The sequence below is a fragment of the Actinosynnema sp. NPDC050801 genome (genome assembly GCF_040673975.1).
GTDB lineage: Bacteria > Actinomycetota > Actinomycetes > Mycobacteriales > Pseudonocardiaceae > Actinosynnema.
Map to the genome: position 1 here is coordinate 1 of NZ_JBFAQZ010000020.1, position 55,598 is coordinate 55,598.

The 55,598-nt window shown below is 71.6% G+C and carries 58 protein-coding genes (1 of these 58 running past the window's edge); 23 read left to right on the forward strand and 35 right to left on the reverse strand.

Translation table 11 applies throughout. The features are described from left to right. Positions 1–202: 202 nt before the first annotated feature. Together AB0K14_RS32195 and AB0K14_RS32200 are read right to left on the reverse strand one after the other, a co-directional pair. Entirely contained in the window at positions 203–688 is a 486-nt protein-coding gene (locus AB0K14_RS32195) for an SRPBCC family protein (RefSeq protein ID WP_360452425.1), read from the reverse strand. Further along, entirely contained in the window at positions 685–1,080 is a 396-nt protein-coding gene (locus tag AB0K14_RS32200; RefSeq protein WP_360452423.1) for a metalloregulator ArsR/SmtB family transcription factor, read from the reverse strand. Before AB0K14_RS32200 ends, AB0K14_RS32195 begins: the two co-directional genes overlap by 4 nt. Before the next feature lie 375 nt (positions 1,081–1,455). Between AB0K14_RS32200 and AB0K14_RS32205 the strand changes: the two genes are divergently transcribed. Together AB0K14_RS32205 and AB0K14_RS32210 are read left to right on the forward strand one after the other, a co-directional pair. After that, positions 1,456–5,151 carry a multifunctional oxoglutarate decarboxylase/oxoglutarate dehydrogenase thiamine pyrophosphate-binding subunit/dihydrolipoyllysine-residue succinyltransferase subunit gene (locus AB0K14_RS32205; RefSeq protein ID WP_360452421.1) on the forward strand — a complete coding sequence of 1,232 codons (3,696 nt, stop codon included), beginning with the start codon at positions 1,456–1,458 and terminating at the stop codon, positions 5,149–5,151. A 73-nt stretch (positions 5,152–5,224) separates the two neighbouring features. Then, positions 5,225–5,404, forward strand: coding sequence for a DUF6104 family protein (locus tag AB0K14_RS32210; protein ID WP_360452419.1), 180 nt, complete (start codon positions 5,225–5,227; stop codon positions 5,402–5,404). A gap of 4 nt (positions 5,405–5,408) precedes the next feature. Here the strand turns inward: AB0K14_RS32210 and fxsT (AB0K14_RS32215) are convergent, their stop codons facing one another. The 3 genes from fxsT (AB0K14_RS32215) to AB0K14_RS32225 form a co-directional block, all read right to left on the reverse strand. Next, positions 5,409–6,971: an FxSxx-COOH system tetratricopeptide repeat protein gene (gene fxsT, locus AB0K14_RS32215; protein WP_360452417.1), complete on the reverse strand. Its 1,563-nt coding sequence runs from the start codon at positions 6,969–6,971 to the stop codon at positions 5,409–5,411. Continuing rightward, positions 6,944–7,351: a hypothetical protein gene (locus AB0K14_RS32220; RefSeq protein ID WP_360452414.1), complete on the reverse strand. Its 408-nt coding sequence runs from the start codon at positions 7,349–7,351 to the stop codon at positions 6,944–6,946. The genes fxsT (AB0K14_RS32215) and AB0K14_RS32220 overlap by 28 nt, the downstream gene beginning before the upstream one ends. A gap of 119 nt (positions 7,352–7,470) precedes the next feature. After that, positions 7,471–8,463 (reverse strand): aldo/keto reductase, encoded by a 993-nt coding sequence (locus tag AB0K14_RS32225; RefSeq protein ID WP_360452412.1) that lies wholly within the window; start codon positions 8,461–8,463, stop codon positions 7,471–7,473. Positions 8,464–8,624: 161 nt separating this feature from the next. Here AB0K14_RS32225 and AB0K14_RS32230 point away from each other — a divergent pair, with 161 nt between their 5' ends. Together AB0K14_RS32230 and AB0K14_RS32235 are read left to right on the forward strand one after the other, a co-directional pair. Next, entirely contained in the window at positions 8,625–10,091 is a 1,467-nt protein-coding gene (locus tag AB0K14_RS32230) for an O-antigen ligase family protein (RefSeq protein ID WP_360452410.1), read from the forward strand. After that, a complete protein-coding gene (locus AB0K14_RS32235) occupies positions 10,088–10,534 on the forward strand; it encodes a hypothetical protein (protein WP_360452408.1) in 447 nt (148 codons plus the stop codon). Before AB0K14_RS32230 ends, AB0K14_RS32235 begins: the two co-directional genes overlap by 4 nt. A 12-nt stretch (positions 10,535–10,546) precedes the next feature. On the opposite strand, the gene AB0K14_RS32240 is transcribed toward AB0K14_RS32235, so the two are convergent. After that, positions 10,547–11,467, reverse strand: coding sequence for a LysR family transcriptional regulator (locus AB0K14_RS32240; RefSeq protein WP_360452406.1), 921 nt, complete (start codon positions 11,465–11,467; stop codon positions 10,547–10,549). Between the two features lie 20 nt (positions 11,468–11,487). Here AB0K14_RS32240 and AB0K14_RS32245 point away from each other — a divergent pair, with 20 nt between their 5' ends. Genes AB0K14_RS32245 through AB0K14_RS32255 form a run of 3 tightly spaced genes read left to right on the forward strand, consistent with a single transcriptional unit; the run spans position 11,488 to position 13,849 of the window. Further along, the gene (locus tag AB0K14_RS32245; RefSeq protein ID WP_360452404.1) at positions 11,488–12,447 is read left to right on the forward strand and encodes a dihydrodipicolinate synthase family protein; all 960 of its coding nucleotides are present in this window, start codon (positions 11,488–11,490) and stop codon (positions 12,445–12,447) included. A 32-nt stretch (positions 12,448–12,479) separates the two neighbouring features. Further along, positions 12,480–13,529 (forward strand): hypothetical protein, encoded by a 1,050-nt coding sequence (locus tag AB0K14_RS32250; RefSeq protein ID WP_360452402.1) that lies wholly within the window; start codon positions 12,480–12,482, stop codon positions 13,527–13,529. A 20-nt stretch (positions 13,530–13,549) separates the two neighbouring features. Continuing rightward, the gene (locus tag AB0K14_RS32255; RefSeq protein WP_360452400.1) at positions 13,550–13,849 is read left to right on the forward strand and encodes a hypothetical protein; all 300 of its coding nucleotides are present in this window, start codon (positions 13,550–13,552) and stop codon (positions 13,847–13,849) included. 158 nt (positions 13,850–14,007) lie between these two features. Here the strand turns inward: AB0K14_RS32255 and hutI are convergent, their stop codons facing one another. Genes hutI through hutH form a run of 8 tightly spaced genes read right to left on the reverse strand, consistent with a single transcriptional unit; the run spans position 14,008 to position 21,999 of the window. Next, positions 14,008–15,156 carry an imidazolonepropionase gene (gene hutI, locus AB0K14_RS32260; protein ID WP_360452398.1) on the reverse strand — a complete coding sequence of 383 codons (1,149 nt, stop codon included), beginning with the start codon at positions 15,154–15,156 and terminating at the stop codon, positions 14,008–14,010. Beyond that, complete coding sequence (locus AB0K14_RS32265) at positions 15,153–15,320, reverse strand: DUF397 domain-containing protein (protein WP_360452396.1); 168 nt, start codon at positions 15,318–15,320, stop codon at positions 15,153–15,155. The genes hutI and AB0K14_RS32265 overlap by 4 nt, the downstream gene beginning before the upstream one ends. A gap of 8 nt (positions 15,321–15,328) precedes the next feature. Further along, complete coding sequence (locus AB0K14_RS32270; RefSeq protein WP_360452394.1) at positions 15,329–15,529, reverse strand: DUF397 domain-containing protein; 201 nt, start codon at positions 15,527–15,529, stop codon at positions 15,329–15,331. Next, positions 15,526–16,410: a helix-turn-helix transcriptional regulator gene (locus AB0K14_RS32275; protein ID WP_360452392.1), complete on the reverse strand. Its 885-nt coding sequence runs from the start codon at positions 16,408–16,410 to the stop codon at positions 15,526–15,528. Before AB0K14_RS32275 ends, AB0K14_RS32270 begins: the two co-directional genes overlap by 4 nt. Positions 16,411–16,414: 4 nt before the next feature. Beyond that, on the reverse strand, positions 16,415–17,683 hold the full coding sequence (locus AB0K14_RS32280) for a formimidoylglutamate deiminase (RefSeq protein ID WP_360452390.1): 1,269 nt from the start codon (positions 17,681–17,683) through the stop codon (positions 16,415–16,417). Continuing rightward, positions 17,680–18,858 (reverse strand): allantoate amidohydrolase, encoded by a 1,179-nt coding sequence (locus AB0K14_RS32285; RefSeq protein ID WP_360452388.1) that lies wholly within the window; start codon positions 18,856–18,858, stop codon positions 17,680–17,682. The genes AB0K14_RS32280 and AB0K14_RS32285 overlap by 4 nt, the downstream gene beginning before the upstream one ends. After that, positions 18,851–20,494, reverse strand: a complete 1,644-nt coding sequence (gene hutU / locus AB0K14_RS32290) for a urocanate hydratase (protein WP_360452386.1) — start codon at positions 20,492–20,494, stop codon at positions 18,851–18,853. Before hutU ends, AB0K14_RS32285 begins: the two co-directional genes overlap by 8 nt. Further along, complete coding sequence (hutH, locus tag AB0K14_RS32295; RefSeq protein WP_360452384.1) at positions 20,494–21,999, reverse strand: histidine ammonia-lyase; 1,506 nt, start codon at positions 21,997–21,999, stop codon at positions 20,494–20,496. Before hutH ends, hutU begins: the two co-directional genes overlap by 1 nt. 147 nt (positions 22,000–22,146) lie before the next feature. On the opposite strand from hutH, the gene AB0K14_RS32300 reads away from it, so the two are divergent. Genes AB0K14_RS32300 through AB0K14_RS32310 form a run of 3 tightly spaced genes read left to right on the forward strand, consistent with a single transcriptional unit; the run spans position 22,147 to position 24,642 of the window. After that, entirely contained in the window at positions 22,147–23,085 is a 939-nt protein-coding gene (locus tag AB0K14_RS32300) for an ABC transporter ATP-binding protein (RefSeq protein ID WP_360452382.1), read from the forward strand. Next, positions 23,082–23,855, forward strand: coding sequence for an ABC transporter permease (locus tag AB0K14_RS32305; RefSeq protein WP_364339664.1), 774 nt, complete (start codon positions 23,082–23,084; stop codon positions 23,853–23,855). Before AB0K14_RS32300 ends, AB0K14_RS32305 begins: the two co-directional genes overlap by 4 nt. Continuing rightward, positions 23,848–24,642 (forward strand): ABC transporter permease, encoded by a 795-nt coding sequence (locus AB0K14_RS32310; RefSeq protein ID WP_360452378.1) that lies wholly within the window; start codon positions 23,848–23,850, stop codon positions 24,640–24,642. The genes AB0K14_RS32305 and AB0K14_RS32310 overlap by 8 nt, the downstream gene beginning before the upstream one ends. A 48-nt stretch (positions 24,643–24,690) precedes the next feature. Here AB0K14_RS32310 and AB0K14_RS32315 read toward each other — a convergent pair whose 3' ends face one another. Together AB0K14_RS32315 and AB0K14_RS32320 are read right to left on the reverse strand one after the other, a co-directional pair. Further along, a complete protein-coding gene (locus tag AB0K14_RS32315; RefSeq protein WP_360452376.1) occupies positions 24,691–25,716 on the reverse strand; it encodes a hypothetical protein in 1,026 nt (341 codons plus the stop codon). Further along, positions 25,713–26,192: a SigE family RNA polymerase sigma factor gene (locus tag AB0K14_RS32320; RefSeq protein ID WP_360452374.1), complete on the reverse strand. Its 480-nt coding sequence runs from the start codon at positions 26,190–26,192 to the stop codon at positions 25,713–25,715. The genes AB0K14_RS32315 and AB0K14_RS32320 overlap by 4 nt, the downstream gene beginning before the upstream one ends. Before the next feature lie 45 nt (positions 26,193–26,237). On the opposite strand from AB0K14_RS32320, the gene AB0K14_RS32325 reads away from it, so the two are divergent. After that, complete coding sequence (locus AB0K14_RS32325) at positions 26,238–27,008, forward strand: IclR family transcriptional regulator (protein ID WP_360452372.1); 771 nt, start codon at positions 26,238–26,240, stop codon at positions 27,006–27,008. A 285-nt stretch (positions 27,009–27,293) separates the two neighbouring features. After that, a complete protein-coding gene (locus AB0K14_RS32330) occupies positions 27,294–28,370 on the forward strand; it encodes a SagB/ThcOx family dehydrogenase (protein ID WP_360452370.1) in 1,077 nt (358 codons plus the stop codon). Positions 28,371–28,501: 131 nt separating this feature from the next. Here AB0K14_RS32330 and AB0K14_RS32335 read toward each other — a convergent pair whose 3' ends face one another. The 4 genes from AB0K14_RS32335 to AB0K14_RS32350 are packed head-to-tail and all read right to left on the reverse strand — an operon-like array spanning position 28,502 to position 31,848. Next, positions 28,502–29,386: an ABC transporter substrate-binding protein gene (locus AB0K14_RS32335; protein ID WP_360452368.1), complete on the reverse strand. Its 885-nt coding sequence runs from the start codon at positions 29,384–29,386 to the stop codon at positions 28,502–28,504. Continuing rightward, entirely contained in the window at positions 29,383–30,147 is a 765-nt protein-coding gene (locus AB0K14_RS32340) for an ABC transporter permease (RefSeq protein ID WP_360452366.1), read from the reverse strand. Before AB0K14_RS32340 ends, AB0K14_RS32335 begins: the two co-directional genes overlap by 4 nt. Next, positions 30,144–30,806 (reverse strand): ABC transporter permease, encoded by a 663-nt coding sequence (locus tag AB0K14_RS32345; protein WP_360452364.1) that lies wholly within the window; start codon positions 30,804–30,806, stop codon positions 30,144–30,146. The genes AB0K14_RS32340 and AB0K14_RS32345 overlap by 4 nt, the downstream gene beginning before the upstream one ends. Beyond that, entirely contained in the window at positions 30,799–31,848 is a 1,050-nt protein-coding gene (locus tag AB0K14_RS32350) for an ATP-binding cassette domain-containing protein (RefSeq protein ID WP_360452362.1), read from the reverse strand. The genes AB0K14_RS32345 and AB0K14_RS32350 overlap by 8 nt, the downstream gene beginning before the upstream one ends. A 103-nt stretch (positions 31,849–31,951) precedes the next feature. On the opposite strand from AB0K14_RS32350, the gene AB0K14_RS32355 reads away from it, so the two are divergent. Both AB0K14_RS32355 and AB0K14_RS32360 read left to right on the forward strand, forming a co-directional pair. Next, positions 31,952–33,508, forward strand: a complete 1,557-nt coding sequence (locus AB0K14_RS32355; RefSeq protein WP_360452360.1) for a bis-aminopropyl spermidine synthase family protein — start codon at positions 31,952–31,954, stop codon at positions 33,506–33,508. Between the two features lie 84 nt (positions 33,509–33,592). After that, positions 33,593–34,447 (forward strand): hypothetical protein, encoded by an 855-nt coding sequence (locus AB0K14_RS32360; RefSeq protein WP_360452358.1) that lies wholly within the window; start codon positions 33,593–33,595, stop codon positions 34,445–34,447. A 9-nt stretch (positions 34,448–34,456) separates the two neighbouring features. Here the strand turns inward: AB0K14_RS32360 and AB0K14_RS32365 are convergent, their stop codons facing one another. From AB0K14_RS32365 to AB0K14_RS32380, 4 genes are all read right to left on the reverse strand, one after another. Further along, entirely contained in the window at positions 34,457–35,080 is a 624-nt protein-coding gene (locus AB0K14_RS32365; RefSeq protein ID WP_360452356.1) for a hypothetical protein, read from the reverse strand. Next, a complete protein-coding gene (locus tag AB0K14_RS32370; protein WP_360452354.1) occupies positions 35,077–35,490 on the reverse strand; it encodes a YbaB/EbfC family nucleoid-associated protein in 414 nt (137 codons plus the stop codon). The genes AB0K14_RS32365 and AB0K14_RS32370 overlap by 4 nt, the downstream gene beginning before the upstream one ends. Before the next feature lie 49 nt (positions 35,491–35,539). Then, positions 35,540–38,707, reverse strand: a complete 3,168-nt coding sequence (locus AB0K14_RS32375; protein ID WP_360452352.1) for an EAL domain-containing protein — start codon at positions 38,705–38,707, stop codon at positions 35,540–35,542. A 223-nt stretch (positions 38,708–38,930) separates the two neighbouring features. Then, positions 38,931–40,091, reverse strand: coding sequence for an NADP-dependent malic enzyme (locus tag AB0K14_RS32380; protein WP_360452510.1), 1,161 nt, complete (start codon positions 40,089–40,091; stop codon positions 38,931–38,933). 313 nt (positions 40,092–40,404) lie between these two features. Between AB0K14_RS32380 and AB0K14_RS32385 the strand changes: the two genes are divergently transcribed. Continuing rightward, positions 40,405–40,998, forward strand: coding sequence for a dTDP-4-dehydrorhamnose 3,5-epimerase family protein (locus AB0K14_RS32385; protein ID WP_360452350.1), 594 nt, complete (start codon positions 40,405–40,407; stop codon positions 40,996–40,998). Between the two features lie 19 nt (positions 40,999–41,017). Here AB0K14_RS32385 and AB0K14_RS32390 read toward each other — a convergent pair whose 3' ends face one another. Continuing rightward, positions 41,018–41,350 (reverse strand): S26 family signal peptidase, encoded by a 333-nt coding sequence (locus AB0K14_RS32390; RefSeq protein WP_360452348.1) that lies wholly within the window; start codon positions 41,348–41,350, stop codon positions 41,018–41,020. A gap of 78 nt (positions 41,351–41,428) precedes the next feature. Between AB0K14_RS32390 and sodN the strand changes: the two genes are divergently transcribed. From sodN to AB0K14_RS32410, 4 genes are all read left to right on the forward strand, one after another. Continuing rightward, a complete protein-coding gene (sodN, locus tag AB0K14_RS32395; protein WP_360452346.1) occupies positions 41,429–41,848 on the forward strand; it encodes a superoxide dismutase, Ni in 420 nt (139 codons plus the stop codon). 460 nt (positions 41,849–42,308) lie between these two features. Next, positions 42,309–44,789, forward strand: coding sequence for an FxSxx-COOH system tetratricopeptide repeat protein (gene fxsT, locus AB0K14_RS32400; RefSeq protein WP_360452344.1), 2,481 nt, complete (start codon positions 42,309–42,311; stop codon positions 44,787–44,789). 82 nt (positions 44,790–44,871) lie between these two features. Next, positions 44,872–45,477, forward strand: a complete 606-nt coding sequence (locus AB0K14_RS32405; RefSeq protein WP_360452342.1) for a histidine phosphatase family protein — start codon at positions 44,872–44,874, stop codon at positions 45,475–45,477. After that, positions 45,470–45,955, forward strand: a complete 486-nt coding sequence (locus tag AB0K14_RS32410; protein WP_360452340.1) for a GNAT family N-acetyltransferase — start codon at positions 45,470–45,472, stop codon at positions 45,953–45,955. The genes AB0K14_RS32405 and AB0K14_RS32410 overlap by 8 nt, the downstream gene beginning before the upstream one ends. Here the strand turns inward: AB0K14_RS32410 and AB0K14_RS32415 are convergent. Then, a complete protein-coding gene (locus AB0K14_RS32415; RefSeq protein ID WP_360452338.1) occupies positions 45,930–46,445 on the reverse strand; it encodes a hypothetical protein in 516 nt (171 codons plus the stop codon). The genes AB0K14_RS32410 and AB0K14_RS32415 overlap by 26 nt on opposite strands. Positions 46,446–46,500: 55 nt before the next feature. Here AB0K14_RS32415 and AB0K14_RS32420 point away from each other — a divergent pair, with 55 nt between their 5' ends. After that, a complete protein-coding gene (locus tag AB0K14_RS32420) occupies positions 46,501–46,953 on the forward strand; it encodes a MarR family transcriptional regulator (protein ID WP_360452336.1) in 453 nt (150 codons plus the stop codon). Here the strand turns inward: AB0K14_RS32420 and AB0K14_RS32425 are convergent. The 3 genes from AB0K14_RS32425 to AB0K14_RS32435 form a co-directional block, all read right to left on the reverse strand. Then, positions 46,913–47,758, reverse strand: coding sequence for an SAM-dependent methyltransferase (locus AB0K14_RS32425; RefSeq protein ID WP_360452334.1), 846 nt, complete (start codon positions 47,756–47,758; stop codon positions 46,913–46,915). The two genes, AB0K14_RS32420 and AB0K14_RS32425, sit on opposite strands and share 41 nt — an antisense overlap. 192 nt (positions 47,759–47,950) lie before the next feature. After that, entirely contained in the window at positions 47,951–48,700 is a 750-nt protein-coding gene (locus AB0K14_RS32430) for a trypsin-like serine protease (RefSeq protein WP_360452332.1), read from the reverse strand. A 194-nt stretch (positions 48,701–48,894) separates the two neighbouring features. Next, positions 48,895–49,299, reverse strand: a complete 405-nt coding sequence (locus AB0K14_RS32435; RefSeq protein ID WP_360452330.1) for a hypothetical protein — start codon at positions 49,297–49,299, stop codon at positions 48,895–48,897. 266 nt (positions 49,300–49,565) lie between these two features. Here AB0K14_RS32435 and AB0K14_RS32440 point away from each other — a divergent pair, with 266 nt between their 5' ends. Together AB0K14_RS32440 and AB0K14_RS32445 are read left to right on the forward strand one after the other, a co-directional pair. Beyond that, entirely contained in the window at positions 49,566–50,510 is a 945-nt protein-coding gene (locus AB0K14_RS32440; RefSeq protein ID WP_360452328.1) for a diacylglycerol kinase family protein, read from the forward strand. Positions 50,511–50,736: 226 nt separating this feature from the next. Next, positions 50,737–50,991, forward strand: coding sequence for a WhiB family transcriptional regulator (locus AB0K14_RS32445; RefSeq protein WP_015104912.1), 255 nt, complete (start codon positions 50,737–50,739; stop codon positions 50,989–50,991). 155 nt (positions 50,992–51,146) lie between these two features. On the opposite strand, the gene AB0K14_RS32450 is transcribed toward AB0K14_RS32445, so the two are convergent. From AB0K14_RS32450 to AB0K14_RS32465, 4 genes are all read right to left on the reverse strand, one after another. Next, complete coding sequence (locus tag AB0K14_RS32450) at positions 51,147–52,625, reverse strand: histidine kinase N-terminal domain-containing protein (protein ID WP_360452508.1); 1,479 nt, start codon at positions 52,623–52,625, stop codon at positions 51,147–51,149. Continuing rightward, positions 52,626–52,841, reverse strand: a complete 216-nt coding sequence (locus AB0K14_RS32455; protein WP_360452326.1) for a biotin/lipoyl-binding carrier protein — start codon at positions 52,839–52,841, stop codon at positions 52,626–52,628. It lies immediately after the preceding gene. Between the two features lie 293 nt (positions 52,842–53,134). Continuing rightward, positions 53,135–53,449: a mycothiol system anti-sigma-R factor gene (rsrA, locus tag AB0K14_RS32460; RefSeq protein ID WP_360452324.1), complete on the reverse strand. Its 315-nt coding sequence runs from the start codon at positions 53,447–53,449 to the stop codon at positions 53,135–53,137. Next, entirely contained in the window at positions 53,446–54,072 is a 627-nt protein-coding gene (locus AB0K14_RS32465) for a sigma-70 family RNA polymerase sigma factor (protein WP_360452322.1), read from the reverse strand. Before AB0K14_RS32465 ends, rsrA begins: the two co-directional genes overlap by 4 nt. A 215-nt stretch (positions 54,073–54,287) precedes the next feature. On the opposite strand from AB0K14_RS32465, the gene ybaK reads away from it, so the two are divergent. Next, positions 54,288–54,764: a Cys-tRNA(Pro) deacylase gene (ybaK, locus tag AB0K14_RS32470; RefSeq protein WP_360452320.1), complete on the forward strand. Its 477-nt coding sequence runs from the start codon at positions 54,288–54,290 to the stop codon at positions 54,762–54,764. Between the two features lie 60 nt (positions 54,765–54,824). On the opposite strand, the gene AB0K14_RS32475 is transcribed toward ybaK, so the two are convergent. Both AB0K14_RS32475 and AB0K14_RS32480 read right to left on the reverse strand, forming a co-directional pair. Further along, positions 54,825–55,439: an alpha/beta family hydrolase gene (locus AB0K14_RS32475; protein ID WP_360452318.1), complete on the reverse strand. Its 615-nt coding sequence runs from the start codon at positions 55,437–55,439 to the stop codon at positions 54,825–54,827. Next, positions 55,436–55,598 carry the final stretch of an SOS response-associated peptidase gene (locus tag AB0K14_RS32480; protein ID WP_360452506.1) on the reverse strand. The gene runs 599 nt beyond the window's last position, so only the last 163 of its 762 coding nucleotides appear in the window; its start codon lies beyond the right edge, outside the window; it ends in the stop codon at positions 55,436–55,438. The genes AB0K14_RS32475 and AB0K14_RS32480 overlap by 4 nt, the downstream gene beginning before the upstream one ends.

Genomic DNA, 55,598 nt, shown 5'->3' on the forward strand with positions numbered 1-55,598 from the left:
GCAGGCAGGGCGGGACGCTTTTCCCCGCCGTGCCTGCCCGGCTTTGGCCTGCCTGGGGTGCCCGTAAGGGCCCCATGTCAAATCGAGCCGGACCCGAGCGCTCCCATCGAGCCGAACCCAAGTCCTCAAATCGAGCCGGATCCGCGCGCTCCCATCGAGCCGGACTTCAGCGCCCGCATCGAGCCGAACCCGAGACCACGACTCACTCGTTCGACAGCAGCTCGTCCAGCTGCTCGTACCCCTCCACCACCCCGGTCTCCATGCCGCTGGCCATCGCCGCGTCCCGCCCCTCGGTCGTCTCGAACACGCTGATCCCGTGCAGCCGCGTCCGCCCGCCCCCGAGGTCCTCGAACGTCAACGTCTCCAGGCACACACCGTCCGGGAAGCCCTCGAACGTGAACGTCTGCACGATCCGCTCACCGTCGCGCACCTCGTGGAACGAACCGTAGAACCGGTACTCCTCGTCACCGCGGCTGTGCACGTACCGGTACGCCCCACCGGTCGACGCGTCCCACCGGTCCACCTTCATGGTCACCGAACGCGGCCCCAGCCACTTCACCACCAGCTCGGGGTCGACGTGCGCCCGGAACACCGCGGCGACCGGCGCGTCGAACTCCCGGATGATGTGGATGGTCGGCAGGGCCGGGTCGGCGCTGATCGTGGTCTCGGGGTGCGTGGTCGTGGTCATGATGCTTCTCCTTCGACTCTGGCTCTGATCTCTGCGGTGCCTGCTGCGGTGCCGTCCGCGGCGCCTCCGGCCGCCATGTCGGCGAGCACGGCGTCCAGCCGCTGGTAGCGCTGCTCCGCCTCGCGCCGGTAGCGCTCGATCCACTTCGTCATCAGGTCGAACACCTCCGCCTCAAGGTGGACGGGCCGCCGCTGCGCCTGCTTGCTGCGGCTGACGAGCCCGGCGTCCTCAAGCACCTTGAGGTGCTTCGACACGGCCTGCACGGTCACGGAGTACGGCCCGGCCAGCTCGTTCACGGTCGCGTCGCCCACCGCCAGCCGCGCCACCATGTCCCGCCGGATCGGGTCGGCCAGGGCCGAGAAGACCCGCGACAACTGGTCGTCCACCGCCATCTCCTTACTCAACCGCTTGGTTGAACACAACCGTAGAACCCACACCCCACCATGTCAACCAGAGAGTTGAACACGCAGCTCAGCAGCCCGGCTTCAGCCTGCTGACCACCTCGTTTCAGCCTGCTGAACTCCTCACAACCCCGCCCCGCACGCGGTGCGCACAACTACTCCGAGTTGCAGCACCACGGCGCACGTGACGGGCCTAACCTCAAGTGATGCCCAAGCACCCCTAACACGACCGGACCCCTGAACGATTCTGTGAGGGAACACTCCCGGCCCTGCCCCTCCTGTGTGTGAACTGCACCAGACGGGGGACTAGCCTGACCATGAGTGAGTCATTACCAAGAGCGAGATGGATAGAGGCGAGCGCCAGCCGTGTCCAGCAGCACTCCTGCTTCTCAGTTCGGCCCCAATGAGTGGCTGGTCGAGGAGATGTACGAGCAGTTCCTCGCCGACCCGTCGTCGGTAGACCCTGCCTGGCACGACTTCTTCGCCGACTACAAGTCGACGCAGCGGTCGGGCAACGGGGCCGCGACGGCCGCGGAGAACGGCACCACGACCGCCACCAAGCCCGCTCCGGCCCAGACCGCGCCCGCGGCGGAGCCCGCGAAAGCGCAGGCAGCCACCGCGGCGCCCACGCAGCAGCCGAAGAGCGCGGCACCGGCCCAGAAGCCGACCACCAAGCCCGCACCCGCCCAGGCCGCCAAGGCCGCGCCGGTGCAGCCGACCCGGGGCGAAGAGCAGAAGCAGCTGCGCGGCGCCGCCGCCGCCATCGCGAAGAACATGGAGCTCTCGCTCACCGTTCCGACCGCGACGAGCGTGCGCGCCGTGCCCGCCAAGCTGCTGGCCGACAACCGCATCGTGATCAACAACCACCTCAAGCGCACCCGCGGTGGGAAGGTCTCCTTCACCCACCTGATCGGCTACGCGGTGGTGCGGGCGCTCAAGGCGTACCCGAACATGAACCGGCACTTCGCCGAGGTCGACGGCAAGCCGTTCGTGGTCACGCCCGAGCACGTGAACTTCGGCCTGGCGATCGACCTGCCCGGCAAGGACGGCTCCCGCACGCTGGTCGTGGCCTCGATCAAGGGCTGCGAGAACATGACGTTCACGCAGTTCTGGCAGGCGTACGAGGACCTGATCCGCAAGGCGCGGACGGGCTCGCTCACCGCTGAGGACTTCTCCGGCACCACCCTCTCGCTGACCAACCCGGGCACCATCGGCACCAACCACTCGGTGCCGCGCCTGCAGGCGGGCCAGGGCACGATCATCGGCGTCGGCGCGATGGAGTACCCGGCGCACTTCCAGGGCACCAGCGAGCAGGCCCTGACCGACATGGGCGTCAGCAAGGTCATCACGCTGACCTCCACCTACGACCACCGCGTGATCCAGGGTGCGGAGTCGGGCGAGTTCCTGCGCCGCATCCACCAGCTGCTGCTGGGCGAGGACGGCTTCTACGACGACGTGTTCACGTCGCTGCGGCTGCCGTACGAGCCGATCCGCTGGGTCGCCGACATCCCCGAGGGCGCGGTCGACAAGACCGCCCGCGTCATCGAGCTGATCGACGCGTTCCGCACCCGCGGCCACCTGATGGCCGACACGGACCCGCTGAACTACCGCCAGCGCAGCCACCGCGACCTCGACGTGCTGTCGCACGGCCTGACCCTGTGGGACCTGGACCGGGAGTTCCCGGTCGGCGGGTTCGCGGGCCAGGAGCGGATGAGGCTGCGCGACATCCTGGGCGTGCTGCGCAACTCGTACTGCCGCACCGTCGGCGTCGAGTACATGCACATCCTCGACCCGGAGGAGCGCCTCTGGATCCAGGAGCGCGTCGAGGTGCCGCACGAGAAGCCGCCGGCCACCGTGCAGAAGTACATCCTGTCGAAGCTCAACGCCGCCGAGGCGTTCGAGACCTTCCTGCAGACCAAGTACGTCGGCCAGAAGCGGTTCTCGCTCGAAGGCGGCGAGACGGTCATCCCGCTGCTCGACGCCGTGCTGGACAAGGCCGCCGAGCACGAGATCGACGAGGTCGTCATCGGCATGCCGCACCGCGGCCGGCTGAACGTGCTGGCCAACATCGTCGGCAAGCCGATCTCGCAGATCTTCCGCGAGTTCGAGGGCAACCTCGACCCGGGCCAGGCGCACGGCTCCGGTGACGTCAAGTACCACCTGGGCGCCGAGGGCAAGTACTTCCGGATGTTCGGCGACGGCGAGACGAAGGTGTCGCTGACCGCGAACCCGTCGCACCTGGAGGCCGTGGACCCGGTGCTGGAGGGCATCGTCCGGGCCAAGCAGGACATGCTCGACAAGGGCGGCGAGGGCTTCACCGTGCTGCCGGTCGCGCTGCACGGCGACGCCGCGTTCGCGGGCCAGGGCGTGGTCGCCGAGACGCTGAACCTGGCGCTGGTCCGCGGCTACCGCACCGGCGGCACGGTGCACGTCGTGGTCAACAACCAGGTCGGCTTCACCACCGCGCCCGAGCACTCGCGCTCGTCGAAGTACTCGACCGACGTGGCGAAGATGATCGGCGCGCCGGTGTTCCACGTCAACGGCGACGACCCGGAGGCGTGCTACTGGGTCGCCAAGCTGGCGGTGGAGTACCGGCAGGCGTTCAACAAGGACGTCGTGATCGACATGGTCTGCTACCGCCGCCGCGGCCACAACGAGGGCGACGACCCCTCGATGACGCAGCCGGCGATGTACGACGTGATCGACACCAAGCGCTCGGTACGCAAGACCTACACCGAGTCCCTGATCGGCCGCGGCGACATCTCCGTCGAAGAGGCCGAGAAGGCGCTGCAGGACTTCTCCTCGCAGCTGGAGCACGTGTTCAACGAGGTCAGGGAGCTGGAGAAGCACCCGATCAAGACCTCGCCGTCGATCGAGGAGGAGCAGCAGGTCCCGACCAAGCTGCCCACCGGGGTCGACCGGTCGATCATCGAGAAGATCGCCGACGCGCACGTGGACCTGCCCGAGGGCTTCACCCCGCACCCGCGGGTCAAGCCGGTGCTGGAGCGGCGCGCCAAGATGGCCCGCGAGGGCGGCATCGACTGGGCGTTCGCCGAGCTGCTGGCGTTCGGGTCGCTGGTGATGGAGGGCCGCACGGTCCGCCTGGCCGGCCAGGACTCGCGGCGCGGCACGTTCGTGCAGCGGCACGCCACGCTGGTGGACCGCAAGAAGTCCGAGGAGTACACCCCGCTGCAGAACCTGGCCGAGAACCAGGGCAAGTTCATGGTGTACGACTCGGTGCTGTCGGAGTTCGCGGCGCTGGGCTTCGAGTACGGCTACTCGGTGGCCAACCCGGACGCGCTGGTGCTGTGGGAGGCGCAGTTCGGCGACTTCGTCAACGGCGCGCAGCCGATCATCGACGAGTTCATCTCGTCCGGTGAGGCGAAGTGGGGCCAGGTCTCCGACGTCGTGCTGCTGCTGCCGCACGGCCACGAGGGCCAGGGCCCGGACCACACGTCCGGCCGGATCGAGCGGTTCCTCCAGCTGTGCGCGGAGGGCTCGATGACGATCGCGGTGCCGTCGACGCCGGCGAACTACTTCCACCTGCTGCGGCGGCACGCGCTGGACGGCGTGAACCGCCCGCTGGTGGTGTTCACGCCGAAGTCGATGCTGCGCCTGAAGACCGCGGTCAGCCCGGTCGAGGCGTTCGTGGAGGACCGCTTCCAGTCGGTGATCGACGACCCGACCGGTCTCGACACGAGTGCGGTGCGCAAGGTCCTGCTGTGCAGCGGCAAGATCTACTACGAGCTGCTGGCCGAGCAGGAGAAGCGGGGTGTCAAGGACACCGCCGTGGTGCGCGTCGAGCAGCTGTACCCGGTGCCCGCGCGCAAGCTGACCGAGGCGCTGGACCGGTACCCGAACGCCACCGAGGTCCGCTGGGTCCAGGAGGAGCCGGCGAACCAGGGCGCGTGGCCGTTCTTCGGTCTGGCGCTGCCCGAGCTGCTGCCGGCGAGGTTCGCCGTGAAGCGCGTCTCGCGCCGCCCGATGGCCGCGCCGTCGGCGGGTTCGTCCAAGGTGCACGAGGTCGAGCAGCGCGAGTTGATCGCGAAGGCGTTCGAGTAACACCCGTTGGTTCGCGCCGAGCCGTCGAGACCTCCGGGTTTCGGCGGCTCGGCCGTTTCGTGGAGGAACGACCGTGTACTTCACCGATCGTGGCATCGAGGAACTGGAGACCCGCCGGGGTGAGGAGGAGGTGACGTTCGCCTGGCTGGCCGACAAGCTGCGGGCGTTCGTCGACGCCAACCCCGACTTCGAGACCGCCGTCGAGCGTCTGGCCACCTACCTGGCACGCGACGACGAGGACCTGGAGGACTGAGCCGTCACGTCGGCGGCGGCTCCACCTCGCACGCCAACCGCCTGCCCGCCGCCGCCAGCACCACCTCGGGGTGCCGTGCGCCCAGGCGCCGTCCCAACGCGGCGACGGCGTCCTCGGCGCTGTCCTGTCGACCGGTGGCGACCCGGTCCAGCGCCAGGTTGAACGCGCAGACCAGAGTCTGCGGGTGCTGCTCGCCGAGCACGCGCTCCATGCGCGGCAACGTCGTGGCGGACAACGCGCTCGCCCGCTCGTGATCGCCCATCGCGGCCAGGTCGCCGGCGACGTTCACCGCGCACGCCAGCGTGTGCGGGTACTCGTCGCCCCGCCGATCCCGTGACGCCCGCAACGTGGTGCGGTTGAGCTCGTACGCCAGCTCGACCTTGCCGATGTCCCGCCACACCAGCGCGAGGTTCGTGGCGGACGCCAGCGTGAACGGGTGCCAGGGGTCGGCGTGGCGCTCCATGTGCGCCGAGTACGCCCGCTGGCCCAGGCTCTGCGCGGCTTCGAGCTCACCGCACCGCCGCAGCACGTTGCACAGGGTCATCATCGCGGCCAGCGTGTACTCGTGGTGCGGGCCGAGTCGCCGTTCGCACGCCGCCAGGTTCTCCTCACCCAACGCCCTCGCCTGCGCGTAGCGGCCCGTGCCGCGCAGCGCGACCACGACGTTCCGGGTGGCGAGCAACACGTGGTTGTGGTTCCGGCCCAACGCCGACCGCAGTGGCGGCAGGGCGTCCTCCTGGATCCGCAGCGCTTCGTCGTACTCGCCGAGCCCGATCAGGTCCCGGACCAGGTTCGCGGTGGCGAAGAGGGTGCGCGGGTCGTGCGACCCGTACATCTCCCGCCGGCGGCGCACCACGTCGAGGTCGATCTCCCGGGCGCCGGTGAAGTCGCCGAGCAGCCGCAGGTCCACGGCGAGGTTGACGGCCGCGCGCAGCGTCCTGCCGTGGTTGTCGCCCCACCTGCGCCGGTGCCGGTCGAGGTTGTCCCGGTCGAGCCGGACCGCGCTGTCGAAGCGCCCCAGCGCCCGCAGGTCCGCGCCCAGGCCGTGCGCCGCCATCAAGGTGTGCTCGTGGTCCGGGCCGAACACCTCGGTCAGCCGCCGGACCGTGTCCTCGTCCAGCTCCGTGGCCTCGGCGATCCGCCCCAACTCGCGCACGGCGTTCGCGACCAGTCGCCGCGCCAGCAGGGTCAGTTCGTCGTCCGGCCCCCACCTGGTCCGCCAGTGGTCCGAGACGGACGCGCCGAGGGTTCGGCTGCCCTCGTAGTCGCCGACCGCGAACAGGTGGCGGACGTGGTCGAGCAGGAGCAGCCTCGCCGGTCGTTCCTCCGCGTCGGGCAGGGCCGCAGCGACGTGCGGCGCGAGTTCGCGGAAGCGGGGCCAGTTGTGCGACTCGTCGGGCTCGCCGGGGTTGGCCGCGCCGAGGACCGCGCGAGCGTGCGCCGCCGTGGCCTCCTGCTCGTCGGGTGTCAGCAGCGACCGCGCGCCCTCCTGGACCAGGCCGTGCACCTGGATGCGGCCGACGGTGGAGTGAGCCCGGATCAGCGCCACCCGTTCCAGCACCTCCACCGCGGCACGCGTTCCGGGTCACCGAGCACGTCACCGAACGGCGCGGGCAGGTCGCCGCCGGCGGCGAGCACGTCCACCGGGATCGGCGCGTCGGCCAGGAAGGCGCACAGGTCGAGCACCACCGCGGCGTCGGGCGCGTGCGAGCGCAGCGCCCCGATGGTCACCGACCACGGCGCGCGTGGCGCCGACGACCGGAGGGTGTGCGCCTTCAGCAACCGCACGTAGTCCAAGACCGCGATGTCGGTCTCGGCGAGCCAGGCGGACGCGTGCCGCACCGCGAGCGGGTGGTCTTCGAGCACGGCCGCCACCCGGTCGGCGTCCACCGGGCTCAGTCGGGGTGCCTTGCCGCGCAGCAGGGCGACGCTCTCCCTCCTGGTCAACCCGCCGACCCGGAGCACCCGAATCCGAGCAATTCTCGACTGGTGCCGGGGTCGGCCGGCGGACCTGCGCGAGGCGGCGGTCCCGGTCCGCCGGCCACCCCGGGCCGTGACCCCGGCTCCTACCAGGCGTACGCCTCCGGCGCGGGCTTGCTGCCGTTCGGGCCCGGGGCGGGGAAGAGGTCGTCCAGCTTGGCCAGGACGTCCGCGTCCAGCTCGATCTCGGTCGACCGGAGCGAGCCGTCCAGTTGGGACTGGGTGCGGGGGCCGATGATCGGTGCCGTCACGCCTTCCTGGTGCAGCAGCCAGGCCACGCCGACGTGCGCCGGGTCCTCGCCCAGGTCGGCGGCCAGCTTCTCGTAGGCCTCGATGGCGTCACGGTGCTTCTCCAGGGCCTCCAGGCCGCGCCCCGCGGTGCCGCGCGACCCGCCGCCCTCGCGTTGCTTGCGCAGCACACCGCCCAGCACCCCGCCACCCAGCGGCGACCACGGGATCACGCCGACGCCGTAGTGCCGCGCGGCGGGCAGGACTTCCAGCTCCGCGAAGCGGTTCACCAGGTTGTAGATCGACTGCTCGCTGACCAACCCCAGGAAGTGCCGGCTGCGCGCCGCCTCCTGGGCCTGCGCGATGTGCCAGCCGGCGAAGTTGGACGACCCGAAGTAGAGCACCTTCCCCTGCTGCCGCAGCACGGAGAAGGCCTCCCAGATCTCGTCCCACGGCGTGTTCCGGTCCACGTGGTGCATCTGGAACAGGTCGATGTAGTCGGTCTGCAACCGCTGCAACGACGCGTCCGCCGCCCGCCGGATGTGCAGCGCGGACAGCCGTCCCTCGTTCGGCCAGTCCCCCATGTCCCCGTACAGCTTCGTGGCGAGCACGGTCTTCTCCCGCCGCCCGCCGCCCTGGGCGAACCAGCGGCCGATGATCTTCTCGGTGATGCCCTCGCCCCGCTGCCACCCGTAGACGTCGGCGGTGTCGAAGAAGTTGATGCCGTGCTCGTGCGCCCGGTCCATGATCGAGTGGCTGTCGGCCTCCGACGTCTCCGGGCCGAAGTTCATCGTGCCGAGGCACAGGCGGGACACGGACAGGCCGGAACGGCCGAGCTGGGTGTACTCCATGCCGCCAGCCTGCCGGATGCCGATCGCCTGGACCACCCGGTGGCCGGCGCGTGGGCCGGCAAAAGGCGCATTCGCGCGAAAACCCCCTCCACCAGGGGCATTGCCGTGGTTAAGATCCGCGCGAACCCGCTCCGGCGGGTGTGAAGGGCTGGGGGGCCTGCATGGGGGGAATCGCGCCTGACCGCGTCGTGCCACGGGACGGGGTCGCGCTGCCGCACGCCGTGCTGCTGCTGCTCGCCGCGATCGCCGCCGCGGTCGTCGCCCAGGGCGGCTACTACCTGCACGGACGCCTCTTCACCGGCGCGCTCGTCGCGTTCGCCCTGGTCCTGGCGCTGCGCAACCGCCCGGACGCGGGTCTGCTGCCGGTGGCGTGCGCCGCGCTGGCCGCGTGGACGGTGCTGCGCGCAGTCCTGAACGGCACGGTCACCGACGCGCTGCCCACGGTCGCGGCCCTCGGCTGCCTGGTCGCGGCGGCGTTCGTGGGCCGACGCACCGACGTCGCGCAACGGGAGCTGTGCGCCTCGCTCCTCGTCGGCGTGGGCGTGCTGGTCGCGTTGACCGGCTGGGTGGCCGTGGTGTGGCGGATCCCGTCCTGGTCGGTGGTCGCAGACGGCCTGGCCCGCGCCGCGTCGACCCTCACCTACCCCAACGCCGCCGCCGCCCTGCTCGCCGCTCTCGCCGTGCTGGCACTGGCCCTGCACACCGGCCGCCCGCGCTCGTTGCCGCTGGCCGGCGCGGTGTACGCGCTGGTGGTCGGCGTGGGCGCGACGCTGAGCCGTGCCGGGTTGCTCGCGCTGCTGGTGGGTTTCACCGCACTGGTGATCTTCAACGGCGTCCGCGCCACCCTGCGGCACGCCGGTCCGGCCGGGCTCGGCGCGCTGGTCGCCCTCGGCGCGCTCGCGCCGTCGTTCCCCGTCGCCGAACCGGCCCGACCCGGCCTCGCGCTGGTCGGCCTCGTGGCCGGCCTGGTGATCACCCTCGGCCTGAGCCGGTTGACGGCGGTGCTCCGGCTGATCGCCGTGGTGGCCGGGTTCGCCGTCGCCGTGGTCGCCGGGCTGCTGGTGCACGACCTGGGCCGGCTGCTCAAGGGCCGGGTCTCGACGAGTTCACCGGACCGCACCGGCGCGACGGGCGCGGCGCTGGACCACGTCGCCGCGCGGCCGTTGGCCGGGACGGGGCCGGGCCGGGGTTGGTTCGTGTTCACCACGCCCTCCGGCGACGCCCGCGTGATGCGGTACGTGCACAACGAATACCTCCAGGTGCTGGTCGAACTCGGGGCGGTCGGCCTCGGCCTCGTGCTGCTGGTCCTGGCGGCCCTGGCGGCGACGGTCTGGCGGGGTCGGGTCGGCGCGGGTGGCGCCGGAGGCACGGAAGGCGCGGGTGGTGTGGAAGGCGCGGGTGGCCTGGGCGAAGGCCGGGCGCTGTGGGCCGGAGCCGCCGCCGCGCTGGTCGTGCTGCTGGTGCACAGCGGGTTCGACTTCCTGTGGCACCTGCCCGTGATCGTGCTGACCGCCGGGCTGCTCGCCGGACTGGCCGGCGCCCCCACCGAACCCGGCGCCGAACCCGGTCCCGAACCCACTGCCGGCACACCCGTGGCAGCAGTCCCCACCGCAGAGGAGAACCAGTGAAGTTCGCATCCATCCGGAACGTGCGGCCGGCCAGGGCCGCGGCCGTCCTGGCCGTCGTCGCGGGCGCGGTCCTCGCGTCCGTGCTGCCGTCCAGCGCCGACGTGAGCGCGCAGTCCCCGTCGCAGCCCGCGATCCAGCTCCAGGCGCAGGCGGAGAGACTGGCGCGCGGCGCGGCGGTCAAGATCGACGTGCAGATCGTCTGCCCGCCGCCGGGCTACGCCTACGTCAACGTCCGGCTCACCCAGCGCGTCGGCCCGGCCATCGCGAGCGGCTCGGGCTACGCGCAGCCGTTCTGCACCGGCAGCACGCAGACGGTCACCGTCTCGGTGCACGCCGCGGAGTACCCGTTCCGCGCGGGCACGGCCTTCGCGTCGGCCACGCTGAGCGGCCCGTTCAACGGCCAGGTCACCGACGACCGCGAGGTCACGATCGTCAACCCGTGACGTGGCGGGGGCTCATCGTCGTGGTGGGCCCCCACCGGTCCGGGCGAAGTACGCCTTGGTCGAGGACTCCAGCGCGGCGGCGCACGCGGCGATGACGGGGTGGCCGCCGGCACCGCGGCGGTAGGCGATGCGGGTGCGGCGGTGGACGTCGAGCGGGACGAGCCGGACGTCCGAGGGCGGGTGCGCCGCGCCCAGTTCCGGCACGAGCGCGACGCCTTGCCCGGCGGCGACCAGGGCGAGCACGGCGGTGAAGTCGTCGGCGTGGTGGCGCACCCTCGCCGCGAACCCCGCCGCCTGGCAGACCCTCATCGCCGCGGTGTGGCAGAGCGTGCCGGGGCTGCCGACGATCCAGGCCTCGTCCCGGGTGCGCCCGATCGGATCGCCGGGGTCCGGTGAGCGGGTGGCAGGCACGGCCAGGAACACGGTCTCGTCCAGCAGCCGCACCGAGTCCACGCCGGGGTCGGGTTCGACCGGTGCGACGTCGTAGTCGTGCCACAGCGCCACGTCGAGTCGGCCGTCGCGCAACGCGTCGGGCACGTCGACGGGGTCCAGCTCGGTGACCATGAGGTCGAGCGCCGGGTGGTCGTGGCCCAACGCGACCAGCGCCGACGGCAACAGGGTCGGCACGGCGCTGGGGAACGCGCCGATCCGCACGGCGCCGGACAGGCCGGTGCGTGCGGCGGCCACCGTCGCGGACGCGGCTTCCAGGGCGGCCAGGATGGTTTCGGCGTGCTCGACGAGCGCGCTGCCCGCCGGGGTGAGGCGGACGCCGCGACCGGTGTGTTCCAGCAGCGGGACGCCCGCCTCGCGTTGCAGGGCGGCGAGCTGCTGGGACACGGCCGACGGCGTGTAGGCGTGGGCCCGGGCGACGGCCGCGATCGTGCCCAGGTGTGCCAGGTCCCGCAGCAGGCGCAGTCGGCGGACGTCGAGCATCAGTTCAGCTTACGGTTTCGTTGAGCAATGCGAACTGGTTCTTCACGGTCTCGCGCGGCAGCCTGGGGCTCATGACGTTCACCGGTTTGTTCGTCCCGCTGATCACGCCGTTCGACCGTGCCGGGGCGGTGGCGCTCGACGCGCTGGAAGCCCTCGCCGTCCGCGTCCTGGACGCCGGCGCACGGGGCCTGGTCGCGTTGGGCACCACGGCGGAACCGTCCGCGCTCACCCCCGACGAGCAGCGGGCCGTGGTCGAGGTGGCGTCCCGGGTCTGCCAGGAGCGCGACGCCGCGCTCGTGGTCGGCGCGAACACCGCGGCGGCACTGCGGGCGTTGGCCGACCGGCCGCAGGTGACGGCCGCGCTGACCACGGTGCCCTCGTTCGTCCGCCCCGGCGAGGAGGGCGCGCTGGCCCACCTGACCCGGCTCGCCACCGACAGCCCGGTGCCGCTGATCGTCTACGACATCCCGTACCGGACCGGGCAGTACCTGTCCGCGGCGACGTTGCGGCGGCTGGCGGACGTGCCGGGCGTGGTGGGCCTGAAGTACGCGGTGGGCGGGATCGACGCCGACACCGTCGCGTTGTTCGCCGACCGGCCGTCGCTGGCGGTGCTCGGCGGCGACGACGCGTTCATCTCGCCGTTGTTGGCGCTCGGCGCGCACGGCGGCATCCTGGCCTCGGCGCTCGTGGCGACCGGCGAGTTCGTCCGGTTGATCGAGGCGTGGCACGCCGGGGACGTGGCTCTGGCGCGTGATCTGGGCGGGCGGTTGAGCTCGCTGTCGGCGGCGCTGTTCGCCGAGCCCAACCCCACCGTGATCAAGGGCGTGCTGCACGCGCAGGGCCTCATCCCGACCCCGGACGTCCGCCTCCCGCTCCTGCCCGCCCACCCGGACAGCACGTCGGCCGCCCTGGAGGCGCTGGGCCGAACGCGTGAAAGTCGTGGGTCGACCGACACGCTGCCGACCCGGCGTTCGACCTAGTAGCGAGTGGCACCGAGTCGACCGGAGGTCCGATGGCGCCGAACCCGTTCCGGGTGCTGATCGTGCGGGGGTTCTGGAACCCGCCCCAGGCCGGTTCGGCGAGCAGCTGGCCGTGGTCGACGAGCTTCTGCCGCGCCCTCTTCCAGGACTCGAACGGCTGGAGCGTGCGCGACTACTGGCTGCGCTCGACGTTCGGGCTGCTGAACCTCCAGTTCGACATCGAGGGCGGCGCGGCCGGGCTGAACCTGGAGGGCTTGGACGCCAACCACCTCGCGCACCGCCGGGAGGAGGCCATCGAGGCGGTCCGGAACCGGGCCCGCGCCGAGGACATCGACGTGGACGGCTACCACGGGTTCATCGCCCTGACCAACCCACCGCCGTCCCACGCCGGCTCCCGCGGCAACACGGCGCTGTTCGACCAGCACGGGTTCCTGGAGTTCTTCCAGCACGAGCTCGGTCACGTGCTGGGTTTCCAGCACGCGTTCGGCCCCGATGGCGGCGACGACGACCGGGAGACCGGGTACGAGGACGACTACTGCATCATGGGCAAGACGGGGCCGCAGAGCTTCACCATCCCCACGCCACCGCAGGCGTCGAGCGTGGTCACACCGCTGCGCGGCGACTTCTGGCAGACCGGCCGACGACTCGCCACGGCCAACCTGCACCGGACCTACCCGGCGGAGTTCGCGCCCTGGGTCCGGCGGGTCGGCATGAACCAGGTCGCCACCGTGGCCGGGTCGAGCTCCGTCGCCGAGATCGGGTCGCACATGTCCGTGCTCGCCGTCCTCACCCTCCCGGGCGGGGCCGAGGTCACGGCCGAGTACCGGGTGCCGACGGTCGACGACCGGGGCGTCACGCCGGCCGTCGTGGTCCACTCGATCGGGTTGCGCGATCTGGGGGTGAGGGACGACGGGCTGCCTTATCGCGAGGTCAACCCGATCTACTTCGAGGGCACGCTGCAACCGCGCGTCGGTGCGCAGCTGTCGATCGTCGCCGGCGTGACCCTGCGGGTCGAGTCGACCGAGTTCCCGGGGACGATCGTGGGAACGCGGCCGCCGGTGGTCCAACTCAGGTTCGTCTGACCGACCGGAGGTCCCGGGTCATGTTCGCGCACCTCGGCTCGTACATCACCGACCACGCGGTCCAGGAGTGCCTGGACCTCGCCGCGGCGGCGTTCCACCGGTACCGGCTCGACGTGTGGTTCCCGCCCGAGGAGGGCGATTTCGTCATCGTCGGCGGTGACGACCGGCTCGCGGTCCAGGTGTCGTGCATGGCGATGCAGGAGGGCACCTGGGTGACCGTGGTGGGTTACGGGTCCGACTCCTCCGCCGCCGAGTACGGCCGCAACGCGATCCGCGCGCACATGACGAACCCCGCGTCGCCGCCGATCCCGCCGCCCTGAGGCGTGCGGGACACCGTCACCCCCTGCCGGGCCACCCCCTGCCGGATCACCCCTGCCGGGTCGCGCCTGCCGGATCACCCCTGCCGGGCCACTTCTGCCGGATCACCCCTGCCGGGTCGCGCCTGCCGGGTCACCTCTGGTGGGTCACCCCTGCCGGGTCACCTCTGCCGCACGCCTGCTCGCCACACCGCGTGGGTGAGCGGGACGCCCGGTCGGTAGGCCAGGTGCGTGGTCGAGGGTGCGTCCAGGACGTGGACGTCCGCGCGGGCGCCCGGTGCCAGGTGGCCGATGTCGGTGCGCCGCAGGGCTTTCGCGCCGTTCAGGGTGGCGGCGGTGATGGCTTCCTCGACGGTCATGCGCATCTGGAGGACTGCCGTCGTTATGCAATATGCCATCGAGGTGGTGTAGGAGCTGCCCGGGTTGCAGTTGCTCGCCAGGGCGACCGTCGCGCCCGCGTCGAGGAGCCGGCGGGCCGGTGGGAGCGATTGCCGGGTCGACAGGTCGCAGGCGGGGAGCAGGGTGGCGACGGTCTCCGAGTGCGCCAACGCGTCGACGTCGGCGGCGGAGAGGTACGTGCAGTGGTCGACGCTCGCCGCGCCCAGCTCGACGGCCAGCCGGACGCCCGGCCCCTCACCCAGCTGGTTCCCGTGCACGCGCAGGCCGAGCCCCTTGCCCTTCGCCGCCTCCAGCACGGCTCGCGACTGGTCCGCGTCGAACGCGCCCTGCTCGCAGAACACGTCCGCCCACCGCACGTGCGGGGCGACGGCGTCGAGCATCTCGCCGATGACCAGCGCCACGTACTCGTCCGCGTCGGCTCCCGGGGGCACGAGGTGCGCGCCGAGGAAGGTGACCTCGTCGGCCGCCGCCGCCGCGATCCGCGCAGATCGCACTTCGTCTACGGTATTCAATCCGTAGCCGGTCTTGGTCTCGATCGTCGTGGTCCCCTGCGCCACGGCTTCGGCCACCAGCCGTCGCACATTGTCTACAAGATCCGGGTCGGAAGCGGCCCGAGTGGCCTCGACGGTTTTCGCAATACCGCCTGCTGTATACGGTATACCGGCCATCCGCGCCTCGAACTCGGCCGTCCGATCGCCCGCGAACACCAGGTGCGTGTGGCTGTCCACCCAACCGGGCAGGACCGCCCGGCCTCCGACATCGACCCGCACGTCGGCGGCCGGCGCGGACGCGGCGGGCCCGGCCCACGCCACCCGGTCCCCGGTGAGGACGAGCGCGGCGTCGGCGAGGCGGCCGAGTTCCGGGTCGTTGGTGGTCAACTCACCGATGCCGGTGATGATCGTGCTGGTCACGACCGCACGAACCGCTGCCACGCCGACGCCGGGAACACCAAGGCACCTGCGTCGGGCTTCTTCGAGTCCCGCACCCCCACCGCTGGACCGGCGAAGGCAACCTCGACGCAATTGCCACCACTGCCACCACCGCTGCGGCCGCTCTTCCGCCACACCAGGTTCATGACGCTCCTCACGGACGCAGAAACCGGCGCCAGGCGGACGCCGGGAACGCCAGCAGGCCGGCGTGGGGGTTCTTCGAGTCCCGAACCGCCACCTCAGGAGCCGAGAAAGCGACCTCGACGCAGTTGTCGTTGTTGCCGCCACCGCTGCGGCTGCTCTTCCGCCACACAAGTCCCGACTGGTCCACAGTGGACACCGGACCGCCTCTCATTCGCGCTCGGCAAGAATCCGCTCGATCAAGGCGATCGAATCCTCCGGACCGAGCGCCTGCACGAGCAGGTGGTCGATCCGCATTCTAGCTCGCCGGACCTGTTCCGGATCTTCGATGTGGAGCGAACCTGTCGCGTGCGAGACGTAGAGCAACGACGGATCTTCGGCGTCCGAGAATTCGAGCAGCGCGAAAGCCCCCTCTTGACCGGCATGGGCACCCAGGTCCCTCGGCAACACTCGAAGGGTCACTGTGTCCAGCTCAGCAACCATCACCAGGTGGTCCAGCTGGTCGCGCATGACCTCCGCGCCGCCGATCCGCTGCCACAAGGCGCTCTCGTCGATGAGGGCGACCAGCCGGAGCGGATTCCCCTCGGAGGTCAGGCGCTGCTGGCGGATCATGCGGACTTTCACCTGGGTGGCCAGTTCAGGCTTGGTCCGCTTGAGTGAATTGGCCTCCAGGACGGTGCGCGCGTACGACTCGGTCTGCAGGAGACCAGGGATCAGGACGAGCGCCAGTTCCCACACCCTCGACGCTTCGGTCTCGACATCGACGTAACCCATGTCCCGCAGGCCGAAGGCTGTCCACCACCCAGGCCGCAGCGCCTCCCGCACCTGGTCGACGAGGTCGGGGTCGTAGTGGTCGTAGACGTCCATCATGGAGCGGGCGAGGTGGACGTCGAGCTTGGTCTCGCCCGCCTCCAGGCGGTAGAGGCTGTTGCGGTGCTTGTCGAGTGCGGCGGCGGCGTCCTCGATGGTCATTCCAGCCGCTTCCCGCATCCGGCGGATGCGGCGGGCCAGTTTCCGGCGGCGGAAGGGTGGGCGTGCTGGCGGCATGCGGCCCATGATGGTGAGCGGGACCGACAACACCGGGATTCCCGCCACCCGATCAGGTGAGTGCCTCCGTCAGCAGCCTGGCGACGTCGCCCAGCTGCTCGTGACCACCGTCGCGGGCCACGACCTTTCCGCCGACCACGACGGTGGTCACGTCCGAGGCGGTGGCGGCCAGCACGACCTGTTCGGGCTCGGTGCCGGCGGTTCGGATCGAGTTCACTCGAACGGCTACGAAATCGGCAGGGGAACCGACTTCCAGCCGGCCGGCCTCGGGCCAGCCGATGGCGGCGTGGTTCGTCAGCGCGCCAACGAGTTCCGCCGGGGTGAACCGGCCGCGTTGGCCGGTGCGCAACCGCTCGTTGTGCTCCAGGGCGCGCGCTTCCAACAAGGGGTCGATCACCGCGTGCTGGTCACTGCCCAACGACAACGGCGAACCGGCCTCCACCAGCTCGCGCGCGGGACCGATGCCGTCTGCCAGGTCCGCCTCCGTGGTCGGGCAGAAGCACACCCCCGTCCGCGTCGACCCAAGCAGGCCGATGTCCTTCGCGGACAGGTGCGTCCCGTGCACGGCCGTCGTGCGCGGCGTGAGGGCGCCCGCCTCGGCCAGCAGCTCGGTCGGCGTCATGCCGTACGCCTCCAGGCACGCCTGGTTCTCGGCCGGTTGCTCCGACAGGTGCACGTGCAGCGGCCGATCGGGGAACGCGCCCGCTACCAGCGACAATGTTTCACGTGGCACCGCGCGGACCGAGTGGATCGCCGCGCCGATCTTCGTGTTCTCGTCGCCGCGCAGCTCAGCGACCCGGTCGAGCCACCTGTCCCCGGTCCCGTCGGAGAACCGCTCCTGCACCCCCCGCACGGGTTGACCGATCCCACCCGCCAGGTAGCAAGCGTCCAACAGGGTGATGCGGATCCCGGCGTCACGGGCGGCCTGCCGCAGGGCCTCCCCCATCTCGTTGCCGCCGCCGTGCAGGTAGTGGAACTCGCCCACCGCCGTCACCCCGGCCACGGCCATCTCCGCGTACACCGCCGTGGCCAGCTTCCGGTACCGCTCGGGCGTCAACCCCTCCGCCACCGCGTACATCCGGTCGCGCCACGTCCAGAACGTGCCGCCGTCCGAGTGCGTGCGCCCGCGCAACGCCCGGTGGAACGCGTGCGAGTGGGCGTTGGCGAACCCCGGGAAGACCAGGCCGTAGAGCCGTTCCACGCCAAGGGGGATGGTGTCCACAGCGGACGCGGACGCGATGACGCCCTTGTCGACCCGCACCAGCACCCGGGACGTGATCCCGTCCGGCAACCACGCCCGCTCGCACCAGAAGCTCTTCATCGCGTCAAGTGCTCCAACGTCGTCGCCAGCGCCACCACGCCCGCGGCGCAGTCGTCCGCCTCGGCGAACTCCTGCGGCGCGTGGCTGATCCCGGTCGGGTTGCGCACGAACAGCATGGCGGTCGGCACGTGGGAGGCCAAGATCCCGGCGTCGTGACCGGCGCCGGTCGGCAGCGCCGGGGTGTCGGCGCCGAGCGCGTCGCGGATGCCGGCCATGAGGTCGGGGTCGAAGTGCACCGTCCCGCCCCAGCTCTCCTCGGCCACCCGCACCTCGCAGCCCTCCTCGGCCGCCGCCGCACGCGCCTCCGACGTGATCCGGTCGACCACCTCACGGGTGCGCGGCTCGTCCTCGGCCCGCGCGTCCAACCACACGTCGACGGACGAGGCGATCACGTTGGTGCCACCGGGGTTGGGCACGATCCGGCCCACGGTCGCGCGGGCACCCGAAGTCGCCGCACGGCGCGCGGCCAGCACCATCGCGGCGGCCGGCAGCATCGGGTCACGCCGGTCCTCCACGAGGGTCGCGCCGGCGTGGTTGCCCTCACCGGTGAACGTGTACCGCCACCGCCCGTGCGCGAGGATCGAACTGGCCAACCCCACCGGCACCGTCAAGCCGCGCCCCTGCTCGACGTGCAGCTCGACGAATGCACCGATGGACGACAGCGCGCGGTCGTCGCGGCCCATCCGCAACGGGTCGAACCCCGCGGCGTGCGCGGCCTCGCCGAACGTGATGCCGTCCGCGTCGACCAGCTTGCACGCGGCTTCCGCGGTGATCGCGCCGGTCATCAGGCGCGACCCGAGGCAGGCCACGCCGAAGCGCCCGCCCTCCTCCTCCACGAACACGACGACCGCCAGCGGCTTGGCCGGCGTGAAGCCGCGGGCCCGCAGCACGTCCACCGCCTGCAACGCCGACACGACACCCAGCGGCCCGTCGAACGCACCGCCACCGGGCACGGAGTCGAGGTGGCTGCCGGTGATCACGGCGTCCGGACCGGGCTCGCCCCACCACGCCCAGATGTTGCCGTTGCGGTCGGGCCGGACGTCCAAGCCGCGGCGCTCGGCCTGCTCCACGAACCAGGCGCGCAGCTCCCGCTCGACGTCGTCGAAGCCGTGGCGGGAGTAGCCGCCACGCCTGCGGTCGCGCCCGACGTCGGCGATGTCCGCGAGGTCAGTCATCGGCGCTCATCGGGATCGGCACGTGCTTGCGCGCGGCGACGTCGATCGCCCGCTGGTAGCCGGCGTCGACGTGCCGGATGACACCCATGGCGGGGTCGTTGGTCAGCACCCGTTCGATCTTCTGCGCGGCCAGCGGGGTGCCGTCGGCGACGGTCACCTGACCGGCGTGGATGGACCGGCCGATGCCGACGCCCCCGCCGTGGTGCAGCGAGACCCAGGTCGCCCCGGACGCGGTGTTGACCAGGGCGTTGAGCAACGGCCAGTCGGCGATGGCGTCCGAGCCGTCGGCCATCGCCTCGGTCTCCCGGTACGGCGACGCGACCGAGCCGCAGTCCAGGTGGTCGCGGCCGATGACGATGGGCGCGGACAGCTCGCCGGAGGCCACCATCTCGTTGAACTTCAGGCCGGCGAGGTGGCGCTCGCCGTAGCCGAGCCAGCAGATGCGGGCGGGCAGGCCCTGGAACTCGACCCGCTCACCGGCCATCCTGATCCACCGCGCGAGCTGCTCGTTGTCCGGGAACAGCTCCAGGATCGCCCGGTCGGTGGCCGCGATGTCGGCCGGGTCGCCGGAGAGCGCGGCCCAGCGGAACGGCCCCTTGCCCTCGCAGAACAGCGGCCGGATGTAGGCGGGCACGAAGCCGGGGAAGTCGAACGCCCGCTCGCAGCCGCCCGCCTTGGCCTCGCCGCGGATCGAGTTGCCGTAGTCGAACACCTCGGCGCCGCGGTCGAGGAAGCCGACCATGGCCTCGACGTGGTCGGCCATCGACTCGCGGGCGCGGTCGGTGAACTCGTCGGGCTTCTTGGCGGCGTAGTCGGGCCAGTCCTCGACCTCGACGCCCTTCGGGCAGTACGCCAGCGGGTCGTGCGCGGAGGTCTGGTCGGTCACGATGTCGACCGGCACGTCGCGGCGCAGCAGTTCGGGCAGCACCTCGGCGGCGTTGCCGATGAGGCCGACGGACAGGGCGCGGCCCTCGGACTTCGCGGCGAGCACGCGGGTGATCGCGTCGTCGATGTCGTCGGCGATCTCATCCAGGTAGCGGGTCTCCACGCGACGACGTGCGCGCTGCGGGTCGACCTCGATGCAGAGCGCCACGCCCTCGTTCATGGTGACCGCAAGCGGTTGCGCGCCGCCCATGCCACCGAGGCCCGCGGTGACGGTGAGCGTGCCGCGCAGGGTGCCGTTGAACCGCTTGTCGGCCACGGCGGCGAACGTCTCGAAGGTGCCCTGGAGGATGCCCTGGGTGCCGATGTAGATCCACGATCCGGCCGTCATCTGGCCGTACATGGTGAGGCCCTCGGCTTCCAGGCGGCGGAACTCGGGCCAGTTCGCCCAGTCCGGCACGAGGTTGGAGTTGGCGATGAGCACGCGCGGCGCCCACTCGTGCGTGCGCATGACGCCGACCGGGCGGCCGGACTGCACGAGCAGCGTCTCGTCGTCCGCCAACTCGGCCAGCTCGCGGCTGATGGCGTGGAAGCTCGGCCAGTCGCGGGCGGCCTTGCCCGTGCCGCCGTAGACGACGAGGTCCTCGGGCCGTTCGGCGACGTCGGGGTCGAGGTTGTTGTGGAACATCCGCAGCGCGGCCTCGGTCGACCAGCTGCGGGCGGTCAGTTCGGTTCCTCGGGCGGCGCGCACCATCAGAGGGCTCCCTTCCGGATGAGGTCTTCGGCGGCGGCGATCTCGGGCGCGAGGTGGCGGTCCGGGCCGGGGCCCCCGACGTGCTCGCGGAGCTTCGCCACGGCCGCCGCGGTGGCCGGGGCGGGCTTGAGCGGCGCGCGCAGGTCCAGGGCGCGCGCGGCGGTCAGGAACTCGATCGCGAGCACCCGGCGCAGCCCGTCCACGGACTGGCGCAGCTTGCGCGCGGCGGACCAGCCCATCGAGACGTGGTCCTCCTGCATCGCGCTGCTCGGGATCGAGTCGACCGAGGCGGGCACGGCCAGGCGCTTGAGCTCGCTCACGATCGCGGCCTGCGTGTACTGGGCGATCATGTGGCCGGAGTCGACGCCCGGGTCGTGGGCCAGGAACGGCGGCAGGCCGTGCGAGCGGTTCACGTCGAGCATCCGGTCGGTGCGGCGCTCGGCGATGCTCGCCACGTCCGCGGTGGGGATGGCGAGGAAGTCCAGCACGTAGGCGATCGGCGCGCCGTGGAAGTTGCCGTTGGACTCGACCCGGCCGTCGGCCAGCACCACCGGGTTGTCGATGGACGACGCGAGCTCGCGGTCGGCGACGGTCTCGGCGTACGCGACGGTGTCCCGGGCCGCGCCGTGGACCTGCGGTGAGCAGCGCAGCGAGTAGGCGTCCTGCACGCGGGTGCAGTCCGGGCCGCGGTGGCTGTCCATGATCTCGGAGTCGCGCAGGATCTCGGCCATGCGCCGCGCGGAACGCCCCTGGCCGGGGTGCGGGCGCAGGGCCTGGAGGTCGGCGGCGAACACGCGGTCGGTGCCCAGGAGGGCCTCCACGCTCATCGCGGCGGTGAGGTCGGCGACGTCGAGCAGGTAGTTCAGGTCCCGCAGCGCGAGGACCAGCATCCCGAGCATGCCGTCGGTGCCGTTGATCAGCGCCAGGCCCTCTTTCTCGGCCAGCCGGACGGGCCGGATGCCCGCCTCGGCCAGCGCCCGCGCGGCCGGGACCAGTGCGCCGTCGGCGTCGCGGACGTCGCCCTCACCGGTGAGGGCGAGGGCGGCGGCGGACAGCGGCGCGAGGTCGCCCGAGCAGCCGAGCGAGCCGAACTCGTGCACGACCGGGGTGATGCCGGCGTTGAGCATCGCGGCCATCGCCTCGGCCGTCTCCAGCCGGATGCCGGTGTGGCCGCTGGTGAGGGTCTTGAGGCGGAGCAGCACCAGGGCGCGGACGACCTCGCGCTCGACCTCGGGACCCGCGCCCGCCGCGTGCGAGCGGACCAGGGACTGCTGGAGGGCGGCACGGCGGTCCGGCGGGATGTGCCGGACCGCCAGCGCGCCGAAGCCGGTGGACACGCCGTAGGTGGGCTCCTCGGCCGTGGCCAGGCGTTCGATGTGCGCGCGGGCGGTGGTGACCGCCTCGCGCGCCGCCTCCGTGATCTCCACGCGCGCGTCGTCCCGGGCCACGGCGTGGACGTCGTCGCGGGTCAGGGGTTTCGGACCCAGCTGCACGGGTTGCTGCATGTGCCCATCTCAACCCGGCAGCCGGATCCGCACGACCCGACATCCGCCGATCGTGTCTGGTATCCGAGACGCGCTGGCCAACCCAAATCCGTCGTCACACGTCCTGAGCCACCGGTAGCGTCACGAAAACCACCATGGGGGGTGACCATGAGTGTCCGCGTGCAGAACCTGACCAGGACATTCCGCAAGGGCAAGGGCTGGCGGCCCAAGGGCGACGAGGTGACCGCGCTCGACGGGCTCACGCTGGACGTGCCGGACAACGAGGTGCACGGGCTGCTCGGCCCGAACGGCGCGGGCAAGACCACGCTGTGCAAGATCCTGTCCACGATCCTGCTGCCCACCTCGGGCACCGCCGAGGTGCTCGGCCACGACGTGGTGACCGGCGCGGCCGAGATCAGGTCCCGGATCGGCATCGTGTTCGGCGGCGAACGCGGCCTGTACGGCAAGCTCACGGCGCGGCAGACGCTGCGCTACTGGGCCGCGCTGTACAAGATCTCGGACGCGCCGGCCAAGGCCCGCACCGGCGAACTGCTGTCCCGCCTCGGCCTCACCGACAAGGCCGATGACCTGGTGGAGACGTTCTCGCGGGGCATGAAGCAGCGCGTGCACCTGGCCCGCGGCCTGATCGGCGACCCGCGGCTGATCCTGTTCGACGAACCGACCACCGGCATGGACCCGGTGGCCGCGCGCGACTTCCGCAAGCTCATCGGCGAGCTGCGCGACGAAGGCCGCACGATCCTCATCACGACCCACGACATGGACGAGGCCGAGGAGGTCTGCGACCGCGTCACGCTGATCGACAGGGGCCGCGTGCTCGCCACCGAGTCGCCGCGCGGCCTGGCCGAGGTGTCCGGCCTGCACCGCTGGGTCGAGGCCGAGACGTCGCTGGACGTCACCGGCATCCCCGGTGTCGTGGACACCGAGACCCGCAACGGCCTGCTCCGGGTCAAGACCACCGACGACCGGGCGGCGCGCGCCGTGCTGGCCTTCCTGCTGGACAACGGCGTGCGCTCGGTCCACGCCGTCCCGCCCCGGCTGGAGGACGTCTACCTCGACCTCATCGGCCGTCGCGGCATGGAGGTGTGAGCGTGCGCCTGTTCCTGTCCGGGGTCCGCACGCAGTTCTGGCTGATCCGCAGGCAGCCCGACGAGCTGCTGACGCTGTGCACGATCCCGTTCACCGTGGTGATGATGCTGTCGATCGTGATGCACGCGGCCCGGCCCGACCTGGTCGCCAACGCGTTCCTCGCGCCCACCCTGATCGGGTTGTGGGGCTTCGCCACCGGACTGGCCACGACCGTGCTGGTCGGCGAGCGCTGGACCTCGACGCTGGAGCTGGGCATGGCCGCGCCCGGAGCCGTGCACTCCGTCTACCTGGGTCGGATCTCGGCGGTGATGGTGCTGGGCGTCGTCCCGCTCGGCGAGACGTGGCTGCTGGGCCGGCTCCTGTTCGGCGTGACGCCGGCGGTGCACCACCCCTGGGTGTTCTGGGCGGCCATGGCGGCGTCGGTGTTCGCGATGATCGGCACCAGCCTGCTGCTGGCGGCGTCCATGCTGCTGTCCAGGAACAGCAACAACTACCTGAACTTCCTCAGCTTCCCGATCTACCTGCTGTCCGGCGTGATGGTGCCGGTGCAGTACCTGCCGGAGTTCCTGCAACCGCTGTCCCACGTGATCTTCCTGTCGTGGTCGGCGGAGCTGATGCGCGACGCCATGGCCGTCGGGCCCGTCGCGGGTACCGGCTGGCGGCTGCTGGCGATCACCGGGCTCGGCGTCGCCGCGCTGGTCGGCGGGCGGGTGCTGCTGGCGGCGACCCTGCGCCGGGCGCGCGAGCTGGGGGTGGTGACGTATGCGTGACCAGCTGCGGGTGCTCAAGCACGGCCTGATCGCCTCGTGGACCATGTACTCGGCGTTCCAGACGTGGAAGACGTGGACGTTCACCTGGCTGTCCCGGCTGCTGATCCAGGCGTGCTTCTACGCCCTGATCGGCCGGATGCTCGGGTCGCAGCAGCAGGTCGACTACCTGCTCGTCGGCAACGTCGTCGCGGTCATGGCCATCGACGCGACCGTGGTCATCCTGCTGACCGTCGGCGAGCGGCAGTCCGGCACGCTGGCGCTGATGGTCGCCGCGCCGGCCAGCCACCTCACCACGTACCTGGGGCGGGGGCTGGTGAACCTCGGGTCGGGGGTGGCGGCGTCGACCACGGCGTTCCTGGTGCTGCCGCCGCTGTTCGGGGTGCGGCTGCCGTGGCCCTGGGCCGCCGCGGTGCCGTTGATGATCTTCGTGGTCGGGTTGTCGTGCTACTGCTACGGGACGTGCGTGGCGTCGTTCGTGCTCGGGTTCCCGTCGGCGCGGTGGCTGGCGCTCAACCTCAGCTACCTGGTGCTGATGACGTTCTGCGGGGTGAACGTGCCGACGTCGTTCTGGCCGGACTGGCTGCGCGCCGTCACGTCCGTGCTGCCGATGACGCACGGGCTGGCCGCGATCCGGGTGTTCATCGCGGAGGGACCGACTTCCACCGTGCTCGTGCGGCTCGGGCTGGAGGTGTGCGTGGGGGCGGCGTGGTTCGCGGTGGCGGCGGTGAGCTTCAACCGCATGGTCCGGCGCGGGCGCCGTGACGGCACGATCGAGTTCGGCGGCTGACACGCGGGGTGGGCGCACCTCCCTCGGCGCGCCCACCCCGCGTCAGCCCTACAGCGTGCCGATCCAGGCCACGTCCGGGTTGGCGTCGACGGACAGCGCCGCCGCCACCCGGGTCAGCACCTCGACCGGGGCGTGCTCGGTCTCCAGGTCGGGCGGCACGGGCTGGTCCTTGACGGTCTTGAACTCGTTCGGCTTCACGCGCACCTGGAGGTTCGGCGCGAGCTGGACGGCGAGCAGGCCGAACCCGTCGGCGGTGTAGTGCGCGGGCTTGCCGTCCACGGTGGTGGGGGTGGAGTTGGCCGGGGCCTCGGCGATCCGCAGCAGTTCCACGTCGTACCGGACGTCGTCGACATCGCTCGTGCCGGCGATTGTCCAGTCGGCGGCGCCCGAACCCCTCACCTCGACGTACGGGTACTCGTTGAGCGAGAACGGGATGCGCATCGACGTGGTGTCCGCCGCGACGGAGTCGGCGATCCGCCGCGTCTGCGCCCGGACGTCCACGCCGGTCACGTGCTCCAGGCTGACGCTGAGCACGCGGCCGGGGGCGACGTTCCAGTACAGGTTGTCGCCGAACCAGGCCGCCGTCGCGCCGCCGACCGTCGTGCGGTCGCCGACCGACGCGTTCTCGACCTTGGGTGCCATGTCGCCCGCGATGGTGGTGAAGACGGCGAAGCGGACCACCGGCGAGCCGGAATCCGTGGCACCGGGCGCGTAGATGCGGGACGTGCCCCACGGACCGATGGTGCGCTCACGCTCGGTGTAGCCGTCGAGCATCACCCCGGGCCGGTATTCGAGGGCACGGGTCGGCACGTCGGCGACCGGGACGGGTGCGGGCGCGGACGTGGTGCCGAGCTGCTGGGCGGGCGGGGCCTGGCCGGCGGTCGGCCCGTTCACGGTGGTCACCACCAGCGCGGCCGCGGCGGCCGTCGTGCCGGCGGCGGCGAGCACCAGGAGCAGGGGCTTGCGCGCCCGGCGCGGCCGGTGCAGGGCGGCGAGCACCGCTCCCGGCGGTGGCGTGCGCTCGGCCCGTTGGCGCAGGGCGTCGGTGATCAGGGTTTCGGTGGTGTCGTTCACAGCGACTGCCTCACGCGTTCGTCGGCGCGCAGCACTGCCAGCGCGCGGGAGATGTGACTGCGGACCGTGACCTGGGCACAGCCCAGGACGGTGGCGATCTCGGCGTCGTCGCAGCCCTCGTAGTAGCGGAGGACGACGGCGGCCTTCTGCTTGCGCGGGAGTCGGTCGATGCGCTGGAGCATCGCCTCCCGCTCGTCGTAGTGGTCGGTGTGGTCGGGTTGGGGCGGGTCGACGCCCGTGAGGGGGAGGTGCGCCTTCAGGCGGCGGCGCCAACCGAGGTACTCGTTGGTCACCATCCGCTTGAGGTACGCCGCCGGTGCGTCGACCGAGCCGATGCGCGCCCACTTCTGCTGTGCCCGGATCAGGACCTCCTGGACCACGTCCTGGGCCAGGTGCGGATCCCCGGTCAGCACGGTGGCGTAGCGCAGCAGCGGGGTCACCTGTGCGGCGGCGAACTCCTCGAAGCCGGTGCTCATACCCCTCCAATGCGCCCGCTCGCGGTTTTGTTGAGAATGGGTCGCGTGGGAGGCAGCAGCGACGTGCCGGCGTTGCGCCGGGGGCTCGCGGTGCTGCGCCTGCTGGCGAGCAGGCCGGGTCCGCTGTCGGCCGCGGCGGTGGCGCGTGAGCTGTCCCTGCCCAGGTCCACGACCTACCACCTGCTGGCGGAGCTGGCCGCCGCCGGGTTCGCGACCCACTTCCCCGAGGAGCGACGCTACGGGCTGGGCGTGGCCGCGTTCGAGCTCGGGTCCGCCTACCTGCGGCACGACCCGCTGGAGCGGCTGGCGCGGCCGGTGCTGCGGCGGTTGGTGGACTCGGTCGAGCGGACCGCGCACCTGGGCGTGCTGCACGGCGCGGAGGCGCTCTACCTGGTGCGGGAGCAGCCCCGGCACCCGACCACGATCGTGTCGGACGTGGGCGTGCGGCTGCCGGCGCACCTGACCGCGTCGGGCCGGGCGGTGCTGGGACGACTGCCCGCGGCCCAGGTCAGGGCCCTGTTCCCGGGCCCGTTCGTGGACCGGACCGGGCGGGGACCGCGCGACCTGCCCGCGTTGCGGCGCCTGCTGGCCGTCGAACGGCGGCGTGGGTGGGCGGTCGAGGACGGCTACGTGACGGCCGGGTTCGCGTCGGTCGCGGCACCCGTGTTCGACCACGGTGACCGCCCGATCGCCGCGATCACGGTGACGTTCCGGCACGTGTGCGAGGCCGAGTGCGGCGAGACGTGGCCGGACCTGGCGGCGGAGGCCCGCCGTGCGGCGGACGAGCTGACCAACCGCATCAGCGGCCGGAGTTGAGCGAGGCCGGTGCGCCGCCGCGGGCCTGCGCCGGGGCTGCTTCGCCCGGTCGAGCCGGGTCAGTCGACGGAACGTGCGGCTTGCCGGACCTCGTGCGCGCGCTCGTCGCGGAGGGTCACCGGTCCCGAGGTCGTCAGGCATGCCGGGTGTGTCGGCCACTGGATGGGGTGGTCCGCGGGATGTGCGGGCGAGAGCACCTGTGGCGCGGGAACCCTTGCACTGCACGTCTTCCGATGTGACATCCGCGAAGAGGGAGGATTCGTCGTGCACCCGTACCCCGGCCGCGTGCCCACCGCTTTGCACCCGGCCACGGCGGAGGTCCTGGCCGCGTTCGACGACTGGGTCGAGCCCGCCAAGGCGGCCGAGGCGCTGGACCACCTCACACCCGACACCGTCGACGAGGCGGTGCAGGTCCTGCTCGGGGCCGGGGCGCTGCTGGCCGAGGGCAGTGACGAGGCCGACCGCGACGACCGGGTGGCCACTCGATGGCGGACGTGGGCGCCGGAGGCGTCGTTCTTCCACTACGCCACTCAGGACACGCAGTACCGGGAACTCCAGGAGGGCGAAGCGGAGCTGATGAACAGGCGCGGCACCCGCGTGGACACCTCGGAGGACACCTCGGTGGCGGCCGCGGACGGCCCGACGCACACGATGTTCACCGAGTACCCGGACGCCGACCGCGTCATGCTGCCGCGGGTACCCGTCGACCTGCGCGTCCCCTACGACCGGGTGCTCTACGCGCGTCGGACCCACCGCGACTTCACCGACGACCCGGTCCCGCTGCCCACCCTGGCCACCCTGCTGTCGACCGCGTTCGGTCCGGTCGACTACATCGACTCCGGCCGGGGCGCGCTGTTCCGCCGCACCAGCCCTGCCGGCGGGGCACGCCAGGAACTCGACGCCTACCTCGGCGTCCTCAACGTCACCGGCGTCGAACCCGGGATGTACCACTACAACCTGCGTGAGCACTCACTGGAGCTGCTCTCCCCGGGCCTGGACCGCGACGAGGTGACCCACCTGTGCACGGGCCAGCAGTGGATCGGCCGCGCCGCGTTCGTCGTCGTGCTCGCCGCCGTCATCGACCGGATGAGCAGCAAGTACGAGATCCCCCGCTGCTACCGGGTCAGCCTGCTCAACGCCGGGCACCTCGGCCAGACCTTCGCCCTCACCGCCACCGCGCTGGGCCTGGGCCCGGCCCAGACCGGCGCGTTCCGCGACACACCGGTGGCCGAGCGGCTGGGCTTGGACAACATCGGCCACACCCCGCTCTACCTCCTGGCCGCCGGAGTGCCCCGACCCGACCCGAGGTGGGCTCCGCCGCAGGCGACCCTGGCCGTCTTCCGGGACACCGCCCTGCGTTGAAGCCGGGCCCGTCGGCGGCCGGGTCGGGAGAAGCTCCTCGGCCGCACGCACCGTCACGCGTGAGCACGTCGCTTGAACGCGCCGCGGCCCGGCCACCCACCGGGTGACCGGGCCGCGATTCGAACCGGGAGCTACAGCGTGACGGACTTCAGGAAGTCGGCCGCCACGTTCGCGATCGTCTCCTTGTCCACGTCCACCCGCTTGACCAGGTCCGCCAGCTTCTCCGTGGTCAGCGCCGCGGAAACCTTGTTCAACGCGTCCTTGCCCTTGGCGTCGACCGCGTCCGACCGCAGCAGCGGCACGATGTTCTGGGCCGGGTACATGGTCTTCGGGTCTTCCAGCTCCACGAAGTCGTTCGCCTTGATGTCCGCCGACGTCGTGTAGAGGTTGATCACCTGCACGGTGCCGTCCTTCAACGCGTCCACCGTGATCGGGCCGCCCGTGTCGGTGGTCTTGATCTCGGTGAACGTCACCCCGTACAGCTCCTTGACCTTCGCCTCCCAGCGCTGCGCCCACTCACCGGCCGCACCGAGCGCGTACTTGCCGGACCCGAGGTCGGCGATCGACTTCACCCCGCTGTCCGCGGTGGCCTTGGTCACCACCAGGACGTCCTTGTCCTCCGCGTCCGACTTCTCCAACACCTCCAGGCCCGCCGGCGTCTTCGACTTCAACGCCGTGTAGACCTCCTCGGCCTCGGTGGTGGTGTTGGTCTTGTCGAAGTAGTTGAGCAGGTTGCCCGTGTACTCCGGCACCACGCCGAGCGACTTGTCCTGCAACGCCTTCACCACCAGCTCACGGGCACCGATGCCGGACCGCACCGACACCTTCGCGCCGGTCGCCTTCAACGCGCCCGCGTAGACCTCGGCCAGGATCTTGTTCTCGGTGAAGTCGGCCGAACCGACCACGACCTCACCCGACGCGGCCTGCTGGCCGCTCCCGCCGAGGTCCTCCTTGGACCCGCACGCGGAGACGACCAGTGCGGCCGCCGCGATGACAACGGCCAATGTGCGCTTCATGCCGTACTTCCTCCAGATTCGGCGGGCGCCGGCTCTCCCCGGCGCCTCGGCTGTGCCCTGCTCGACCGCGCCGCACCGACCTGCGCGCTCGGAGTCACGGCGGACAGCCGCAAACCCGCGGGCACGACCAGCCTGCCGACGCCCGCGAGCACCACGTCCAGCACGACCGCGAGCAGCGCGATCAGGATCGCGCCGCCGACGAACTGCCCGTAGTCCAACACCCGCAGGCCGTCCAGCAGCGGACGTCCCAACGTCTCGATACCCACGTAGGCCGCCACCGACGCGGTCGCGACCACCTGCAAGGTCGCGTTGCGCAACCCGCCGACCAGCAGCGGCAGCGCGTTGGGCACCTCGACCTGCCAGAGCCGCTGCGCGCCGGTCATGCCCATGCCGCGCGCCGCGTCCACCACACCGCGGTCCACGTCCTGGACGCCCGCGTACGCACCGGCCAGGATCGGCGGCACGGCCAGCACGACCAGCCCGATGAGCACACCGGTCGTGCCACCGCCCGCGACCAGGTACAGGAACGTCACCAGCCCGAGCGTCGGCAGGGCGCGCAACGCGTTGCTGCCGCCGACGAGCACCACGCCGCCGCGCCCGGTGTGCCCGACGTACAGGCCGAGCGGCACCGCGATCAGGGCCGCGCCGAGCACCGCGCCCAGGCAGTACAGCAGGTGCACGCCGATCCGCACCGGGATCGACTTGCCGCCCGACCAGTTGACCGGGTCGACCAGCCAGGCGAAGGCGTCCGCGAAGATCACAGCCGCTCACCCGCCCGCGTCCAGGGCGTCAACCGGTCGCGCAGCAGCACCAGCAGCAGGTCGACCACCAGGGCCAGCACCAGCGTCAGCACGATGCCGACGATGATCGGCGCCAGGTAGCGCTGCCGGAACCCGTCGGTGAACAGCGTCCCGAGGCCACCCGTGCCGATCAGCGCGCCCACGCTGACCAGGCTGATGTTGCTGACGGACCCGACCCGCACGCCGGCCGCGAGCACCGGCACGGACAGCGGCAGCTCCACCGTCAGGAACCGGCGCAGCGGCCGGAAGCCCATCGCCGTGGCGGCGGCGGTGACGTGCGCGGGCACGGCGGCCAGCGCTTCGGCGACCGGCCGGACCAGCAGCGCGGTCGTGTAGACGGTCAGCGCGATGATCACGTTCAGCGGGTCGAGCACCTGCGTGCCGATGACCGCCGGGATGATCGCGAACAACGCCAGCGACGGAACCGTGTAGACCACGTTCGACAACCCGATCAACGTCGCGTTCACCCGGCGGAACCGGTGGCACAGCAGCCCGAGCACGATCGCCAGCACCACCGACACGGCCAGCGGGACCAGCGACAGGTAGACGTGGTCGAGCAGCATGTCCAGCAGCGCCGCCCTGGTGCCGGCGTCGCCGAGGTACTTCCCGATGTCACCCACGGCGGCTCTCGATCACGTCCAGCACCTGCCGCGCGGTGACGACGCCCGCCACCCGCCCGTCCGCGTCCACGGCCACGCCCAACCCGGACGGCGACGACAACGCGGCGTCCAGCGCGCCCCGCAGCGACGCGCCCACCTCGTACAGCGAGCCGCCCGGCACGACCGTCGAGTCCGGCGCGACCCAGCCCCTCGGCCGGTCGTCCGCGTCCACCACCAGCCGCCAGTCCGAAGAGGATCCCCGCTCGGCGCCCTCGGCGACCGTCGGCGCCCGCGCCACCTCGACCCCCGCGGAGTCCACAAAGGACAAGCTGCGGTAGCCGCGGTCCTTGCCGACGAAGCCGGCCACGAAGTCGTCCGCGGGCCGGGTCAGCAGCTCTGCGGGCGGCGCGTACTGGGCGAGGACGCCGCCGGTGCGCATCACCGCGACCTTGTCACCGATCCGGATCGCCTCGTCGATGTCGTGAGTGACGAACACGATGGTCTTGTCCAACTCGGCCTGCAACCGCAGCAGCTCGTCCTGCAAGCCCTCCCGCACCACCGGGTCGACCGCGCTGAACGGCTCGTCCATCAGCAGCACCGGCGGGTCCGCGGCCAACGCCCGCGCCACGCCGACGCGCTGCTGCTGCCCGCCCGACAGCTGCACCGGGTACCGGCGGCCGAGTTCGGCGGGCAGACCGACCAGCTCCAGCAGCTCGGCGGCGCGCTGACGCGCCTTGCGCCGGGTCCAGCCGGTGAGCAGCGGCACGGTGGCGACGTTGTCGAGCACGGTCCGGTGCGGGAACAGGCCGGCCTGCTGGATGACGTAGCCGATGCCGCGGCGCAGCGCGGGCGGGTCCACGCCCAGCACGTCCCTGCCGTCCACCAGGACGGTGCCCGACGTCGGGTCGACCATCCGGTTGACCATGCGCAGCGACGTGGTCTTGCCGCACCCGGACGGCCCGACGAAGACCGTGATCGTGCCCGCCTCGACCACCAGGTCGAGGCCGTTCACCGCGGTGGTCCCGTCGTCGAACCGCTTGGTCACGTCGCGGAACTCGATCACCCGTGGTCCTCCTGCCGATGGGCATCAAGCGTCGATCGACACTAGCCCGTCAGTCCGACCGCGGCACGGCGTTTCACCATGCGGTCAGTAGGCTGCACCGTTTGTGGCAACCGAACGAGTGCGAGCACTCCTCGCCGAACGCGGCACGCACGCCCGCAAGCTGAGGCGCGTGGTCGACCTGCTGACCGGTGACTGGCACACGTTGGCGGAGTTGGTCCGGCTGCCCGCCGTGCCGCGGCGCACCGTGCAGGAGCTGCTGACCGCGGTCGGTGACGACCTGGAGACCAGCGGCGACCGGTTCCGGTTGGCACCCGCCAAGGCCGCCGACTACGCCGGGTTCCGCGCCGGTGACGACCTGGTCGACCCGGTGGACGCACTGGTGTCGCGGCACACGTCGCAACTGCGGTCGATCCTGGCCGACATCGCCGACGTGCCGCCGCCGCTGGCCGCGCTGGACCACGTGCAGGCGACCGCGGAGACGGCGTTGAAGCGCGCGCTGTGGTTGGACACGACCTACGACCTGGCCGGGCGCACGCTGCTGTGCCTGGGCGACCACGACCTGACCTCGCTCGCGGTGTGCGCGGTGAACCCGTCCGTGGAAGTCGTGGTGGTCGACGTGGACGACCGGTTGCTGGAGCACGTCTCGCGGCGCGCCGGTGAGCGCGGGTGGTCGGTGCGGACGGTGCACGCGGACTTCCGGTTCGGCCTGCCGCCCGCCGTGCTGGAGTCGGCGGACCTGGTGTTCAGCGATCCCCCGTACACGCCGGAGGGCATGGCGTTGTTCGCCGGGCGGGCGATCGAGTGCCTGGCCGACCTGGCGCGGGGGCGGGTGCTGCTCGCCTACGGGTTCAGCGACCGGACGCCCGCGCTGGGGTTGAAGGTGCAGCAGGAGCTGCAACGGCTCGGGTTGGTGTTCGAGGCGATCCTGCCCGCGTTCCACCGGTTCGACGGCGCGCAGGCCATCGGCAGCGCGGCCGACCTGTACGTGTGCCGGCCCACGTCCCGCCGGTCGGCGTCGGCCTCGTCGGCCGCCAAGACGTCCATCTACACGCACGGCCCGCAGTCCGTGGAGGCGTCCGGGCCGGGGTCGGCGGCGTTGGCCGCCCTGGTCGACCTCGCGCCGCGGCCCGAGTCCTCGCCGCCGCCGAAGCCGCGCGCGCCGGGCTGGGCGGATCCGATCGGCAAGGGCGCGGCGTCGTTGGCCGTGGACCTGTCCGGCGACCCGGGACCGTGGCTGCTGCGCACGTTGCTGGCGTGCTCGCCCGGTCGGATGGCGGCGCTCGTGCCCAACAACCACCCGAACGTGGCGTCCGCGGCGGGCCAGCAGGAACTCAAGTCGTTGGTGGACACCAGGTTCGCGCTGCGGTTCCTGCGGTCCACTCCGGACGGCAAGCACTGCGTGGTGGTGGCCGACCAGGTGTTGGCGGGCACGCTGGACGTCGGCGGGCTGGCCGTGCGCGAGGTGCTGATGCGTGCGCACGGCAAGCTGGGCAACGTGTGGCGCGAGGCGCTGGTCACCGCGACGCACGGCGCGATGACCAAGCGGGAGGCGCGGGAGCGGATCGGCGAGCACGACGACCTGGAGCTGAGGTTGATCGACCTGCCGCGGCACCGGCTCGCCGAACTGCTGCCGCTGATCCGCGCGTCGGCGTCCCGGTAGCGGCCGGCCCCAACGGAATTGGGCGAAGCACCGCGTCCGGGACGTCCGCGGCGGTAACTTCCGTGGGAACCTGGAGGCGCGCGCATGACCCACCCCGACCCCGGTCAGCAGCCGGGTCCGCAGCAGTACCCCGGCCAACCGCAGTACCCGAGCCAGCCGCACCACCCGGGCCAGCCCCAGTACCCGAGCCAACCGCAGTACCCGGGCCCGCCCCAACCCGGCCAGTTCCAGCCCGGCCAGTTCCAGCCCGGCCAGTTCCATCCCGGCCAGTTCCATCCCGGGCAGCCGCCCTATCCGGGTCAACCGCCGTTCCCCGGCGGGCCGCCGCTCGGGGGCCAACCCCCGTACCCCGGCCCGCCCCACCCCGGCGCCCCGCAGCCGTACCCCGGTCAACCGCCCTACCCGGGCGCGCCCCACCAGGGCCCGCCCAAGCCGCCGGGCAAGGCCATGGCCGTGGTCGCCGCGCTGCTGTACCTGCCGGGCGTGCTGCTCGCCCTCGTCGGCGCGATCGGGTTCGCGAGCCGCTCCGGGTTCGCGTTCGACCTCTGGGGCGCGATCCTCGTGCCGCCGTTCCCCCGCAGCTACGGCAGCTTCGAGGCCGCGGTCGCGGTCGCTTTCGTGCTGCCGGGGCTGGCGCTCATCCTCGCCGTGCTGCTCATCTGCCGGGTGCCCGGTGTGCGCTGGGCGCTGGTCGCGATCTCGTTGCTGGCCGTCGTGCACTTCGGGCTCGTGCTCGCCGACGTCATGTCGGTGCTCCCGCTCTCCTCCGGGGTCATGCCGGTGTTCGCGCTGCTGTCGTGGCTCGTCGCGGGTCTGGTCGCCGCGCTGCCGCCGGTCGGCCGGGCGACGCGCGGCGCGAAGCCCAAGACGCCGCCGGGGCAGGTGGCCGGTGCGCCACCGGTGCCGGGCCCGCCGCCCGGACAGGGCCAGTGGGGCTGACCGGGAGGCTCACCCGCCGGCCTGCGTGATGGCCTTGAGCATGTCGCGCGCCCTGCCGAACAAGGCCTTCAGGGCACTCAGGATGCGCACCATCACGCGCACCAGGTCCGCCAACCGCCGGGTGATCCGGTCGAGCACCACCGCGCCGCGCCCGACCGCCCACGCCGCGAACTCGGCCACCGAGACGCCGGACGTGAGCTCGGACGCGGCGAGCGCGACGGTGGCGTTGCCGAGCACCTCCCGGACGAACAGCGCGATCACGTCGCGGAACACGCCGTGCGCGGCGGCGGTGATCGCACCCACCTCGGCGATGTGCGACGCCACACCGAGGCACAGCCCGTTCATGGTGGCGATCCCCGCGGTGAGCGGCCCGCCGCCCGCCCGCCGCCGGGCGATGCCGTCCAACGCGGTCGCGACCTGCCTCCAGGTGGCCACCGCGTCCTCGAACCGGTCGCCGTGGCCCGCCAGCCAGTCCAGCGGCTCCCGCAGCACGCCGACGTGCTCGCCCAGCCACCCGAGCCCGGCCGCGTCCAGCAGGCTCACCGGGTCGACGGCCGCGGTGGGCACGCCCGGACCGGTCTCCGGCGCGTACGGCGCCGACCCGGTCAACTCCAGCCGGGGAGAACCTGTCACCGAGGCGCCGACCCGGATTCGTCGTCCGGGGCGCGCAGGCTCCGGGGCAGCGGCAGGTCGTCGGACGCCGGTGGCGCCGCCGGGGGCGAGCCGGTCAGGAAGCCCATCGCCGCCGTGCCGCCGAACTGCGGCTCGACGATCGACGCCACCTCCCGCGCGGCCTGCTCGTGCGCGCGCCGGACGGTGTCCATCACGACCTCGCCCAGCCGCGCGGGCGAGAACTCCTCGGCGTCGGGCGAGAACTCGATGTGCCGCAACGACCCGTTCGGCGCGACGGTCGCCGTCACCACGCCGTCCGGCGAGCGCTGCGTGGCCTGCGCGCGCCGGATCCGGTCCCGCAGCTCGCGGGACCGCTCGGCCAGCTCACGTGCCCTGGCTTCGAGGTCGGCGATCATCCGTTCCGCGGTCACCGGTCAGCACCCAACGTCGTGACGTCCATCGGGACCGGAGTATGTCCGATCACCCGGCGCGGGGGATGTGCAACGGACCAAGTGCCAGCACCGCGCGGAACTCCTTGGGCGGCACGGGGCGCGAGAACAGCCACCCCTGGTAGGTGTCCACGCCGATGCCGCGCAGCACCTGGAACTGCGTCGCGGTCTCCACGCCCTCGGCCACGCACCTGCGGTCCATCGCGCGCGCCATGTCCACCACCGCCTTGGCGACGGCGAAGTCGGACGGGTCCTTGCCCAGGCCGGACACGAACCGGCGGTCGACCTTGATGATCTGCGCGGGCAGGTCCTTGAGCCGGGCCAGCGACGAGTAGCCGGTGCCGAAGTCGTCCACCGCGAACCGGATGCCGCGGTCGACCAGCTCGTCCATCGTCTGGCGCACCCGTGACGGCAGGTCGACCAGCGCGGTCTCCACCAGCTCCAGCACCACCCGGTCCCACGGGATGCCCGCCTCGGCGATCGCGTCGGCCACGATGTCGGCGAACTCCGGGTCGCCCGGCACCAGCCCCGCCAGGTTCACCGCGACCGACACCGGCTTGCCGCCCGGCTCCGGCCAGGTCGAAGCCTCCTTCAACGCCGTCCGCAGCACCCACCGGTCCAGCTCGCGCATCAGGTCGCCCTGCTCGGCCACCGGCAGGAAGATGCTCGGCGGCAGCAGGCCGCGATCCGGGTGCGGCCACCGCACCAGCGCCTCCGCGGTCTGCACCACGCCGTCCACGCCGACCACCGGCTGGAAGTGCAGCGCCAACCCGTCGTGCTGCAAGGCCTCCCGCAGCTGGCCCTCCAGGTGCACCTGCCGGTCGGCCGAGGCGATCAGCGCCGCGCTGGCCAGCGACACCCGGCCCGCGCCCGCCCGCTTGGCCTCGAACATCGCCGCGTCGGCGAACCGCAGCAGGTCGTTGCCCGTGGCCCGGGACCCGTTCGGCACGGCCGCGCCGATCGACGCGGACACCCGGACCAGCTGCCCGTGCACCGGCACCGCCGTGCGCAGCAACCCGGCGACCTTCATGGCCAACGCGTCCACCCCGCCGACCTGGTCCAGGTTCTCGCAGATGATCACGTACTCGTCGCCGGACAGGCGGGCCGCCGTGCAGCCATCGGGCAGGCCGCCCTCCAGCCGCCGCGCCAACGCCACCAGCAGCTCGTCACCCGCGTCGTGGCCGAGCGAGTCGTTGACCCGCTTGAAGTTGTCGATGTCGCAGAACAGCACCGCGACCTTCGACCGGTCCGGCGACTCCAGCAGCTCGCCGAGCATCTCCTTGACCAGCGCCCGGTTCGGCAGACCGGTCAGCTCGTCGTGCATGGCCTGGTGCCGCAACGCCTCGGCCGTGCGGCGGCGCTCGGTGATGTCCTGGAACACGATCAGCCAGAACCGGCGGCCGTCGTCCTGCACGGACAGCGCGACGTGCAGCTCGCAGTACACCTGCACGCCGTCGCGGCGGACCAGGATGCGCTGCGGGATCTTGTGCGTGCGCTCGGCGTTCGGCGCGGACATCTCGTCCACCGACGGCAACCGGGTGTCGCGGTCCTCCGGGTGCGTGAGCTGGGCCGCGGTCATGCCGCGCAGCTGCTCCAGGTCCATGCCGAGCAGGTCGCACAGCGCGTCGTTGGCGTCGACCAGCCGCTCGCCCTCGTCGAACAGGCCGATGCCGACCGGCGTCAGCGAGACCAGGTCCGCGAAGCGCTGGCTGGACCGTTTCATCCTCGTCTCGGCGGCGCGCTGCTCGGTGATGTCCTGCGCGGTGCCGACCGCGAGTGGCAGGCCGTCCGGTCCCTTGACCACCACGCCGTAGCAGCGGAACACGCGCTGCTTGCCGTCGCGGCGCACGATCCGGTGTTCGAGCTGGATCGGCACCTCCTCGGTGGCCAGCTGCTGCCACAGGTCGTCCACCCAGGCGCGGTCGTCGGGGTGCACCAGGTCGAGGTAGGTCTGGTAGCGGGTGTGCTCCTCGCGCGGCACGCCGAACAGCTCCGCCAGCATGTCCGACCACACCACGTCGCCGGTCTGCAGGTTCCACTCCCAGACGCCCAGCTGCGCGGCCTTCTGCGCGTCGGCGAGCCGGCGGCGGTCGTCGCGGAGCTGGCGCTCCAGCGCGCGGGCCTCGGTGACGTCCTGGACGGTGCCGTGCAGCCTGCTGACCTTGTCGCCCTCGAACTCGGCTCGCGCCCGGCACACGTAGACGCGGTCGCCGAGCTCGCTGCGCACCTCGACCTCGACCGTGCTGCCGTCCTGCGCGCGCTGCATCAGGCTCTCCAGCGCGGGCCGGTCGTCCGGGTGCACCGCCAGCAACCGGGCGTTGGGCTCGACGCCCAGCTCGGCGTACATCTCCAGCAGCACCTCGCTGCGGTGCAGGGCGCCGGACGCCACGTCGTAGCTCCAGCTGCCCATGCGGGCGATGCGCTGCGCCTCCAGCAGCCGGGCGCGCTCGGTCTCCAGCGCGCGGTCGGACAGCTGCTGCTCGGTGATGTCGCGGATGTAGCCGGTGATGAACTGGGTCCGGCCGTCCGACCTCAGCTTCGCCTCGGCCACGCCGCGGATCCAGCGCAGCTCGCCGTCGGGCAGGATGATCCGGTAGACGATGTCGATGGGGTTGCCGTCGAGCTCGCGGTTGGCCCAGTAGCTGGCGACCATCTCGTAGTCGTCGGGGTGCACGACGTCGAGCACGGCCTGCGCGCCGGGGACCACCTCGCCGGGCCGCACGCCCATCATCTCGTAGTGCGACTCGGACCAGACCGTGACGCCGGTGTCCGGGTCGTACTCCCACGAGCCGATCTGCGCGACCCGTTGCACCGTGCGCAGCCTGCGCTGCTCGTCGCGCAGGTCTTCGGCGGCCTGGGCCAGGTCGGAGACGTCGACCAGCAGCACGGCGTGCAGCGCGGTGCCGGGTACCGGGGTGCGGACCACGCGGACCGGCACCAACGCGCCGTCGGCCTGGTGCAGGCGCAGGTCGTCGGCGCCGCCCAGCAGCAGTTCGCCCAGGGACCGGCCGATGAGGTCGTCGGCGGAGCGCGCCTTGGTCAGCGCCACCGCGGCGGGGCTGACCCGCATGACGACGCCCTTCGGATCGCACAGCAGCGAGGGCGCCTCGGGCAGCGCGATGCCGTCCAGGGCCACGTCGCCGTTCTGCGGACGCGCTGGGTCGAGCACCACCGGAGCGCGTCCAACCCGCTTGGGCACGGTCCCACCTTCCCGTGTCTACGGCAGGGATGACCGGCCCGACCGCACCCAAAGACGGCGTCCCTCTCCACGGGCAATATTCACCCGAGGAGAGGGACGGTAGCGCTTCGGAGCGTCATCGCCCACCCCCCAACGGGCTAACGAAACAACACGTTAGCGGTTCCGTTGCCTGTCGACGGGTACGGACGGATGCGGCCGGAGCTCTCCCAACTCCGACTTGGGATCAGGCTACTCCGTCCTGCCTGGCTGCCAAGGCCACAGCGGCGGCCACTTCAGGACCGACCCGCGGGTCGAGGGCGCTCGGCACGATCCGGTCGACCGCGAGGTCTTCCGAGGCGACCGCGGCGATGGCCTCCGCGGCGGCGAGCTTCATGCCCTCGGTGATCCTCCTGGCCCCCGCGTCCAGCGCGCCGCGGAAGATGCCGGGGAACGCGAGGACGTTGTTGATCTGGTTCGGGAAGTCGCTGCGACCCGTGGCGACCACGGCGGCGTGCCGACCGGCGACGGCCGGGTGCACCTCCGGGTCGGGGTTGGACAGCGCGAACACGATCGAGTCGCCGGCCATGCTCGCGATCAGCTCCTCGGGCACCTGGGACGACGAGACGCCGACGAACACGTCCGCACCGCGCAACGCCTCGGCGATGCCGCCGCGCAGGCCACTGGCGTTGGTCACCTCGGCCAGCTCGGCCTTCACCGGGTTCAACCCGTCCCGGCCCGCGTGCACGATGCCGCGCGAGTCGACCACGGTGACCTCGCCGACGCCCGCGGCCAGCAGGATCTTCGCGCAGGCCACACCCGCCGCGCCGGCGCCGGAGATGACCACCCGCTGGTTCGCCACGTCCTTGCCGAGCACGGTGTTCGCGCCGCGCAGGGCGGCCAGCACCACGACCGCCGTGCCGTGCTGGTCGTCGTGCATGACCGGCACGTCCAGGGCCTCGATGAGCCTGGCCTCCAGCTCGAAGCAGCGCGGCGCGGCGACGTCCTCCAGGTTGACCGCGCCGAACGACGGGCGCAGCCGGACCAGCGTCTCCACGATCTCGTCCACGTCCGTGGTGTTCAGCACCAGCGGGATGGAGTCGAGGCCGCCGAAGGTCTTGAACAGCGCGGCCTTGCCCTCCATCACCGGCAGCGACGCGCTCGGGCCGATGTCGCCGAGGCCGAGCACGGCGGTGCCGTCGCTGACCACGGCGACCAGGCGGTGCGCCCAGGTGTACTTGGCGGCCAGCCCCGGGTCCTGCGCGATGGCCCGGCTGACCCTGGCCACGCCGGGCGTGTAGGCGATGGCGAGCGCACGCGGGTCGGCCAGCGAGGCGGTCGCGCCCACGGCGAGCTTGCCGCCTTCGTGCGCCCGGAAGATTTCCTCGTCGCTCAATTCGGTGGCCATCTGGGGCTGGTCGTTCAATGCGGTCACGGAGTCCTCCTGCGGTGCGCGATACCTGCGGCGCACCGGGACCGGCGTTGTCACGCGGGTCGACGGGGCCTGTCTTTGGAGTCGTCCACACGGTCTGTCGGACGGCTCTCCGGGGCGGTGTGCGGGCAAGCATGGCAGTGTCGTCGGCCGCTGTCTGCGGCGGGGATCACAGTTTTTCCGCAGGTCAGAGGTAGTGCCACAGAACGTACGTCCGGTTTTCTGAACCGACCGGTCAGTTTCCGCAGGCAGGATCGGTCAAGACCGGACGGGTTCTAGGGTGTTGGCCATGCAGGCACGTGAGTTGAAAATTTCCGGCGCATTCGAGTTCACCCCTTCGGTGTTCCCCGACGACCGCGGATTGTTCGTCGCGCCGTACCAGGAAGCGGTGTTCGCGGAGGCCGTCGGACACCCGCTGAGGGTCGCCCAGACCAACCACAGCGAGTCCAAGCGCGGCGTGGTGCGCGGGATCCACTACGCCGACACGCCGCCCGGGCAGGCCAAGTACGTGCACTGCCCGCGCGGGCGGATGCTGGACGTCGTCGTGGACCTGCGCGTCGGCTCGCCCACGTTCGGCGAGTGGGACGTGGTGGAGCTGTCGGCGGGCGCGTTCAACTCGGTGTACCTGCCCGAGGGCATGGGGCACGCTCTCATGTCCCTGGAAGACGGCACGGTCGCGTCGTACCTGTGCTCGGAGGGGTTCAACCCGACGGCCGAGCGCGGGATCAACCCGTTGTCGATGGACCTGCCGTGGCCGGCCGACATGACGCCCCTGCTGTCGCCGAAGGACAGCGCCGCGCCGTCCTTCGGCCAGGCTCGGGACGCCGGGCTGCTGCCGTCCTACGACGACTGCGTGGCCTGGTACGCGAAGCTGCGCGTGTAGTGCGGGGCGGCGCCGGCGGTCAGTCCCGCCGGGCCGGCCGCCGGAGCAGACGCGGCCGCGGCCAGAGCCTGAGGCGGATCACCCCGACCACCTCGGCCGCGCCCAGCGTGCGCGAGTCGGTGGAGGCGAACGGGTTGTCGCCCTCCACGTGCCAGCCGCCGCCGTCGCGCCTGATCGCCCGCTTCACCGAGAGCTGAGCGGGCCGCGCCGCCCACCTGACCAGCACGAGGTCGTGCGGGCGCGGCGGCTTGCCGAAGTGGACCAGCACCACGTCCCCCGTCCTCAGGGTGGGGACCATCGAGGGTCCGACCACCCGAACCAGCGGCAACGGGTTGCCCTCCGGCCGTGCCAACGATCACCTCCGACTGCTCCCGCCGATGCCCCGGAGTAGGGTTCCGCACGTCGGAGCATCCACTGTCAGGGAGGAAAGATGCGACTTCTGTCGCGCATCCGTTCACTCCGCCGCCCGCTCCTGGAGGCCACCGCGCACTGCGACCTCCCGTGCGGTGTTTACGACCCGGCCCAGGCCCGGATCGAGGCCGAGTCGGTCAAGGCGATTCAGGAGAAGTACCAGGGCAACGAGGACCCGGAGTTCCGCGCCCGCGCCATCCTGATCAAGGAGCAGCGGTCGGAGCTCGTGAAGCACCACCTGTGGGTGCTGTGGACCGACTACTTCAAGCCGCCGCACTTCGAGAAGTACCCGGAGCTGCACGACCTGTTCAACCGGGCCACGAAGGCGGCCGGCGCGTCCGGCGCGAAGGGCTCCATGGACCCCGCCAAGGGCCAGGAGCTGCTCGACCTGATCGCCCAGATCGACAAGATCTTCTGGGAGACCAAGGCCGCGGCCTGATCACCTGCACCAACGCGACGCCGGTCGGCGGGACTCGTCCCGCCGACCGGCGTCGTTCTTCGTCCCCCGTCACCGTTGAGCGCCCTCTATGTGGCGTCAGGGATACACTCCGGATCTTGTTGGGCGCACGACCGTCGACGACCGCGGGAAGAGGCATGGTGGCCACGTCCGAGCGCACTGCTCCGGACGGAGGACTGCGCCAGTCCGGAGCGGCGTCGTCCTCGGCGACGATCCTCCAGGCCGGTCGTGACAACAACGTGCACTCCACCTTCCACCTGGACGTGCTCGTGTTCGTGGCCCTCTCAAAAAACCCTCTTGCCGTTATCAAAGGGTGACAAGCAGCCACCACATCAGGGGCTTGTACTTGACATTCGCATACATGTGGGGCTAGGCGTCGCCGGTATGTGATCGGATTGCCGGTTTGCCGTAATGAACCCTGCACGGGGTCGATAGTTGCGTCATGACGTCGCGTCAGCTGAAGGTCAACGCGGTCTTGGTCGTGGTGGTGGGTGCCGCTCTCGGGGTGGTCACCAACTTCGCCTCCGTCGAGGTCCCCGAGTGGTTCAAGGACCAGTCGAGGGTCTGGCTGACGTTCGCGGTGCTCGTCCTCCTCAGCGCGGTCATCCAGCTCGCCGCATCCCGCCAGAAACCCGCCCCGCCCGCGCCGCCGGTGGTGATGCCCCGGTTCCCCGCCGTCCCGTCGGCACTGCGCCCGCCCACGCCCACCGCGCCGATGCTGCGCGGCCGTGAAGGGGAGCTGACGGCGATCTCGCCGTTCGTGGAGGCACCGGGAGGCCGGTTCGTCGTCGTCTGCGGTCCCGGCGGCATGGGGAAGACGACGCTGGCCGGTTACGTGGCCGAGAGGGCGAAGCAGCGCGGGCTGTCGGTGTTCTGGATCCGGTGGCGCGGTGAGGGCGCATCGGACGGGCCGACCGGCGAGGAGCTGCTGACGGTGCAGATGGTGCAGGTCGCCACGGCCCTCGGCCTGCCGGACGACCGGGTGGGCGCGGTGCAGCAGTCCGGCGGGAGCCTGGCCGACCTGGTCTGGGGCCACCTGGAGCGGACGCCGGGCTGGGTGCTCGTGATCGACAACGCCGACCGGACCGACAGCCTCGGCATCGACGGTCCCGTCCGGGAGCACCGGGGTTGGATCCGGCCGAACGGCGCGGGCCTGCTGCTGGTGACCAGCCGGGACCGCTCGCCCGACACCTGGGGTCAAGGGGTGGTGCTCGTCCGGCTGGAGCCGCTGACCCCGAAGCTGGGCGGCCAGGTCCTGCTCGACCTCGCACCCGACGGCGGCAGCCCGGAAGAAGCCGAACGGCTGGCGACCCGGCTCGGCGGCCTGCCGCTGGCCCTGCACGCGGCGGGCACCGCGATCGCCCAGCCGACTGCCCGCCTGCGCCGGTTCACCACCTACCTGGACGCGATGGACGACGGCTCGTCCCAACCGCTGATGTCGCCGGACGTGACGGACCCCAAGGTCGCACGCACCCTGGTCGGCCACACGTGGGAGCTGTCGCTGGACCAACTGGCCGCCGAAGGTCTGCCGCTGGCCAGACCACTGCTACGAGCGCTGGCGCTGCTGGCCGACGCCCCGATCCCCCGCGCCCTGATCGACCCGGGCCTGATCCCCACCGAGGATGCCCGACCGAGAGCCGCCGCGGTCGACGCGGCCCTGTCCGGCCTTGAGCGCTACGGCTTGGTCGATGCTTCGACCGCCGGAACGACGGCCGAGGTCGGCACCGTGGTGCTGCACCCCCTGGTCCGGGAAGCCGGCACGATGCTGTTGACACGCGACGGCGTCGTAGCCCAATGGCGTGACGAGATCGAGAACCACCTCATCGACACCGCGCGAGCGTGGCTGTCGCAGGGCATGGCGGTGCTGACCGCGACGCGCCTGCTCGCACCACATCTGCTCCTCCTCGCCGACGTACCGGACGAGGACAGGTTCTTCCGGTTCAGGGACACCATCAACGCAGTCGCGGACACGTTGGAGCGAGCCGGCCACAACGCGACGGCGTTCACGCTGCGCAGCCACGTCCTCGAAGCGGAAACGTCCCAACTCGGCCCCGATCACCCCGACATCCTGGCCAGCCAGAACAACCTCGCCACCGTGCTGAGCGCGCTCGGTCGCTATCGCGAAGCCGAACAACTCCACCGCGCCACCTTCGTCGTTCTCGCCCGCGCGTTCGGGCCCGAACACCACAACACCCTCTTCAGCCAGAGCAACCTCGCCGCCGCCTTGAACAACCTCGGCCGCCACGGGGAAGCCGAACAACTCCTCCGCGCCAGCCTGGACATCCGCACCCGCACCCTCGGCCCCGAACACCCCGACACCCTCGCCAGCCAGAACGACTTCGCCGCCGTGCTGCACGGCATGGGCATCCGCAACGATGCCGAACAACTCCTCCGCGCCACACTCGACATCCGCACCCGCACCCTCGGACCCGAACACCCCGACACCCTCAGCAGCCAGAACAACCTCGCCGCCGTGCTGAACGACCTCGGCCGCCACCGCGAAGCCGAGCAACTCCTCCGCGCCACACTCGACATCCGCACCCGCACCCGCACCCTCGGACCCGAACACCCCAACACACTTGTCAGCCAGGCCAACCTCGCCTTCGCGCTGAACGGACTCGGTCGCCACCGGGAGGCCGAACAACTCCTCCGCGCCACACTCGACATGCACACCCGCACCCTCGGCCCCGAACACCCCAACACCCTCACCAGCCAGAACAACCTCGCCGCCGTGCTGAACGACCTCGGCCGCCACCGCGAGGCCGAACAACTCCTCCGCGCCACACTCGACATCCGCACCCGCACCCTCGGCCCCGAACACCCCAACACCCTCACCAGCCAGAACAACCTCGCTTTCCTGCTCTCGAATCGCGTTAACCGCCGAGAACCGTGGTGGAGACGCCTCATCCGGCGGCGCCGTTGAACCCCGAAGTGTCGTGCACGACACCCAGTGCGCCCGTTCACCCCACCCTCACCACAGGCGCGGACGTCCGTAAGCTCGGCGCGTGACCTCACACGTCTACCTGCTCCGGCACGGGCAAACCGAGTGGTCCGAGAGCGGGCGGCACACCGGGATGACCGATGTGCCGCTGACCGACACCGGTGTGCAGCAGGCGCGGCGCGCCGGGGCCGTGCTCGCCCGGCTGCGCGCCACCGACCTGCCGCCCGCGCTGGTGCTGTCGAGCCCGCGCCAACGCGCGTGGCGCACCGCGGAGCTGGCCGGGCTGCACGACGTCGAGCGCACCGAGGAACTCGCCGAGTGGGACTACGGCGACTACGAGGGCCTCACCACGCCGCAGATCCGGGAGACCGACCCGGGCTGGACGGTCTGGACCCACCCCGTGCCCAACGGCGAGACGTCGGACGAGGTGCACGCGCGGGCGGCGAAGGTGTTGGAGCGGGCGCGGCAGGCGTTGTCCGGTGGTGACGTGGTGCTGGTCGGGCACGGGCACTTCAGCCGCGTGCTGATCGCCACCTGGCTGAACCTGCCGCCGAGCGAGGGCGTCCACTTCGGACTCGACCCCGCCGGCACGACGGTGCTCGGCGACGAGCGCGGCGACCCGCAGGTGCGCCGGCTGAACGTGCCGGCCTGGGAGGTCGACGTTGACTGATCCTCGCGTTCGCCGCATCCGCGAGGAGGACGTGCCCGCCGTCGTCGGGCTGGTCGAGGAGCTGGCCGAGTACGAACGCGCCCGGCACGAGTGCCACCTGACCGCCGAGCAGCTGCACGACGCGCTGTTCCGCCCCTCCCCCGCCCTGTTCGGCCACGTGGCCGAAGTGGACGGTCGGGTCGTCGGGACGGCCCTGTGGTTCCTCAACTTCTCCACCTGGCGCGGCACGCACGGCATCTACCTCGAAGATCTCTACGTGCAGCCGTCGCAACGCGGCAGCGGCCTCGGCCGGGCGCTCCTGCAAGCCCTCGCGGAGGAGTGCGCCGCCCGCGGCTACGCGCGGTTGGAGTGGTGGGTGCTCGACTGGAACGCCCCGGCGATCGGCTTCTACAAGTCGCTCGGCGCGCTCCCGATGGACGAGTGGACCGTCTTCCGCCTCACCGACGACTCTCTCACCCGACTGGGACAGGACGGCTGACGGCGACCTGCCGGACCAGCCCGACCAACCAGACGAACGTGAACGCGATCACGGTCGGGTTCTTCACGAACAGCAGCACGGCCAGGTAGGTCTGCCGCGCCGACTCGGGCAGCAGGCCGCCGACCACCTGCTCGGCGCCGAAGTCGAACACCGCCGTCGCCGCCGCCAGCAGCACGCCCTGCCACACCAGGCTCGGCCAGTGCCGAGTCGCGAAGTCGCGCGCGTTCGCCCACCTCAGCCGCTCGCCCCTGGTCGCCAACCGCCAGATCACCACGACCAGCAGCACCCGCGCGGCCACCACGACGACCTCCGAGGCGAACGCCACCCCGCTCGGCACCACGTCGCCCCAGTTCACGACTACGAGCCGTTGCACGGACGCGACCAGCGACAGCCCGACGACCACCGCCCAGTGCCGCAGGTAGAACCGCCCGGCCCAGTGCGGCACCTCCACAGCCAGCCTCAGCTCCGACACCACCGACAACCCCCTCAACCGCCGAGTATTTTAGTTCAGTGTACTGAAATATCGGCGGCGGTAAAGTGATCGCATGGACGGACGGGATCTCGGGCGCGAGCTGAGCACGGCGGTGGTCGCGTTCCACGAGGCCGTCGGCGCACGGCTGGGCGTCACCGCGGTGGACCAGCGGGCGCTCGCGCTCATCGCCGGCAGGGGCCCGATGTCGGCGGGCGAGCTGGCCAAGGAGATCAACCTGACCCCCGGCGCCGTCACCGGTGTCGCCGACCGGCTCGAACGCGCGGGCCTGGTCCGGCGCGAACCCGATCCCGGCGACCGCAGGCGGGTGGTGATCAGCGCGATCCCCGGCGCGTTCGGGCAGGTCTTCGCCGGCCTGGGCGCGGCGATGGCCGAGGTGGGCGCGCGCTACAGCCCGCAGGAGCAGCAGTTGATCGCGGACTGGGTGGTCCGCACGGTCGACGTGCTGAAGGAGCAGACCAGGCTGCTCAGCGAGGGGCGGACGCCGCCGACCCCTGGTCGTCCGTGATCCCGTTCGGCCGCTTCACGCCGACCGCGCCGTAGGACACCGACTCCACGCCGGTCGCCGGCTCGTCCTCACCGCGCCACGCCGTGGTCAGCACCAGGCCCGGGTCGAGCAGGTCGAACCCGTCGAGCATCGCCTCGACGTCCGCCTTGGACCGCGCCACGACCGGCGTCATCGTCTCGGCGATCATGCCGATGAGCTTGTGCACCACTTCCGGCTGCTCGTCCGCGGTCAGGTGGCTGAGCACCAGGTAGCTGCCGTCGGCGAGGGCGTCCCGGTAGCGGGCGACCAGTTCGGCCGGACCGTCGTCGTCGGAGACGTACGGCAGGATCGCCACCATCAGCACGGCGATCGGCCGGGTCAGGTCGAGCAGGTCGCGGACCTCGGGCGCGTTCAGCACCGCGTCGACGTCCCGGATGTCGGCCTCGGCGATGGCGGCGCCCGCGATGTCGCGCAACATGGTGCGGCTGTGCGCGACGGTGGCGGCCTCGTTGTCCACGTACACCACGCGGCACGTCGGGTCGGCCTGCTGGGCGACCTCGTGCACGTTGCCCGCGGTCGGGATGCCGGAGCCCAGGTCGAGGAACTGGCGGATGCCCTTGGCCACGCAGTGCCGCACCGCCCGGCGCAGGAACGCGCGGGTGTGCTGGACCATCGCGGCGGTCGGGATCTCGCTCATGGACCGGTGGGCGAACTCGCGGTCGACCGCGAAGTTGTGCGCTCCGCCAAGGTAGTAGTCGAACAGGCGGGCCACATTGGGGCGCTCGACATCACCGTTGGTCGACACCCACCTCGGGGGGTTCTGCACTGCGCACCTCACCCTGACTGCACCCGGAGCGGCCTGCCAGACCGTATCTGGCTACTCCGTTCGTGTCCATCCGCCAAGCGTGAACACACAGGGTGATTCTGACTGGTGAGTGGCCCGGACCCGGACCGTGGTGCCCCGGCCGAGGGGGCGGCGCAGGGGGAGAGTTCCAGCCCCCTCGGCCGGGGAGTTCGGTCACACGCCGGCGTAGGAGCGGATCCAGTCGCGGTAGCGGGTGACGGCGGTGTAGTTCGACCGGGTCGAGCGGTCGCTGGTGGAGGCCACGCCGACCTGGTAGCGGCGGCCGTCGACCGGGCTGGTGGCGAACATCGGGCCACCCGAGTCGCCACCGGCGGCGATGCCGTCGACGCGGGTCACCGAGATCGCGATGCCGCCGCGGTAGTCACGCCCGTTGACCGAGGTCACGCGGGTGTTGGCGTACTTCAGGTAGCGGGACTGGCAGTTGATCTCCGGCTGGTTGGTGCAGGTGGCGCCCCAGCCGTAGAGCTGCACGGTCTGGTTGACCGCCACGGCGGTGGTGGTGCCCAGCGGCGCGTACGTGCCCGAGACCGACCGGTCCAGCCGCGCCAGCGCGAGGTCCGCCGACGGGTGCTGGATGATCTGGGTGGCGGTGGCCAGGGTGCCGCCGGTGGTCTGGTCGAGGCTGCCGATGCGGAACGAGTAGGTGCCCGAGCTCGCCACGCAGTGCTGGGCGGTCAGGACCCACGTCGGGGCGATGATCGTGGCCGAGCAGTTCTGCTGGCCGTTGCGGAACAGGCGGGCCGCCCACGGGGCGTTGGTGGCCGTGCCGCCGCCGATGATGTACGGCTCGACGCCGCCGGACTCCTGGGCGGAGGCCGTCGGCGCGAGCGCGGTCAGGGCGAACGCGGACAGCAGTGCGGTAGTGGCTCCGACCACCGCGGACAGGGCGCGAGTGAATCGCATGGAGTTGTCACCTCAACGAACGCAGGGAGTGGTGAATTCACCACTCACAGCGTCACCTGTTGGAGTGACGCCGGCCACCCGCCGTTCGTCGGCGAGCGGCCAGACGATGGTCGGCGGCCGAATGCCCTAACCAACCGAAGGCCCTAACCAACCGGATGCCCTGACCGACCGAATGCCCTGACCGACCGTGCGCGCTAGGCGTCCGCGTCGTCCTCGTCCACGCCGAGGGCCCACCGGCGCACCGGGTTGGTGAACAGCAGCACGAGCGTGCCCACCACGTACGCGCCGAGCAACGCGCCCCACAGCTGGCGGCCGGACGGCCCGTACATGTACCAGGCCACGCCCAGCAGGAGCAGTTGCACGACGACCGCGGGCGTCCGCCCCCAGTGCTTGCCGAGCACCAGGCCGACCCCCGCGGCGAGCACGCCGGCCGACAGCACCGCGAAGTAGGCGGCCTCGCCGAGCACCCCGCCGGCCTCCTCGGCCTCGAACGACCGCACCACCAGCGCGACCGCGAAGGCCAACCCGACCAAGCCCTGCAACGCGGTCAGCGCGCCGGCCGCCCGGACCGCCGGTGGGACCTTGCTCTGGGATGCCACGCTCTACCTCTCAACTGGGCCTTTCCTCACCGTGAGTACTCGTCACGGATCGTAGGCCACCCGGTTGGCGTGTCCCGTTCGACCGCGCCAGGAGCGATGATCACAGCAGTCTTCGGCGAGCCGGCGGTCGGGTCGGGGTGCACTTGTCGCAGACGCAGGCGATTGCGACACCGAAAGGAGATGTCGGCCACTTTCGTGCGCTCCAGGCCCTCCTACCGGGTGACGCGCAACCTGTCCGAGGTCACGCGCTGTCCTACCCTTCAGGGGTGCGCGCACTTCTGGTGGTCAACCCGCAGGCGACGGCAACGACGCCTGCCGGTCGGGACGTGCTCGCGCACGCACTGGCCAGCGACGTGAAGCTCGACATCGTCGAGACGGACTACCGCGGCCACGCGGCGAACGCCGCCGCGCAGGCCGTCGTGGACGGGTACGACCTCGTCGTGGCCCACGGCGGCGACGGCACCGTCAACGAGGTGGTCAACGGCGTGCTGCGCGAGGGCGCGCAGCCGGGCCTGCCCATGCTGGGCGTGGTGCCCGGCGGGTCGGCGAACGTGTTCGCGGGCGCCCTCGGGTTGCCCCGCGACCCGGTCGAGGCCACCTACCGCCTGCTCCAGGCCATCGAGCACGGGACCAGCCGCAAGGTCAGCCTCGGGCACGTGGCGGCGGCCGGCGGCCGGCTCGACCACGACCGCTGGTTCACCTTCAACGCGGGCGTCGGCTGGGACGCGGAGGTGGTCGCGGCCGTCGAGCAGCAACGCGCCAAGGGCCGTCAGGCGTCACCCGCCCTCTACGCGCGCACCGCGCTGACCAGCTACTTCACCCAGCGCAGACAGCCGCCGACGCTCACCGTGCAGATCCCCGACGAACCGGCGTTCGAGGACGTGCGGCTCGCGTTCGTCTCCAACACCGACCCGTGGACCTACCTGGGCGACAAGGCGATCCGGCTCAACCCGAGCACCTCTTTCGACGGCGGTCTCGGCCTGTTCGGACTGCACGGGATGGGATTGCCGACAGTTCTTCGCTATGTCACGCATCTCTTGGCCACGGATGGGAACCCCAAAGGAGGGAACCTGCTCCGGCGTGACGACGTCGAGTTCGTTCGGGTGACGAGTCCGGAACCCGTCAACCTGCAGGTTGACGGTGACCTGCTCGGCGCGTGCACCGAGGTTGAGTTCACGGGTGTGCCAGGCGCGCTCACGGTCGCAGTGTGACCGTGGTGTGACCCGCCCGGTACTCATCCGCGATGTTGTGACCCGGTGTGATACCGCTGCGTGAAACCCCAGGTGAACTCAGTCGATCTTTCGGGTGAGTTCACTCACCGGGTTGGTGCTAACCCCTTGACATCCCCGCCGTTCGTGAAAGCATTCACAAGCACCCCAAAACCGACCGCTGACGAGTGGCGCGCTCACGCGCGCGCCTAGCTGAGGAGTAGTTCCAATGGACTGGCGCCACCGCGCGATCTGCCGCGACGAGGACCCCGAGCTGTTCTTCCCCGTGGGGAACAGCGGTCCTGCGCTCCTGCAGATCGCCGAGGCGAAGACCGTCTGCCGCCGTTGCCCCGTCGTCTCCGACTGCCTCGCGTGGGCGTTGGAGAGCGGCCAGGACGCCGGCGTGTGGGGCGGGATGAGCGAAGACGAGCGTCGCGCCCTCAAGCGCCGCAACGCCCGCACCCGGGCTCGCAGCAACGCCTGAGTGCCTCACCACAAGCACACGAAAGGCCCGACACCGTGCCAGGTGTCGGGCCTTTCGCTTGTGTTGCACACCCTCCCGCATGACCACGTGACTCGACGACGGTGAGCCGTCAATCAGACCGCTGAGGTAGGTCGTCACGTGTGCACGGGAGCAGTCTAACGCCGCGCTCTGAGGGGTACGCGCAGGACCGCCTCTGTACCGCCTCGGGGACGCCGCCGCAAGCTCAACGAGCCCCTGAGTTCGGATTCCACCAGGGTCCGCACGATCTGCAGGCCGAGCCGGTCGGTGCGCTCCAGCGAGAAGCCCTGCGGCAGGCCGCGGCCGTCGTCCGAGATCACCACGTCCAACCACTTGGCCGAGCGCTCCGCGTGCACGACCACCTCGCCGCGCTGGCCCGCCGCGTACGCGTGCTCGAACGCGTTCTGCACGAGTTCGGTCAGCACCATCACCAGCGGGGTGGCGAGCTCGGCCGGGACGACGCCGAACGGCCCCTCGCGGCGCACCACCACCTGCGACTCGGTGGCGGCCACGTCCGACATCATCGGGATGACCTTGTCCACCACGTCGTCGAGGTTCACCCGCTCGTCCACCGACATGGACAGCGTCTCGTGCACCAGCGCGATCGACGTGACCCGGCGCACCGACTCGGCCAACGCCTCGCGCGCCTCCTCGCTGCTGGTCCGGCGGCTCTGCAGGCGCAGCAGCGCGGCCACCGTCTGCAGGTTGTTCTTCACCCGGTGGTGGATCTCGCGGATCGTCGCGTCCTTCGACATCAGGGCGCGGTCGCGGCGGCGGACCTCGGTGACGTCCCGGCACAGCACCAGCGCACCGGCCGCGCTGCCCCTCGGCCGCAGCGGCAGGGCGCGGAACAGCACCGCCGCGCCACGCCGGGACTCGGCCTCGATGCGCATGCTCGGCTGACCGTCCAGGGCCGCCCGGATGCGCTGCGCGACCTCGGTGGCGTCGAACGGGTCGCCGATCAGGGACCGGGTCAGCGGCGCCAAGTGCACCCCGACCAGGTCGGACGCGTGGCCCATGCGGTGGTAGGCGCTCAGCGCGTTGGGGCTGGCGAACACCACCGCGCCCGAGGCGTCCAGCCGGATCAGGCCGTCACCGACGCGGGGGCTGGTGTGCACGTCCGGTGACGGCTCGGTGGTCGGGAACGTGCCGTCGGAGATCATCTGGCACAGGTCGGCGGCACTACCCAGGTAGGAGATCTCCAACGGGCTCGGCACGCGCGGCACGGCCAGGTTGGTGTTGCGGCTGAGCACCGCGATGACCACGTCGTTCCGCTTGACCGGGATGGCCTCGCGGCGCACCGGCACGCCCAGGTGCCAGCGCGGGTCCTCCTCGCGGCAGATCCGCGCGTCGGTGATGGCCCGGCGCAGCTGGGGGTGCTCCTCGACGTCGACCATGCTGCCGACGACGTCCTCGGGGTGCGCGGTCGGCGCGGTCGTCGGCCGGGCCTGGGCGACGCACAGGAACGTCGTGTCGTCCAGCGGCACCCACATCAGGAAGTCGGCGAAGCTGAGGTCGGAGAGCAGCTGCCACTCCGCGACCACCAGTTGCAGGTGGTCGACGGCGCCGCCGGAGAGCTTGGTGTGCTCGGCCAGGAGATCGGTGAGGGTGGACAGCTACTCCACCACCGCGATGAGGTCGCCCTCCTGGACCACGTCACCGGGGGACACGGCGATGCGGGTGATCGTGCCCGCGCCCTCGGGGAGGACGGGGATCTCCATCTTCATGCTCTCGAGCACCACGAGGGTGGTTTCGTGCGTGACCTCGTCACCCTCTTTGACGGCGATCTGGGCCACGTTCGCCACGATCTCGGCCCGGATTTCCTCGGCCATGGTCCTCCTTCGTCCGGCCACATCCAACCACGATTCAGACCCGGTGCCGTGGCCAGGTGGCCGCGTGACACACTGTCGTGAGGTAGTTCGAGCACTAGGAGAACCCCATGTCGAAGCGTGCCCGCAAGCGCCGCGACCGCAAGAAGGGTGGCGCCAACCACGGGAAGCGCCCCAACGCCTGATCGACGTCACGGCGTGCGAAGGGCCCCGGAGCACCGCTCCGGGGCCCTTCGACTTGTTCTTGGACTTCCCAGGGGGACCGCTCCCGGGGCCGGGCGCACGATCGCGCCTGGTCAGCCGCCCGACTTCTCGGTGGTCGTCACGGTCGTGGTGACCTCGACCTCCAGCGTCGTCTGGTCCGCGGTCTGGTAGAGCCGGGCGCGCAGCCGCCGCCTCAGCTCGTCCGGCGCGTGCTCGCCGCCGCACTTGCGGGCCAGCAGCGCCTTCAGGTGCTCCTCGATGCCGTACTGCTCCAGGCACGGGTGGCACTCCTCCAGGTGCGTCTGGAGCAGGGCCTTGCGCGTCTCGTCGCACTCGTGGTCGAGGAAGAGGTAGACCTCGGACAGCACCTCTGAGCAGTCCGTTTCGTGTGGTTTGCCACAGCTCATCGGCCCGCCACCTCCTGCTGGCCGTCACGGAGGATGCCGCGCTCGCGCGCGGTGTCCGCCAGCTGGTCGCGAAGCTGCCTGCGGCCCCGGTGCAACCGGGACATCACGGTGCCGATGGGGGTGCCCATGATGTCTGCGATCTCCTTGTAGGCGAAGCCCTCCACGTCCGCGAGGTACACCGCGATCCGGAACTCCTCCGGCAGTCGCTGCAAGGCTTCCTTGACGTCTGAGTCCGGCAGCCGGTCCATCGCCTCGACCTCGGCCGACCGCAGCCCGGTCGACGTGTGGCTCTCCGCCTGCGCCAACTGCCAGTCGGTGATCTCGTCCGTCGGCTGCTGGATCGGCTGGCGCTGCTTCTTGCGGTAGCCGTTGATGTAGGTGTTGGTCAGGATGCGGTACAGCCAGGCCTTGAGGTTCGTGCCCTCCGAGAAGGACGCGAAGGCCGCGTAAGCCTTGAGGTAGGTCTCCTGGACCAGGTCCTCGGCGTCGGCCGGGTTGCGGGTCATCCGCAGAGCCGCCGAGTACAACTGGTCGAGCATCGGCATCGCGTCGCGCTCGAACCTGGCGGCGCGCTCTGCCGTTGTCTCGTCAGTCGGCGTGTTCTGCGTTCGCGTGGCTGGCACCGCGCTCCCTTCCCACCGGCTGGTCAGCGCGGCGGATGGAACTGTCTGGGACGCAGTCGAGAATACGCGGCGGTCGCCCGGACGGCAGTGAGCGGAGCCACGCGGCGGGCGTGCCCCGATTTGCCTGCCGACCTGCTGATCCATCACCTCGGTAGCCACGTTCGGAACCAACGCGACAACCGCTTCGCGCATTCCCTGCACTAGGGTGCGCGATCATGGCCGGACGTGGGACGCCCGCCACCGCGTTGCTGGACAAGCAGAAGGTGGCCTACGCGCTGCACGCGTACGAGCACGACCCCCGCCACGAGTCGTACGGGCTGGAGGCGGCGCAGGCGTTGGACATCGCACCCGAACGGGTGTTCAAGACGCTCGTCGCGGAGGTCGACGGCAGGCTGGCCGTCGGTGTGGTTCCGGTCACCGGGCAGCTCGACCTGAAGGCGCTGGCCGCCGCCGTGGGTGGCAAGAAGGCGAAGATGGCCGACGTCGCGGCGGCCGAGCGGGCCACCGGGTACGTGGCGGGCGGCATCTCGCCGTTGGGGCAGCGCAAGCGCTTGCCGGTGGCGCTGGACGCCTCCGCGGAGGGGTTCGAGACCATCTACTGCTCGGCCGGACGACGTGGCCTTGAGGTCGAGATCGCGCCGGAGGACCTGGTCAGGCTCACCCAGGCGGTCGTCGCGCCGATCTCGGCCTGATCGGACCTCCAGCGGTCTGCTCGGACCTCCAGCAGCCCGAGCGAACCTCCAGCGGCCTGCTCAGACCTCCAGCGGCCGCAGCACGCGGTCCAGCCACTCGCCGACGATGCGGCCCACCGCGGCGACGTCGGCCTTGAGGTTGTGGTCGCCGGGCAGCAGCAGGACGTCGCGGTGGTGCGCGGACTCGGGCCGGCCGAACGGATCGTTCTCGCCCTGCACCACCAGCGTGGGCACCTCGACGGCCGCCAGCTCGGACATCCGGGACTTCTCCGGCTTGCCCGGCGGGTGCACCGGGAACGCCAGGCACAGCACCGCCACCGCCTGACCCTCCGACGACGTCCGGCACGCCACCCGCGCGCCCGACGACCGGCCGCCGAACACCAGCGGCAGGTTGTCGAACAGGCTCGAACCCAGCTCGTCGGCCACCGCGAGCCACGCCGCGTCGAGCTGCTTGGCGGGTGCGGGCGCACGGCGGCCGGCCACCCGGTACGGCTGCTCCACCAGCGCCACGTGCACGCCGACGCCCACCGCCGCCCGGGTCGCCGCCACCAGGTCCGGGGCGCCGATCCCACCGCCCGCGCCGTGCCCGAGCAGCAGCGCGGCGCGGCTGTCGGAGGCGCAGTGCAGCTCGGCGCGCGCGGGGCCGTGGGGCGTGTCGACGAGCCGCGAGGTCATGTCAGCTCGAACAAGGTGGGCTCCGGCTTCTCGGACTCCCCCAGGGCGACCGCGTCCATCAACGACGGGTCGTTGTTCTTGATGCTGTTGACCTGCATCGACACCGGCCGCAGCTCCAGCGCGTTCACCAGGTCGAGGTCGGGCGCGAGCAGCTCGGCC

Bases quoted from the DNA above. Each gene is read 5' to 3' on its own strand.
- AB0K14_RS32195 (WP_360452425.1), bottom strand. From the start codon at position 688: ATGACCACGACCACGCACCCCGAGACCACGATCAGCGCCGACCCGGCC.
- AB0K14_RS32200 (WP_360452423.1), bottom strand. From the start codon at position 1,080: ATGGCGGTGGACGACCAGTTGTCGCGGGTCTTCTCGGCCCTGGCCGAC.
- AB0K14_RS32225 (WP_360452412.1), bottom strand. From the start codon at position 8,463: ATGGAGTACACCCAGCTCGGCCGTTCCGGCCTGTCCGTGTCCCGCCTG.
- AB0K14_RS32230 (WP_360452410.1), top strand. From the start codon at position 8,625: ATGGGGGGAATCGCGCCTGACCGCGTCGTGCCACGGGACGGGGTCGCG.
- AB0K14_RS32240 (WP_360452406.1), bottom strand. From the start codon at position 11,467: ATGCTCGACGTCCGCCGACTGCGCCTGCTGCGGGACCTGGCACACCTG.
- AB0K14_RS32250 (WP_360452402.1), top strand. From the start codon at position 12,480: ATGGCGCCGAACCCGTTCCGGGTGCTGATCGTGCGGGGGTTCTGGAAC.
- AB0K14_RS32255 (WP_360452400.1), top strand. From the start codon at position 13,550: ATGTTCGCGCACCTCGGCTCGTACATCACCGACCACGCGGTCCAGGAG.
- AB0K14_RS32265 (WP_360452396.1), bottom strand. From the start codon at position 15,320: ATGAACCTGGTGTGGCGGAAGAGCGGCCGCAGCGGTGGTGGCAGTGGT.
- AB0K14_RS32270 (WP_360452394.1), bottom strand. From the start codon at position 15,529: ATGAGAGGCGGTCCGGTGTCCACTGTGGACCAGTCGGGACTTGTGTGG.
- AB0K14_RS32280 (WP_360452390.1), bottom strand. From the start codon at position 17,683: ATGAAGAGCTTCTGGTGCGAGCGGGCGTGGTTGCCGGACGGGATCACG.
- AB0K14_RS32285 (WP_360452388.1), bottom strand. From the start codon at position 18,858: ATGACTGACCTCGCGGACATCGCCGACGTCGGGCGCGACCGCAGGCGT.
- hutU (WP_360452386.1), bottom strand. From the start codon at position 20,494: ATGGTGCGCGCCGCCCGAGGAACCGAACTGACCGCCCGCAGCTGGTCG.
- hutH (WP_360452384.1), bottom strand. From the start codon at position 21,999: ATGCAGCAACCCGTGCAGCTGGGTCCGAAACCCCTGACCCGCGACGAC.
- AB0K14_RS32300 (WP_360452382.1), top strand. From the start codon at position 22,147: ATGAGTGTCCGCGTGCAGAACCTGACCAGGACATTCCGCAAGGGCAAG.
- AB0K14_RS32310 (WP_360452378.1), top strand. From the start codon at position 23,848: ATGCGTGACCAGCTGCGGGTGCTCAAGCACGGCCTGATCGCCTCGTGG.
- AB0K14_RS32320 (WP_360452374.1), bottom strand. From the start codon at position 26,192: ATGAGCACCGGCTTCGAGGAGTTCGCCGCCGCACAGGTGACCCCGCTG.
- AB0K14_RS32335 (WP_360452368.1), bottom strand. From the start codon at position 29,386: ATGAAGCGCACATTGGCCGTTGTCATCGCGGCGGCCGCACTGGTCGTC.
- AB0K14_RS32360 (WP_360452358.1), top strand. From the start codon at position 33,593: ATGACCCACCCCGACCCCGGTCAGCAGCCGGGTCCGCAGCAGTACCCC.
- AB0K14_RS32380 (WP_360452510.1), bottom strand. From the start codon at position 40,091: ATGGCCACCGAATTGAGCGACGAGGAAATCTTCCGGGCGCACGAAGGC.
- AB0K14_RS32385 (WP_360452350.1), top strand. From the start codon at position 40,405: ATGCAGGCACGTGAGTTGAAAATTTCCGGCGCATTCGAGTTCACCCCT.
- sodN (WP_360452346.1), top strand. From the start codon at position 41,429: ATGCGACTTCTGTCGCGCATCCGTTCACTCCGCCGCCCGCTCCTGGAG.
- fxsT (WP_360452344.1), top strand. From the start codon at position 42,309: ATGACGTCGCGTCAGCTGAAGGTCAACGCGGTCTTGGTCGTGGTGGTG.
- AB0K14_RS32420 (WP_360452336.1), top strand. From the start codon at position 46,501: ATGGACGGACGGGATCTCGGGCGCGAGCTGAGCACGGCGGTGGTCGCG.
- AB0K14_RS32430 (WP_360452332.1), bottom strand. From the start codon at position 48,700: ATGCGATTCACTCGCGCCCTGTCCGCGGTGGTCGGAGCCACTACCGCA.
- AB0K14_RS32445 (WP_015104912.1), top strand. From the start codon at position 50,737: ATGGACTGGCGCCACCGCGCGATCTGCCGCGACGAGGACCCCGAGCTG.
- AB0K14_RS32455 (WP_360452326.1), bottom strand. From the start codon at position 52,841: ATGGCCGAGGAAATCCGGGCCGAGATCGTGGCGAACGTGGCCCAGATC.
- rsrA (WP_360452324.1), bottom strand. From the start codon at position 53,449: ATGAGCTGTGGCAAACCACACGAAACGGACTGCTCAGAGGTGCTGTCC.
- ybaK (WP_360452320.1), top strand. From the start codon at position 54,288: ATGGCCGGACGTGGGACGCCCGCCACCGCGTTGCTGGACAAGCAGAAG.
- AB0K14_RS32475 (WP_360452318.1), bottom strand. From the start codon at position 55,439: ATGACCTCGCGGCTCGTCGACACGCCCCACGGCCCCGCGCGCGCCGAG.